The 57,671-nt window shown below is 36.0% G+C and carries 50 protein-coding genes (2 of these 50 cut by a window edge); 24 read left to right on the top strand and 26 right to left on the bottom strand.

Features of this window, described 5'->3' with window-relative positions:
* On the bottom strand, nt 1–156 hold the start of the coding sequence (locus ABEB31_RS13145; protein ID WP_347052079.1) for a hypothetical protein. The gene continues 195 nt to the left of window position 1, outside the view; the window shows 156 of its 351 coding nt (coding positions 1–156); the start codon lies at nt 154–156; its stop codon lies off the left edge, out of view.
* Between the two features lie 305 nt (nt 157–461).
* A complete protein-coding gene (locus ABEB31_RS13150; protein WP_347052080.1) occupies nt 462–1,739 on the bottom strand; it encodes an acetyl-CoA C-acetyltransferase in 1,278 nt (425 codons plus the stop codon).
* Nucleotides 1,740–1,978: 239 nt separating this feature from the next.
* Between ABEB31_RS13150 and ABEB31_RS13155 the strand changes: the two genes are divergently transcribed.
* Nucleotides 1,979–4,372 (top strand): TonB-dependent siderophore receptor, encoded by a 2,394-nt coding sequence (locus tag ABEB31_RS13155; RefSeq protein WP_347052081.1) that lies wholly within the window; start codon nt 1,979–1,981, stop codon nt 4,370–4,372.
* Nucleotides 4,373–4,546: 174 nt separating this feature from the next.
* Here ABEB31_RS13155 and ABEB31_RS13160 read toward each other — a convergent pair whose 3' ends face one another.
* The 5 genes from ABEB31_RS13160 to ABEB31_RS13180 all read right to left on the bottom strand — a co-directional run bounded on the left by ABEB31_RS13160 (nt 4,547) and on the right by ABEB31_RS13180 (nt 8,309).
* Nucleotides 4,547–5,569: an LLM class flavin-dependent oxidoreductase gene (locus ABEB31_RS13160; protein ID WP_347052082.1), complete on the bottom strand. Its 1,023-nt coding sequence runs from the start codon at nt 5,567–5,569 to the stop codon at nt 4,547–4,549.
* A gap of 82 nt (nt 5,570–5,651) precedes the next feature.
* Nucleotides 5,652–6,059 (bottom strand): DUF1634 domain-containing protein, encoded by a 408-nt coding sequence (locus ABEB31_RS13165; protein ID WP_347052083.1) that lies wholly within the window; start codon nt 6,057–6,059, stop codon nt 5,652–5,654.
* Nucleotides 6,046–6,882: a sulfite exporter TauE/SafE family protein gene (locus ABEB31_RS13170; protein WP_347052084.1), complete on the bottom strand. Its 837-nt coding sequence runs from the start codon at nt 6,880–6,882 to the stop codon at nt 6,046–6,048. Before ABEB31_RS13170 ends, ABEB31_RS13165 begins: the two co-directional genes overlap by 14 nt.
* Before the next feature lie 276 nt (nt 6,883–7,158).
* Nucleotides 7,159–7,593 (bottom strand): DoxX family membrane protein, encoded by a 435-nt coding sequence (locus tag ABEB31_RS13175; RefSeq protein WP_347052085.1) that lies wholly within the window; start codon nt 7,591–7,593, stop codon nt 7,159–7,161.
* 152 nt (nt 7,594–7,745) lie between these two features.
* The gene (locus ABEB31_RS13180; protein WP_347052086.1) at nt 7,746–8,309 is read right to left on the bottom strand and encodes a GNAT family N-acetyltransferase; all 564 of its coding nucleotides are present in this window, start codon (nt 8,307–8,309) and stop codon (nt 7,746–7,748) included.
* Between the two features lie 209 nt (nt 8,310–8,518).
* Here ABEB31_RS13180 and ABEB31_RS13185 point away from each other — a divergent pair, with 209 nt between their 5' ends.
* Nucleotides 8,519–9,532 (top strand): zinc-binding alcohol dehydrogenase family protein, encoded by a 1,014-nt coding sequence (locus ABEB31_RS13185; protein WP_347052087.1) that lies wholly within the window; start codon nt 8,519–8,521, stop codon nt 9,530–9,532.
* Nucleotides 9,533–9,907: 375 nt separating this feature from the next.
* Here the strand turns inward: ABEB31_RS13185 and ABEB31_RS13190 are convergent, their stop codons facing one another.
* The gene (locus ABEB31_RS13190) at nt 9,908–13,837 is read right to left on the bottom strand and encodes a hybrid sensor histidine kinase/response regulator transcription factor (protein WP_347052088.1); all 3,930 of its coding nucleotides are present in this window, start codon (nt 13,835–13,837) and stop codon (nt 9,908–9,910) included.
* 391 nt (nt 13,838–14,228) lie between these two features.
* Here ABEB31_RS13190 and ABEB31_RS13195 point away from each other — a divergent pair, with 391 nt between their 5' ends.
* The 9 genes from ABEB31_RS13195 to ABEB31_RS13235 all read left to right on the top strand — a co-directional run bounded on the left by ABEB31_RS13195 (nt 14,229) and on the right by ABEB31_RS13235 (nt 27,381).
* On the top strand, nt 14,229–17,234 hold the full coding sequence (locus ABEB31_RS13195; RefSeq protein ID WP_347052089.1) for a SusC/RagA family TonB-linked outer membrane protein: 3,006 nt from the start codon (nt 14,229–14,231) through the stop codon (nt 17,232–17,234).
* 17 nt (nt 17,235–17,251) lie between these two features.
* The gene (locus tag ABEB31_RS13200) at nt 17,252–18,775 is read left to right on the top strand and encodes a RagB/SusD family nutrient uptake outer membrane protein (protein ID WP_347052090.1); all 1,524 of its coding nucleotides are present in this window, start codon (nt 17,252–17,254) and stop codon (nt 18,773–18,775) included.
* Between the two features lie 84 nt (nt 18,776–18,859).
* Complete coding sequence (locus ABEB31_RS13205; RefSeq protein WP_347052091.1) at nt 18,860–20,038, top strand: cellulase family glycosylhydrolase; 1,179 nt, start codon at nt 18,860–18,862, stop codon at nt 20,036–20,038.
* Nucleotides 20,039–20,198: 160 nt separating this feature from the next.
* On the top strand, nt 20,199–21,227 hold the full coding sequence (locus ABEB31_RS13210; RefSeq protein WP_347052092.1) for a glycoside hydrolase family 43 protein: 1,029 nt from the start codon (nt 20,199–20,201) through the stop codon (nt 21,225–21,227).
* Between the two features lie 232 nt (nt 21,228–21,459).
* Nucleotides 21,460–23,271: a glycoside hydrolase family 2 protein gene (locus ABEB31_RS13215; protein ID WP_347052093.1), complete on the top strand. Its 1,812-nt coding sequence runs from the start codon at nt 21,460–21,462 to the stop codon at nt 23,269–23,271.
* 85 nt (nt 23,272–23,356) lie between these two features.
* Nucleotides 23,357–24,379 carry a glycoside hydrolase family 43 protein gene (locus ABEB31_RS13220; RefSeq protein ID WP_347052094.1) on the top strand — a complete coding sequence of 341 codons (1,023 nt, stop codon included), beginning with the start codon at nt 23,357–23,359 and terminating at the stop codon, nt 24,377–24,379.
* A gap of 20 nt (nt 24,380–24,399) precedes the next feature.
* The gene (locus ABEB31_RS13225; protein ID WP_347052095.1) at nt 24,400–25,572 is read left to right on the top strand and encodes an aldose epimerase family protein; all 1,173 of its coding nucleotides are present in this window, start codon (nt 24,400–24,402) and stop codon (nt 25,570–25,572) included.
* A gap of 298 nt (nt 25,573–25,870) precedes the next feature.
* Nucleotides 25,871–26,848: a glycoside hydrolase family 43 protein gene (locus ABEB31_RS13230; RefSeq protein WP_347052096.1), complete on the top strand. Its 978-nt coding sequence runs from the start codon at nt 25,871–25,873 to the stop codon at nt 26,846–26,848.
* A 146-nt stretch (nt 26,849–26,994) separates the two neighbouring features.
* On the top strand, nt 26,995–27,381 hold the full coding sequence (locus tag ABEB31_RS13235; RefSeq protein WP_347052097.1) for a DoxX family protein: 387 nt from the start codon (nt 26,995–26,997) through the stop codon (nt 27,379–27,381).
* Nucleotides 27,382–27,456: 75 nt separating this feature from the next.
* Here ABEB31_RS13235 and ABEB31_RS13240 read toward each other — a convergent pair whose 3' ends face one another.
* Both ABEB31_RS13240 and ABEB31_RS13245 read right to left on the bottom strand, forming a co-directional pair.
* Complete coding sequence (locus ABEB31_RS13240; protein ID WP_347052098.1) at nt 27,457–28,653, bottom strand: FAD-dependent oxidoreductase; 1,197 nt, start codon at nt 28,651–28,653, stop codon at nt 27,457–27,459.
* Nucleotides 28,654–28,683: 30 nt separating this feature from the next.
* A complete protein-coding gene (locus ABEB31_RS13245; RefSeq protein ID WP_347052099.1) occupies nt 28,684–29,442 on the bottom strand; it encodes a DUF6597 domain-containing transcriptional factor in 759 nt (252 codons plus the stop codon).
* Between the two features lie 309 nt (nt 29,443–29,751).
* Here ABEB31_RS13245 and ABEB31_RS13250 point away from each other — a divergent pair, with 309 nt between their 5' ends.
* On the top strand, nt 29,752–30,297 hold the full coding sequence (locus ABEB31_RS13250; protein ID WP_347052100.1) for a hypothetical protein: 546 nt from the start codon (nt 29,752–29,754) through the stop codon (nt 30,295–30,297).
* Nucleotides 30,298–30,391: 94 nt separating this feature from the next.
* Here the strand turns inward: ABEB31_RS13250 and ABEB31_RS13255 are convergent, their stop codons facing one another.
* From ABEB31_RS13255 to ABEB31_RS13275, 5 genes are all read right to left on the bottom strand, one after another.
* A complete protein-coding gene (locus ABEB31_RS13255; RefSeq protein ID WP_347052101.1) occupies nt 30,392–30,781 on the bottom strand; it encodes a RidA family protein in 390 nt (129 codons plus the stop codon).
* A gap of 95 nt (nt 30,782–30,876) precedes the next feature.
* A complete protein-coding gene (locus ABEB31_RS13260) occupies nt 30,877–31,440 on the bottom strand; it encodes a Crp/Fnr family transcriptional regulator (protein ID WP_347052102.1) in 564 nt (187 codons plus the stop codon).
* A 23-nt stretch (nt 31,441–31,463) separates the two neighbouring features.
* Nucleotides 31,464–31,922: a transposase gene (locus ABEB31_RS13265; protein ID WP_430408231.1), complete on the bottom strand. Its 459-nt coding sequence runs from the start codon at nt 31,920–31,922 to the stop codon at nt 31,464–31,466.
* Between the two features lie 129 nt (nt 31,923–32,051).
* Nucleotides 32,052–32,429 (bottom strand): hypothetical protein, encoded by a 378-nt coding sequence (locus ABEB31_RS13270; protein WP_347052103.1) that lies wholly within the window; start codon nt 32,427–32,429, stop codon nt 32,052–32,054.
* 256 nt (nt 32,430–32,685) lie between these two features.
* Nucleotides 32,686–33,318 carry an NAD(P)H-dependent oxidoreductase gene (locus tag ABEB31_RS13275; protein WP_347052104.1) on the bottom strand — a complete coding sequence of 211 codons (633 nt, stop codon included), beginning with the start codon at nt 33,316–33,318 and terminating at the stop codon, nt 32,686–32,688.
* Nucleotides 33,319–33,427: 109 nt separating this feature from the next.
* Between ABEB31_RS13275 and ABEB31_RS13280 the strand changes: the two genes are divergently transcribed.
* On the top strand, nt 33,428–33,784 hold the full coding sequence (locus tag ABEB31_RS13280; RefSeq protein ID WP_347052105.1) for a winged helix-turn-helix transcriptional regulator: 357 nt from the start codon (nt 33,428–33,430) through the stop codon (nt 33,782–33,784).
* A 64-nt stretch (nt 33,785–33,848) separates the two neighbouring features.
* Here the strand turns inward: ABEB31_RS13280 and ABEB31_RS13285 are convergent, their stop codons facing one another.
* The 3 genes from ABEB31_RS13285 to ABEB31_RS13295 all read right to left on the bottom strand — a co-directional run bounded on the left by ABEB31_RS13285 (nt 33,849) and on the right by ABEB31_RS13295 (nt 35,519).
* Nucleotides 33,849–34,334 (bottom strand): MarR family winged helix-turn-helix transcriptional regulator, encoded by a 486-nt coding sequence (locus ABEB31_RS13285; RefSeq protein WP_347052106.1) that lies wholly within the window; start codon nt 34,332–34,334, stop codon nt 33,849–33,851.
* Between the two features lie 4 nt (nt 34,335–34,338).
* Nucleotides 34,339–34,818: a GNAT family N-acetyltransferase gene (locus ABEB31_RS13290; protein WP_347052107.1), complete on the bottom strand. Its 480-nt coding sequence runs from the start codon at nt 34,816–34,818 to the stop codon at nt 34,339–34,341.
* Between the two features lie 107 nt (nt 34,819–34,925).
* Nucleotides 34,926–35,519 carry a hypothetical protein gene (locus ABEB31_RS13295; RefSeq protein WP_347052108.1) on the bottom strand — a complete coding sequence of 198 codons (594 nt, stop codon included), beginning with the start codon at nt 35,517–35,519 and terminating at the stop codon, nt 34,926–34,928.
* Nucleotides 35,520–35,941: 422 nt separating this feature from the next.
* Here ABEB31_RS13295 and ABEB31_RS13300 point away from each other — a divergent pair, with 422 nt between their 5' ends.
* The 5 genes from ABEB31_RS13300 (at nt 35,942) to ABEB31_RS13320 (ending at nt 41,842) form a co-directional block, all read left to right on the top strand.
* Nucleotides 35,942–37,924, top strand: a complete 1,983-nt coding sequence (locus ABEB31_RS13300; RefSeq protein ID WP_347052109.1) for a GAF domain-containing hybrid sensor histidine kinase/response regulator — start codon at nt 35,942–35,944, stop codon at nt 37,922–37,924.
* 76 nt (nt 37,925–38,000) lie between these two features.
* Nucleotides 38,001–38,366 (top strand): response regulator transcription factor, encoded by a 366-nt coding sequence (locus ABEB31_RS13305; protein WP_347052110.1) that lies wholly within the window; start codon nt 38,001–38,003, stop codon nt 38,364–38,366.
* Nucleotides 38,366–39,577, top strand: coding sequence for a tetratricopeptide repeat protein (locus ABEB31_RS13310; RefSeq protein ID WP_347052111.1), 1,212 nt, complete (start codon nt 38,366–38,368; stop codon nt 39,575–39,577). The genes ABEB31_RS13305 and ABEB31_RS13310 overlap by 1 nt, the downstream gene beginning before the upstream one ends.
* Before the next feature lies 1 nt (nt 39,578).
* Nucleotides 39,579–40,400, top strand: coding sequence for a hypothetical protein (locus ABEB31_RS13315; RefSeq protein ID WP_347052112.1), 822 nt, complete (start codon nt 39,579–39,581; stop codon nt 40,398–40,400).
* 11 nt (nt 40,401–40,411) lie between these two features.
* Nucleotides 40,412–41,842 (top strand): glycosyltransferase family 2 protein, encoded by a 1,431-nt coding sequence (locus tag ABEB31_RS13320; RefSeq protein ID WP_347052113.1) that lies wholly within the window; start codon nt 40,412–40,414, stop codon nt 41,840–41,842.
* A gap of 15 nt (nt 41,843–41,857) precedes the next feature.
* Here ABEB31_RS13320 and ABEB31_RS13325 read toward each other — a convergent pair whose 3' ends face one another.
* Nucleotides 41,858–42,022 carry a hypothetical protein gene (locus ABEB31_RS13325; protein ID WP_347052114.1) on the bottom strand — a complete coding sequence of 55 codons (165 nt, stop codon included), beginning with the start codon at nt 42,020–42,022 and terminating at the stop codon, nt 41,858–41,860.
* Nucleotides 42,023–42,223: 201 nt separating this feature from the next.
* Here ABEB31_RS13325 and ABEB31_RS13330 point away from each other — a divergent pair, with 201 nt between their 5' ends.
* A complete protein-coding gene (locus ABEB31_RS13330) occupies nt 42,224–43,036 on the top strand; it encodes a helix-turn-helix domain-containing protein (protein ID WP_347052115.1) in 813 nt (270 codons plus the stop codon).
* Nucleotides 43,037–43,116: 80 nt separating this feature from the next.
* A complete protein-coding gene (locus tag ABEB31_RS13335; protein ID WP_347052116.1) occupies nt 43,117–43,728 on the top strand; it encodes a DUF417 family protein in 612 nt (203 codons plus the stop codon).
* 56 nt (nt 43,729–43,784) lie between these two features.
* Here the strand turns inward: ABEB31_RS13335 and ABEB31_RS13340 are convergent, their stop codons facing one another.
* Nucleotides 43,785–46,208, bottom strand: coding sequence for an ABC transporter permease (locus tag ABEB31_RS13340; protein ID WP_347052117.1), 2,424 nt, complete (start codon nt 46,206–46,208; stop codon nt 43,785–43,787).
* Nucleotides 46,209–46,212: 4 nt separating this feature from the next.
* Nucleotides 46,213–46,923 carry an ABC transporter ATP-binding protein gene (locus tag ABEB31_RS13345; RefSeq protein WP_347052118.1) on the bottom strand — a complete coding sequence of 237 codons (711 nt, stop codon included), beginning with the start codon at nt 46,921–46,923 and terminating at the stop codon, nt 46,213–46,215.
* A 281-nt stretch (nt 46,924–47,204) separates the two neighbouring features.
* Here ABEB31_RS13345 and ABEB31_RS13350 point away from each other — a divergent pair, with 281 nt between their 5' ends.
* The 4 genes from ABEB31_RS13350 (at nt 47,205) to ABEB31_RS13365 (ending at nt 52,955) form a co-directional block, all read left to right on the top strand.
* The gene (locus tag ABEB31_RS13350; protein ID WP_347052119.1) at nt 47,205–48,554 is read left to right on the top strand and encodes a sigma-54-dependent transcriptional regulator; all 1,350 of its coding nucleotides are present in this window, start codon (nt 47,205–47,207) and stop codon (nt 48,552–48,554) included.
* A 1-nt stretch (nt 48,555) separates the two neighbouring features.
* Nucleotides 48,556–49,890, top strand: a complete 1,335-nt coding sequence (locus ABEB31_RS13355; protein ID WP_347052120.1) for a sensor histidine kinase — start codon at nt 48,556–48,558, stop codon at nt 49,888–49,890.
* 187 nt (nt 49,891–50,077) lie between these two features.
* The gene (locus ABEB31_RS13360) at nt 50,078–50,674 is read left to right on the top strand and encodes a biliverdin-producing heme oxygenase (RefSeq protein WP_347052121.1); all 597 of its coding nucleotides are present in this window, start codon (nt 50,078–50,080) and stop codon (nt 50,672–50,674) included.
* Between the two features lie 4 nt (nt 50,675–50,678).
* Nucleotides 50,679–52,955 carry an ATP-binding protein gene (locus ABEB31_RS13365; RefSeq protein WP_347052122.1) on the top strand — a complete coding sequence of 759 codons (2,277 nt, stop codon included), beginning with the start codon at nt 50,679–50,681 and terminating at the stop codon, nt 52,953–52,955.
* Between the two features lie 109 nt (nt 52,956–53,064).
* Here the strand turns inward: ABEB31_RS13365 and ABEB31_RS13370 are convergent, their stop codons facing one another.
* The 5 genes from ABEB31_RS13370 to ABEB31_RS13390 form a co-directional block, all read right to left on the bottom strand.
* On the bottom strand, nt 53,065–54,558 hold the full coding sequence (locus tag ABEB31_RS13370; protein ID WP_347052123.1) for a hypothetical protein: 1,494 nt from the start codon (nt 54,556–54,558) through the stop codon (nt 53,065–53,067).
* A 52-nt stretch (nt 54,559–54,610) separates the two neighbouring features.
* On the bottom strand, nt 54,611–56,407 hold the full coding sequence (locus tag ABEB31_RS13375; protein WP_347052124.1) for a T9SS type A sorting domain-containing protein: 1,797 nt from the start codon (nt 56,405–56,407) through the stop codon (nt 54,611–54,613).
* Nucleotides 56,408–56,441: 34 nt separating this feature from the next.
* Nucleotides 56,442–56,624, bottom strand: coding sequence for a hypothetical protein (locus ABEB31_RS13380; RefSeq protein ID WP_347052125.1), 183 nt, complete (start codon nt 56,622–56,624; stop codon nt 56,442–56,444).
* A gap of 301 nt (nt 56,625–56,925) precedes the next feature.
* Nucleotides 56,926–57,252, bottom strand: a complete 327-nt coding sequence (locus tag ABEB31_RS13385) for a DMT family transporter (protein WP_347052126.1) — start codon at nt 57,250–57,252, stop codon at nt 56,926–56,928.
* 73 nt (nt 57,253–57,325) lie between these two features.
* Nucleotides 57,326–57,671: the 3' portion of a Crp/Fnr family transcriptional regulator gene (locus tag ABEB31_RS13390; protein WP_347052127.1), read on the bottom strand. It continues 215 nt past the right edge of the window; only the last 346 of its 561 coding nucleotides appear in the window; the start codon falls outside the window, past its right edge — the gene reads right to left on this strand; its stop codon occupies nt 57,326–57,328.

Genomic DNA, 57,671 nt, shown 5'->3' on the forward strand with positions numbered 1-57,671 from the left:
GGTTATCTGGTGTTGATTTGAACTAGTATGATGTTTGCAGGGTTTCTCTGTTAACTGCTTAAAAACATGCTCGTAAGAATGAATAGTCTGAAACAGCATTGCAGACAATACTATAAGAGACATTAGGAAATTGACAATAATAATTTTCTTTTTCATTCTTAAACATGTTGATTTTCTAGTGGTAAAAAAACGCAACAATGTTGCAAATATAGAAATCTTATTTAGAATGCAGGAACAAGAATTTATATTTTGTTTACAAAAGAGTGAAGATTTGAGTACTTTTAAATGAATTCAGCTTAATTTCAACATCTGTTAGGCAACTAAATATTTCAGCAGAATAAATATTTATGTTGTCTGATCATTATAACATTTTAGCATACAGCGATAATAAGGTATAAAGCGTTGAACCTGTAAACCTTTAAACCTCTGTACCTTTGTAGCTTTGTACCTTTTAAGAAAAGCTATTTCTCTATAATCATAGTTACACCTTGTCCGCCGGCAGCACAAATGGAAATAAAACCTCTTCCTGAACCTTTTTCATTTAATAATTTTGCCATAACACCAATAATTCTTCCTCCGGTTGCAGCAAACGGATGTGCTGCGGCAAGACTGCTTCCTTTCACATTTAATTTTTCGCGGTCGATGGTACCCAATGTTTTCTTTAAACCAATTTCGGCACTCAGTTCCGGACTTTCCCAAATTTTTAAAGTGGCTAAAGTCTGCGCGGCAAAAGCTTCATGAATTTCATAATAATCAAAATCCTGCAGGGTCAGTTCTGCTTTTTCGAGCATACGCGAAGCAGCAAATAAGGGTGCTAATAAAAGGTTTTGCTGGTTTTTAACATACTCAATCGCAGCAATTTCGGCAAAAGTAATATAAGCCAATACAGGAAGACCCTGTTCTTTTGCCCATTCTTCGCTGGCCAGAAGAATACACGAAGCACCATCTGTCAGTGGTGTAGAATTTCCGGCAGTTAAAGTTCCGTTTACTTTATCAAACGCAGGTTTAAGACTTGCTAATTTTTCAATTGTACTGTCGCGTCTTAGATTATTGTCTTTTTCCAGGCCGTTAAAAGGCGTAATCATATCATTAAAAAAACCTTCATCATAAGCTTTCGCCATATTCAAATGACTTTTCAATGCAAACTGATCTTGTTCTTCTCTTGAAATTTTATAATATTTGGCTGTAATCTCAGTGTGGCCGCCCATAGAAAGTCCGGTTTGAGATTCCTCATTCTTCGGCACCAACGGACTAAGATCCTTCGGTCGCAGTTTTAGAAACGTCTTAATTTTACTGCCCATAGTTTTAGCTTGTCTGGCTTCTAATAAAATTTTTCTCAATTTCTCACTCACTGCAATCGGCATATCGCTGATCGAATCTACACCGCCGGCAATTCCAGATTCAATTTGTCCAAGGGCAATTTTGTTGGCGATATAAATGGCACTTTCGATTCCGGTATCACAGGCCTGCTGCAGGTCGCAGGCAGGAGTGGCAGGATCGAGACTGGTTTTCATGACACATTCACGAATTAAATTGTTGTCGTAGGTGTGTTTGATTACCGCACCTCCGGCAACTTCACCTAATAATTTTCCCTCCAGATTATATTTATCAATAAGACCGTTTAGTGCTGCGGTCATCATTTCCTGGTTTCCCACATTCGCGTAAGCGGTATTTGCACGCGCAAACGGAATTCTGTTATAACCTACAATTGCTACTTTTCTAATGGTATTTGATTTCATATCAGGGAATTATTTAGTAATTAGTTTCTGAATTTGGAAGTATAAAGATAAAAATAGAATTCGGTAATTGGCTTAATCCAGATTAACATTTATATAGAAATCACCGAAATTCAGTAGTCCTGAATTATTTTCTTTTGAAAATAGTATAAATTGTTAGATTTATTTAGAATGAATAAAAATAATTTGGAAAAGCGAATATTTGAATTTACTTTTGCGCAACAATTTAAAATCAAACCCTAATGAAAATAATTTTTAACCAAAGAATTTACTTTTTTGTTTTTCTGATGTGCTCTTTAAATCTAATGGCACAGGATTTTGGAAAAGTAGCCGGAAAGATTTCGCTAAGTGGAAACACTGCAGCAGAAAATATTTCTGTAACACTTAAAGGAACAAAATATGCTGATGTGACCACAGTTTCCGGACAATATGAAATTACCAGAGTTAAACCCGGAAATTATACTATTGTAGTTCGTGCTGTTGGTGTTGCTCCGATTGAAGATAATGTTGTAGTAAACGCCAGACAGACAACAACGAAGAACTTTTCGCTAAATGAAAGTCAGGAAGATCTTCAGGAAGTTGTCATCACTAAAAATAAGTACAAACAAGATAAACCTTCCATGTCATTGCGACTGCAAACGCCGGTTTTAGAAATTCCACAAAATATTCAGATCGTAAGTGCCCAGACTTTAAAAGACCAGCAGATTACAAGTATGAGCGACGGTGTAATTCGTAATGTGAGCGGTGCTGTACGTCTGGAACACTGGGGAGATTTGTATACTAATATCACCATGAGGGGATCTCAAATTCAGGCTTTTAGAAACGGATTTAATGTAGTTTCGTCTTTTTGGGGACCTTTAACAGAGGATATGAGTTTTGTAGATCACATCGAATTTGTGAAAGGACCAGCCGGATTTATGCTTTCAAGCGGCGATCCAAGCGGATTGTATAATGTGGTGACGAAAAAACCAACCGGAGTTACAAAAGGCGAGGTGAGTGTTTTGGGCGGAAGTTATGATTTTTACAGAGTGAGTGTGGATTTTGACGGAAAATTAGATAAAAAAGGAAAATTATTATATCGTTTTAACGGAGCAGCACAAAAGAAAGGTTCATTCCGTCCGTTTGAGCATAATGACCGCTATGTAATTGCGCCTGTAATCTCCTATCAATTTGATGATAAAACGAAATTAACTTTTGAATATAATTTTCAATATGCAAATATGACAGAAGTGGGTTCTTATTATGTTTTTGGACCTGAAGCCGACGGCTACGCTACTTTGCCACGTGATTTTACAATGACTGCTCCGGGATTGCCGGATACTAATATTCAGGATCATAGCGGTTATTTACAATTTGAACATAAATTTGATGACAACTGGAAACTGACAGCACAAACTTCTTATTTTAAATATATTCAACAAGGTTATAGTTCCTGGCCAAGTTTAGTTGGATCAGCGGATAATGCTCTTGGTGCAGGAAATATTATTAGAAACGTTGGGATCTGGGATGCAGACAGTAATATGTTTTTAGGGCAGATTTTCGTAAACGGAAAATTTAATACGGGATCAGTAAGTCATAAAGTGCTGGGTGGGATAGATTTAGGAAGCAAAGATTATGCTGCAGATTGGGGACAATCTCATGATTTGGATACCGCTGACAATCCTTTTAATGTTTTTAATCCAAATTATGGAACTCCTTCAAATGGTTTTCCTCAATTTGACCATACAACGCCATTGAGCCAGAGAGCCGGCGGACTTTACGGAACGGAATATGCAGCTGGTTACATTCAGGATGAACTTGGCTTTTTTCAGAACAAACTAAGAGTAACACTTGCCGCAAGATATACATGGATTAGCCAGACCAGCAGTTATGAGGTTGATCCGGTTGAAGATAGTCATATAACACCTCGTGCAGGATTGAGCTATTCTATTACTGAAGATTTAGCGGTTTACGGATTGTATGATCAGGCTTTTACTCCTCAGTCGGGAGTTGTACGTGATGGTGAATTAAAGCCATTAACGGGTAATAACGTTGAATTTGGCATTAAAAAAGACTGGTTTGATGGTTCGTGGAATACTACTTTATCAGCTTATAATATTATAAAGAAGAACGAATTAACAGCAGATCCATTAAGTACTCCTCAAAACCCAACAAAAATTGTATTGGGAGAAAAAAGAGCGCAGGGAGTAGAATTTGATTTGAGAGGAAAAATATTTGACGGTCTTAACTTGATTGCAAATTATGCTTTTACCGAATCTATAGTAACAGAATCTAATATAACTTCTATTAAAGTAGGAGATATTGTTCCGGGATATGCAAAACATACAGCAAATGCATGGCTGAATTACATGGTTCAATCCGGTAAAGTAAAAGGACTTGGAGCTTCTATAGGAGGAACTTTCCTTGACGGCCGCCAGACTGATACGTGGAGTGAAGGTCTTCAAAAATTACCTTCTTATTTTAAATTGGACGGAGGTTTGTCTTATGAAACGGGAAAAGTAAAAGTTACGGCAAACGTGTTTAATATTTTAAACAAATACTTGTACAGCGGCTCTTATTATTCCTTCTTAAATGCTTACTACTGGCAGGCAGAACCGGGAATAAACTTCAGAGTGGGCGTAACCTATAAATTCTAGGATTTGTTTTCGTTGAAAAATTACAAATCTCAAAAAAGCATCTGTTAATTCAGATGCTTTTTTTTTTTGAGGAGCAAAGATTCAAAGCTTCAAAGGTACATAGGTTTTTGCCAGTAAGTAAACGACTTACAAAACCTATGTCCCTTTGAGCCTCTGCCTCTTTGAACCTTTTTACTATTCTTTCCTAATCAACGGAATCAATTTTGTTCCGATCAATTCAATGGCATTCATTAGTTGAGAATGTGTCAAGCCGGCATTGTCCATTTGAAATGTAAAACGATCGATTCCGCCAAGCGCTTCGCTGTGAAGCAAAATCTTTTCGGCAGCACGTTCCGGACTTCCAACGATCAGAACTCCCAAATCATCAATTAAACCATCAAATTTGTCTTTTGTTACTGGCGGCCATCCTCGTTCGAGGCCTAATTTTGTCCATAATTCTGCATAACCGGGATAGTAATCGGCAATAGCGCTTTCTGTTGAAGTTCCGATGTAACCCGGAGAGTGAATTCCGACTTTTAATTCGTCAGGCGAAAATCCCGATGCTTCACCTGCTTTTCTGTATAAATCAATTAAAGGTTTAAAACGATGCGTTTGTCCGCCAATAATGGCAACCATTAATGGTAATCCAAGCTTTCCGGCTCTGATAAAGGATTCCGGAGTTCCGCCAACACCGAGCCAGATAGGTAATTTTTCCTGAACTGCTCTCGGATAAACAGGCTGATTGTCTAAAGCCGGTCGAAATTTCCCCTGCCAGGTAATGAATTCATTATCGCGAATCTGCAGAAGCAAATCCAGCTTTTCGCTGAAAAGCGCATCGTAATCTCTGAGATCATATCCGAAAAGGGGATAAGCTTCAATAGCAGAACCGCGTCCGGCAACAAGTTCGGCCCTTCCTTTAGAAATCAGATCTAAAGTTGCAAAACTCTGATAGACACGAACAGGATCTGCCGCACTCAAGACCGAAACGGCACTTGCCAGTCGTATGTTTTTTGTTCTTGCCGCCGCTGCACTCAAAATGACAGCAGTTGCAGAGTCCAGAAATTCTTTTTTATGATGTTCTCCAATTCCGAAAACATCAAGACCAGCCTGATCTGCAAATTCAATTCTTTGCAAAAGCTGCTCCATGGCATCAACACTGCCTAGAGTGTTGTTATCGCCGTACATTGCCGAAGCAAAGCTGTCTATTCCTATTTCCATTTTTTTATACTTTAAGCTTTAGGCTATAAGCTGTAAGCACTTAGAAAATCTAACGCTTATATCTTATAGGGTACCGCAATTATTAATGTGAGAATCCAAATGAAATACTAATTATAATAATCGAAATGACAATTAATGTAATTCCGACATATAGATAATCTTTTTCCAGTAAAAATGAAAAAAGCGACAGAATAACCCTTAAAACCGGGGTTAAAAACAAGAAAATAATTCCTGTGAAAATTATCGATTCGCCATTTCCCTGAATTGCGCCGTGGTATATAGCAGCAATTACTTCGAATATATTTCGGTCGTTTTCCTTAAAAACAGTATAATCTTCAATCTGATTTCCGTTGTGCAGTAAATAAACGATTCCACCAATAAAAGCTACCGATAGCGAAATCCACACGCCATAGCGTAATAAGTTTCCTATGATGGTCTGAAAATCTTTTTCTCCAAATTTTTCTTCCTGTACCATACTAGATTTTTCCATTTAGTCCGTTATAAATCATATTTACTGCCAGAACAAAAATCAGGCAGGCAAAAAAGATTCTTAATTTCTTCGGATTTGTTTTTACTAAAATTTTGGCTCCGGCCATTGCTCCAAATAAAACACCAATTACAACGGGCATACAAATACCCGGTTCGATATAACCTTTTTGGATGTAGATAACAGAACTCGCCATTGCGGTAACTCCCATCATAAAATTACTCGTTGTGGTAGAAACCTTAAACGGAACCCGCATAATATTGTCCATTGCAATCACTTTAAATGCTCCCGAACCAATTCCGAGTAGTCCGGACATCATACCCGCAACGCCCATCATACTGAAACCGCCTATTACATTCTTGGTTCCGTAGTGTACAGTCTGGCCATCGTGAGTGGGATAAGTTCCTTCCAGTTTTAGTTTTTTAGCTAAGAGACTTGATTCTAAAACAATATGTTCTTCTTTTTTGCGAAGGGAATTAATAGCCGAAAAAATCAAAGTCATACCAAATAAAACGGCAATAAAGGAAGTTGGGGCGATAGTAGAGAGCAATGCTCCGCAAACAGCTCCGATGGTAGTTGCGATTTCGAGAAAAATTCCCATTCTCATATTAGTGATTCCTTCTTTTACATAAGCGGCTGCAGAGCCTGAGGAAGTAGCAATTACAGAAACCAAAGCGGCTCCAATTGCATAATGAATATCTACACCAAGGATAATAGTCAAAAGCGGAATAATAATAATTCCCCCGCCCAGACCTGATAATGAACCAATAAATCCCGCCAAAAAAGCGCCAAGAATCATAATCAGGGTAAATGTAAGTATTGTCATTAAGATATGTTTTTGTATTTGCTAATTTACGAATACATATCTGTTTGGGAACTTAAATATAGCTTAAAAATTAGTTTTTTTAGTACCTGGTCTTGAGTCAATAGTTTCAGGTCCTTAACATATAGGCTGATTTTTGAGTTTGCATTATGTTACTAATCTATAGACTGTAGATCTTAATGCTAAAAATTAAATTGCAAGTTTATCACATGGATTTTAAATTTAAGTAACTACTAAGAACAAAACTAAGTACTAATTGCTAAGGACCAAAAGCTAAACCTAAATTCTATTATCGACGGCATAAGAAGATTTGCCAATATTGGCCAGAAGCAATGCTGCTGCTGCACTCGTCCATACTGAATAATCGAAAGGTGCTTTTACAGAAACAGAAACTGCCATCGCAAAACCGAAGAAAAATAATAAAAGTGCAGTTCCTAAAGCTGCAATTCTGGTTTTGAAACCGAAGAGCAAAAGCAGGCTTAATACGACTTCTAAGAAAGTGGCGATGCCGCCCAAAACTTCTGCGGTGGCTTTATTGGCGTACGGATTTAGTGTTTGGGTATAAAGGACAAAGTTCTCCCACGTTCCCCACGCGACGCCATTTGAGCCGGGCGCTCCCCAAATGCCGAAACGATCGGCAACTGCCGAAAGCATGGTGATGGCTAAAACAATTCTAAAAATTAATCCTGCTTCTAATAGGGTTATGTTTTTCATTCTAAAGGGGGAATTTTATTCAATATTATTCAGACGATCTCTTTGTTTATGTAACGGAAAAAAAATCATCTTTTTCTTTTAATAACGACATAATGATCGTCAAATTGTTTAAAATAACCGATAAAATGCATAAATAGCAAAAAAGGTGCTCTTTAAGAAGTGTGATGGATCTGCAGATGTTCCAGTCTTTTTCCAACTAAATTTTTCTCGCCGACAACCCGGAATCCGAGTTTTAAATAAAGTTTTTTTGCTGACGGATTGTTTTCTTCAACCAATAAGCCAAGTGTTTCATGGTTTTTTAAAACATATTCCTGAATTAAATATTGCAGTATTTGGGATCCAATTCCTTTTCCCTGATAATCCGGATTTACGCCAAGTGCATCAATATAAAATTCGCCTTCCCTGGTTTCCAATTCAGGATCAAATTCAGGATTGAAATATTTCCGGACATAATCAATTACGGGTTTTCTCAGTCTTTCAATATCTGCACCTTTATATATATTGACCGCGCCAATGATTATATCGTTTTCCTCGGCCACAAGACAATTCTGATAGGAATACTGATTGTTTTCACTTCCTGTAAAGTACTGCAGGAATTCTTTCGCGGAAGCGTGATCATTCTTTTTAATAAACTTATATATAATGTCTTCCATTGCCAGTAATAATATAGGTGCAAGGTATTCTGAATCTGATTTTTGTGCTTTTCTGATAATCATGCTGCCGTTTTTATTACAAATTTACTTTAAATATAGTTCTCCGGAAGTTTGGAAATTTTTAAACCTGAAGCAAATGCTTTATATAAAAATCTTTTGCAGAAAATAGGCCTGCACAATTTATACAAATTTAGCACAGAATTATACCATTCATTTATTTTGAACTGCACGTATCTTTGTTATTATAAAATACAAATAAAACATAATAATATATGAAAGCGATAGGATTTAAAACTTCATTACCCATACAAAACGAGGAAAGTTTTATAGCATTTGAAGCTGTAAAACCTGTACCGGGACCAAATGATTTATTGGTTAAGATTGATGCGATTTCTGTAAATCCGGTAGATTTTAAAATTCGTCAAAGCAGCGCAAAAGATACTGTTCTGGAAACTCCAAAAATTATTGGCTGGGATGCGGCAGGAATTGTACAGGCAGTGGGGCAGGATGTTACTTTGTTTGAAGTTGGTGATTCGGTTTATTATGCCGGAGATCTTACCAAACAAGGGAGTAATGCTGAATACCAGATTGTTGATGAAAAAATTGTGGGTAAAAAGCCAAAAACATTAAGCGTCGAAGAAGCAGCGGCGATTCCGTTGACAGCTTTGACTGCCTGGGAAATTTTGTTTGACAGAATCAGAATTACAGCCGAAAGAGACAAAGGAAAATCAATTTTGATTATTGGCGGCGCGGGCGGTGTCGGATCCATTGCCATTCAGCTGGCTAAGAAGATTGCAGGTTTGACTGTTATAGCCACAGCATCACGACCTGAAACTGTTGAGTGGTGCAAACAACAGGGAGCTGATTTTGTTGCAGATCATAAAGATTTAATTGCCTCTGTCCGCGAAGCTGGCTTTGAGCATGTTGATTTTATCTTAGATTTTGTAGATACCAACGCCTATTGGGATACGATGGTCGAACTGATTAAACCACAAGGACATATTGCGTCTATTACAGGCAGCAGCGAACCTGTTGTTCTGAATAAACTGAAAAGTAAAAGTGTTTCTTTCTCCTGGGAGCTCATGTATACGCGATCTATGTACCAAACCGAAGATATGATCGAGCAGCATAATATACTTAATATAGTAGCTGATTTACTGGATGACGGAATTCTGAAAACTACTTTAAACACAACCTTGAACGGATTTACAGCTGAAAATCTGAAAAAAGCACACGAACTGCTGGAATCCGGAAGAACAATCGGAAAAATTGCAATTAAGTTTTAAAGCTGTTGTTTAAAATCCCAATAAAAAAATTATTGGGATTTTTTATAGGTAAGAATTTATAAAATAGACATCGCAAATTTAGAATAATAAAAGTGCCAAATGATTTCTATTGTGTTTCATTTTATAATTTGAAACGAGGTTTTTAATTAGATCATTAGACAATTAGATAATTAGAAAATTAAACAATTAGATCATTATATCATTAGACAATTAGAAAATTTGTTGATACAATAAATAGCAAATATCTAAATTTTGAATCTGACTTATTTAATTATCGACTAATAGCTAAGAACTAATTAACTAAGGACTAATTAACTAATTAACTCAATATCTAATTACTAATTAACTAATTGTCTAATTAACTAATTGTTTCATTCATCGATTTGCCTGTACATAATCTGACGGCGACATATTAAAATGTTTCTGGAAATTACGTCCAAAACTGGTTTGCGATTTGTAACCAATCATTTCGGCGATTTCGTACATTTTATAATTTTCGTTTAATAATAATTCTGCGGCGCGTTTAAGGCGGACAATATTAATCAGTTCGTTCGGACTAAGATTGGTTATTTCTTTGATTTTTCTGTATAAAGTCGAACGGCTCATGTTCATGATTTCTGCCAGAGATTCTACGCTTAATTCGGGATCATTGATGTTTTTCAGAATTTCATCATCCAGTTTTTTCAGGAATTTTTCATCGGTTTTGTTGTGTGCGATGCTTTTAATGTGCGAAAGCGGCGAACTTGCATAATAATTCATAATCTGTCTTCGGTTTTCGATCAGATTGTTGGCCTGCACTTTCAAATAATCCATAGAAAAGGGTTTGGCAATGTAAGCGTCGGCTCCAACTTCAAGTCCGTCAATTTGTGATTTCAGCGAATTCTTTGCTGTCAGCAAAATTACCGGAATGTGACTGGTTTCGAGATTGGTTTTGATTTTTTTACACATCTCAATTCCATCCATAACCGGCATGGAAACGTCTGAAATAACCAGCTGAATATTTTCGTTATGAATAATCTTCAACGCTTCTTCGCCATTAACAGCTTTCAGAATAGTGTAATGAGAAGCCATTTCTGTTGTTATAAAGCTTAAAAGATCTTCATTGTCTTCCACAACCAGAAGCTGTGCTTTCTCGTTTTTAACTTCAATTGCCTCTTTTGGTAGTTCTTTTTCATTTGGTTCGGTTTCCGATTCCGCATAAAACATAAACTCTTCTTTCTGATGTAAGGGCACGGTCAATTCAAAAACATTAAAATTGGAATCTGCAACAAGCTGAAGATTTCCGTTATGAAGCTGTGCCAATGAATGCGCGAGCGAAAGTCCGATTCCGGTTCCTGAAGCCGTACTGGAATCATCAACCCGGAAAAAAGGCTCAAAAATTTTATCTTTTAAATGAATCGGAATAATATTGCCATCATTTTTTACGATTAAGGTCAGTTTCTTTTCATCACGAAACAAAGAAATCGACACTTTATCTTTAGAATATTTAATAGCATTACTAATCAAATTGCTCAAAATTTTCTTAAAAGCTTCCTTATCCACAAAAGCATGAATGTCTTTTTCGCCCAGTTCCAGATCAAATTGCAAGCCGCGTTCTTCAATTAACTGGCTGAATCTTAAATGTAAATTTCGAACCTGAGAGGAAATATTCGCTTCGACGAAAGTCAGTTTTAATCCACCGATTTCCGATTTTCTAAAATCCAGTAATTCATTTACCAGTTTCAGTAAACGGGACGTATTTTTCTTCATTATCGAAAGATGCTGCGGCACCTCAGTTTGCTGGTATTCCAAACCAAGAAGTTTTTCCAGCGGACCTTTTATCAGCGTCAGGGGTGTTCTGATTTCGTGCGCGACATTAGTAAAGAAATCAATTTTCGCCTGATAAATTTCTTTTTCTTTCTCGTCATTCAAATGCTTAATTTTTCGGTTATTCTTAATCTGTGTAAGATTTTGCGAATAACGAATGATATAATAAAATCCAGCACACAATAGTAGAAAATAAAGTAAATAAGCATAATTACTGGCATAAAATGGCGGCAGAATTCTGATTTTGAGTTTAACTTCTTTACTCCAAACTCCAAAACTATTAAGCGATTTCACTTTAAAAACATAATCTCCAGGCGCCAGTTCGGTAAAGAAAACTTTATTATTCCGTTCCAGATAAACCCAGTCCTTATTAACATCTTCGAGTTTGTACCAATATTCGGTTAATTCAGGCGCCGTAAAGTTTAAAGAAGCAAATTCGAGATTGAAAGACGACTGATTATTGTTTAGTTCCAATTCATCAATAAACGAAATAGACTGATTAATAGGCGAGTCTGGTGCATTGGCTTCAATATCCTTATTGCTGATCTGTAAATTGGTAATGTAAATAAAAGGTGTGTATTTGTTTTTGGTGAAATGTTTCGGATTGAAACTAATCATTCCGTTGAGGTTGCCAAAATACATATCGCCATTTTCGTTTTTAAAAGCCGAGTTGTAATTAAACTGATCACTCAGAAGTCCGTTTGCAGTAGTAAAAATCTTTATTGTCTTATGATCCGGACCAAATTTTACCAGACCTTTAGAAGTGGTGAGCCAGAGATTTTTTTCATCATCTTCTAAAATGGAATAGAAAACGTTGCTTGGCATTCCGTTTTTAGTTGTAAATTTTTTGAAAGTATGATTTTGACGATTCACCAGATTCAATCCGTTTTCTGTAGCAATCCATAGATTGTTCGAACTGTCTTCAAAAATCGTATTGATGGTATTGTTGCTAATGCCATCCCGATTTTTATAGTCATACGTAAAAACTTCTTTTTTCTTTGTTTTCGGATTATAAAAAAGCAATCCGTCGCGATAACTTCCTGCCCAGAGATTTCCGTCGCTGTCTTCTTTGAAATTGGTATAATGATAAGTTTCCGGGAAAAATTTGAGAATTTCAAAAGTATCTGCCTGTTCGTTATAGCGATACAAACCCAATGTTGTTATCACGATCAACTCTTTATTTTTCATTTCATAAAAAGAAAAAATAAAGTTGCTGTGAAGTCCGCTTTTTGGATCATTGGCACTATAATGTCTTATTACGGCCCCAGAATTTCGATCTAAAACATCTAAACCGTGTTCAAAAGTTCCGACCCAGATTTTGTCCTTTCGCGGAAGCAGAGCATGAATATTATAATAAGAAACCGCATAAGAAGTAAATTGCTGCGTTTTCGGATTAAAACGGTTTAAACCTGCATCTTCAGTACCAATCCAGATATCTCCGTATTCGTCTTTATGAATTTCCCTAACCGCGCTTCCGCTAATGGAATTGTGCCCTTTCTGTGGAAAATATTTTTTAAACTGCGTATATTGTTTTTGGTGGTAATTGATTCCGCCAAAATAAGTTCCAATCCAGATTCCGTCTTCTTTATCAATGGTGATCGAGTAGGAGGCATTGTCTGAAATCGCATACGGATCGTTGTAATTTTTTTTAAGATTTACTGCTGTTCTCGTTTTTAGATTGTAGACGTAAACTCCGGATTCACTTGCAATCCAGAGCTCGTTATTTCCTCTTTTTCTAAACTGGCGCACAAATACAGGTTCTTTTGTATCAAATTTTAATTCGCCTGTACTTTTATTTCTTCTGTTATAGATCAAAACACCGTGATCCTGTGTTCCAATCACGATATTTTCTGCGTCCACCGCATAAATACAGGTAATTCTAAAATTGATTTTATCAGATGGCGGATTTAAAACAACATTTTCGAACGAAAGATTTTCTTCAGAATAATGATAAATTTTATTTAATGAAGAAACCCAGATTTCTCCTTTAGGATCTCTTGTGATAGATGTTGTTGCAAAATATTTATTCGGATTAAATGTCGTTGTTTCCTTTTTTTGTGTGGCATATTTATACAAAATGTTGCCGGAAATAAACCAAATGTTGCCTTTTTGGTCGTGATTAATGTCATTGATGCGATCATTAATGGCTTCATTTAAAATCGTAAACTGATCCTGCTTTTTATTATAATGGTATAAACCTTTATCTGTGCCCACCCAGATTGTACCATCATGTTCGTGTAAAGACTGGATATAATTGCTTCCTAAACTATGCAGAGGATTGCCGTTACTTCTGTAAGTTTTAAAACGGTAACCGTCAAATCTGTTCAGTCCGTCTTTGGTGCCAAACCACATAAAACCGTCATTGTCCTGTATTGAGGCCAAAACGGTGTTATTAGAAAGTCCTTCTTCTACCTGAAAATGTTTAAAATAATATTCTTGTGCACTCAAAAAATAACTTGAAAAAAAAGCAATCAATAGAAAAAGAAAGAATTTACGCATAGTCTTGTTTTTTTGGCTTAAATATGTTTCTCTGCGAATCGTGTCAATATTCTACAAAATGTTGCAACTGACTAAAAATAGGTTGTTTTTAATACAATTTGAATCATTTGAAAGAGATAATGACACAAAAGAAGCATTTTATTTTGAATAAAAAGTAGCTACTTTGAATTTTCAAATAAATCATATTGATAATATTTTAAGTTTAAAAATGGACTATCTGTAAAATTAAGTTTGAAAAATTGAACCATTATTAATTTTGAAACAAAATGAACAATGTATTAGTACAAGAAAATAGTAATTGCTTCCTTGTCCGTCAGGCGGATGATTAAAAATTGACTATTAATTTAAACCAAACCACAAAAAGAAATAACTATCTAAAATGCAACAATCAATGAAAACAACGTTCACTCACTTTTTAACAAAGAGATATTACCTCTTGGTTTTCTTTAGTTTATTACTGCAGTCTGCATTTGCCCAGCAGATCAATGTCACGGGAAAAGTGACAGCTGCGAGCGGAGAATCGGTTCCTTTTGCCAATGTTACTATAAAAGGGACTTCAAATGGTGCTGTTACAGATTTTGACGGAAGCTATAAAATCTCTGCTGCCGGAAACCAGACACTTGTTTTTAGCTCTCAGGGCTACAAAACAATGGAAATTGCGATTAACAATCAAACTTCTGTAAATGTTACTTTACAGGAAGATGCCATGAAACTCGATGAAATAGTCGTAGTAGGTTACGGATCACAACAGAAAAAAGACCTTACGGGCGCTGTTTCTTTGGTAAAGGCAGATGAAATTCAGAAGCGTCAGGTTACTACAGTTGCGGACGGACTTCAGGGCCTGGTTACCGGAGTTAAAGTTCGTGGCGGCGGACGTCCCGGACAAGAAGCAAATGTTGAAATTCGCGGATTGAAAAATCTTCAAAACACAAATCCGCTTTACGTTATTGACGGATTGGTTACCTCTGCCAACAGAGATTTTAATCCAAATGATATTGAGTCGATCCAGGTTTTAAAAGATGCTTCCGCAGCAGCGATTTACGGATCAAGAGCTGCAAATGGAGTTATTATCATTACCACAAAAAAGGGTAAAAAAGGTCCGCTGCAGGTTGATGTTTCTGCAAAAACCAGTTTTACAACTATGCCAAGATATGATTTAATGGGGACAGAAGAATTTGCCAAATACAATAACATGGCTTATGACAATGCCGGATTTCCAAGACAAAATCTAAATATGGCCGTAAATACAGACTGGCAGGACGAAGTTTTTGAGACTGGTATGATTCAGGATTACAACGCGAGCGTTTCCGGCGGTGGAGAAAATTCTACTTTTTTTATGTCCGGAAATTATTTCGGAAATCAGGGAACTGTTGTGGGAACAGATTTTGACAGAATTTCCTTCCGTGTTAATTCAAGCGGTTCAAAAGGAATTTTTAGCATCGGTGAAAACCTGGCCATCAGTAATTCTAAAACAGATGAAATGTCGGGTAATCCCATTATTGATGTCTACAGGTTAACACCAACAATTCCGGTTTATGATCCTGCAAATCCCGGAGGTTTTGGTTATGGTAAACAGGGTGTTGCTGATACTTTTGGTACAAACCCAATTGCGATTGCAGATTTATCAAACGCTATCAACGAAAATTTCAGAATCCGAGGAAATATCTGGTCGGAACTAAAATTTGCACCATGGTTGAAATACCGTTTCAATTTTGGTTATGAAACCAGTTTTGACGACTACAAATATTTAAGAAAAATTGGAAACTGGACTTTAAACCAGCCACTGGATAATTCCATTGTGGATCAAAACAAAGGAAGATCTGAAACTTTGCTTTATGAAAACACACTGACTTTTAAAAAAGAATTTGGAAAACATGATCTAACCGTATTAGTGGGTCAGACTTTCCAAAAGGACAAATACAACCAAATTTATGGTACAAAGAGAAATGTGCCTATAAACTCGGGAACCGGACAATATTACGAAGTCTTAAACCAGGGTGATTCTCCTGTTGTTGGAGGTTTTATAAACGAAGCTGCGCTGGCATCTTACTTAGGAAGAATAGAATACAATTATGATAATCGCTATTTACTGAATGCCGTAATAAGACGCGACGGGTCTTCGAGATTTAGTGATGAAAATAAATGGGGAAATTTCCCTTCTGTTTCAGCGGGATGGAGAGTAAGCAATGAATCTTTCTTTAAATCAGAATTTATTAAAGATTTAAAATTAAGAGCAAGTTACGGTGAATTAGGTTCGGGAAATATTGGTAATTATGAATATAAAAGTTTCATCAATAACTTCGGACAGATCGTATTGGGCAATGAGCAGAAATTATATCCTTCTGCAGCTCAGGTAAAATTATCCAATGCACAATTGAGATGGGAAAAGCTAAAACAAACCAATTTCGGTTTGGATTTAGGAGTTTTAAATAATGACCTTCGTCTTACAGCAGATTATTTTATTGCACGTACAGAAGATGTATTATTTGGTTTCCCAATTTTACTAACAACTGGAAATGACGGCGGAAATCCTATTTCTAACGCCGCAACTGTTGAAAATAAAGGTTTTGAATTAGAATTGGCTTACAGCAAAAAAATAAACGATTTCTCTTTTAATGCTTCTGTAAATTTCACGAAAGTAAATAACAAACTGGTTTCTCTAGGAAACGGACAAAACGAAAACATTTCAGGAAACACGATTACGAGAGCCGGTTTGCCAGTAGGAATGTGGTATGTTTTGCAAACAGATGGATTGTTTCAAAACCAGCAGGAAATTGACAACTACAAAACGCCGGGCGGACAAGTAATTATGCCAGGTGCGGTTCCGGGAGATATTCGTTTTAAAGATGTTAACGGAGACGGGCAAATTACAAGTGATGATAAAGATATTGTGGGAAGTCCGTGGCCGGAATTTGAAATGGGTTTAAATGCGGGAGCAGAATACAAAGGTTTTGATTTTTCTATGAACTGGATCGGTTCTCACGGTGCAACAGTTTACAACGGATTTAGAAGTGTTGTAGATCGTTTTGATGACAACAGTAATTACAGAAGCGGGATTCAGCCGTGGACGCCTGAAAATCCAAATACAGATTTCCCGAGAGTAACCAAAGGTTCTACGCTAAACTCAAGAGGAGACAGTAACCGATTTTTGGAGAATGGTGATTTTATCCGGTTAAAATATATCGGATTTGGTTATAACCTGCCGAAAAGTGTTTTAGAAAAAGCAGGAATTACCAGAGCAAGACTAACGCTTTCTGCGCAGAACGTAATCACTATTACCAAGTACAAAGGTCTGGATCCGGAATTTACAAACGGGAATATTTTTGAAAGAGGCTTTGATAACGGAGCATTCCCGAATCTGAAAACGTATTCTTTTGGTGTTGAATTTGGCTTTTAATTTTAAAAAATAGCATAATGAAAAAAATAATCATAATAACCGCAGCTTTTCTGGGCCTTGTTTTTACAGCATGTGAAAAAGAACTGGACCTGAATAGCCCAAATGATATAACAGTTGACCAGTACTGGAAAACAGAAAGTGATGCACAGGCAGGAGTTAACTCCATATATGCCATGTTTTACAAAGATGGTTTATGGGCGAGATGGATGTATTTCCGTCTGGATTTAACTTCAGATGAAGGATATAGTAACAGTCCGTGGACAGAATTGGCAGACTGGACGAGATTCAACTATATCAATTATAATTTTTGGGAAGGAAACTCCGTAACCTGGAGGGATACTTACAAAGCAATCTTCAGATGTAATCAGGTTTTGGCCAATGTTCCGAATATCACTTTTAAAAATGAAGATACTAAAAAACAAATTATTGCTCAGGCCAAATTTTTCAGAGCCTTGCATTACTACTATTTAGCAGTGATTTGGGAAGATGTTCCGTTGGTTTTAGATCCTTCTACGCCTTCAGATCTTCCACAGCAGAAAAAAGTAGCTGAAATATGGACGCAAATTGAAAAAGATCTCAATGAAGCGTACGAAGATTTACCAAGAGACTGGTCAGCTTCAGAACTGGGAAGACCGGATAAAGGCGCAGCAAAGGCATTTTTGGCTAAAACGTATATGCAGCAGCATAAATGGACAGAAGCAAAAGGAGCGTTGGAATATTTAATTACGGGTGCTGGAGCAAAATACAGCCTGCAGTCCAATTACAGAGATAATTTTACAGATGTACATGAAAACAACAGCGAATCTGTTTTTGAAATCCAGTTTGGAGATCAAAGAAAAGGCGATACCGGCGAAGGCCAAAATGCTGCAGTTTCCAGTAACCGCGGTCAGTTTTTTGCACCAAGAGGAATTGGATGGTCAGACGGACAAGCTCGTTTTTGGCTGGTAAATGCATTTAAAGAAGAAAAAAACAAAGACGGGAATCTTGATATTCGTTTACGATGGACATTATATTATCCGCAATTGCTGGCAGATTTTGGAGACAAAACATACGACAGAAACTGGGAATGGAACAATGATGAAGCGTGGTTTAGAAAAGGAAGCCGCGATTATTACAGAAATAATGAAGATTATTACAGCCAGGTAAATTACAGACTGGTGCGTTACGGTGATATTTTATTACGTTATGCCGAAGTTTTAAACGAGTTGGGAAGTACTGTAGAAGCGTATCAATATGTTGACCTGGTAAGAGCCCGTGTTAATATGAATACACTGGCTGTCGCGCATCCTGAAATAGGAACTGATCATGACAAATTCTTGGAACGTTTAAAAATGGAAAGAGTGTTGGAATTAGCCGGAGAAAGTGTTCGTTGGGAAGATTTAAAACGCTGGGGAGATTTAGATTCTCAGGCTTCTGTTGATAAAATTTCGCTTCGTGATCCGGATTTTAAAAACTTCAAAGTGGGCAAAAATCAAAGAATGCCAATTCCACAGGTTGATGTAGATAATAATCCAAATCTGGACCAAAACTCAGGATATTAAAACTTATTTTTTAAAGGAATCGGAAAGCTATTCCGATTCCTTTAATCACCAAAGAACAGTTGTTCTAAATTAAGAAAACCTATAATGAAAAAAGTAAAATTGTATCTGACCATTGTGTTAGCAGGACTTGTATTGCAAAGCTGTAACAAAACAAAAAGCAATACAGAAGAAACTAAAAACGAAACAGCACTAGTTGAAAAAAGAGAAATCTGGACGAAAGATCAGGCAAATGACTGGTATGGAAAACAGCCATGGCTGGTTGGAGCCAACTATTATCCAAGTTCTGCCATAAACCAGTTGGAAATGTGGCAGGCCGATACTTTTGATCCGAAGCGAATAGATCAGGAATTGGGCTGGGCAGAAGGCATCGGGATGAATGTAATGCGCGTTTACCTGCAGGATTTACTCCATCAGCAGGATGCGGAAGGATTTTACAAGCGCATGGACGAATTTTTAGCTATTGCTGATAAGCATCACATCAAAACGCTTTTTGTATTATTTGATTCCTGCTGGGATCCGTTTCCGGTTTTAGGAAAACAAAGAGCACCAAAACCACATACACACAATTCGGGCTGGGTGCAGAGTCCGGGACAAAAAGCACTTCAGGATAAATCGCAATATCCTCGCTTAGAGAAATATGTAAAAGAAACGGTTTCACATTTTAAAGACGATAAAAGAGTTTTAGGCTGGGATGTCTGGAACGAACCAGATAATATGACGGGACCTTCGTATGAAAAAGTCGAAATCAAAAATAAGGTCGAATTAGTTTTACCATTACTGAAGCAGGTTTTTGCCTGGGCAAGGTCGGTAAATCCTTCACAGCCGCTTACTTCGGGAGTCTGGACAGGAGACTGGAGCGACGAAGCTAAAATGCTCCCGATGCACAAATTACAGTTGGAACAGTCTGATGTTATTTCATTTCACAATTACAATACGCCGCAGGATTTTGAAAAAGTGATCAAACAATTACAGCGTTATGGAAAACCGCTTATCTGCACAGAATATATGGCCAGACCAAACGGTAGTACGTTTCCGGGCTTTCTTCCCGTTGCCAGAAAATACAATGTGGGTATGATTAACTGGGGATTTGTAGATGGAAAATCACAAACGAAATACGCCTGGGACAGCTGGACAAAAACGTATACTGCTGAACCAAAAGTGTGGTTTCACGATATCTTTCATGCAGACGGAACTCCTTATATCAAAGCTGAAACAGATTTTATTACAAAGATGACGGCTGAGGCGAACAAAAGAATTAGATAATGTGGTAATTAGATAATTAGAAAATTTGATAATTAGAAAATTGGAAAATTAGAAAATTGGAAAATGTGGCAATTAGACAATTAGTGAGTTAATACATTATTTAATTATCTACTTATCAAATTGACTCACTAACTCATTGACTCATTAAAAAAAAGAGCTTATGAAAACATTAAAGAACTTATTTTTTCTACTGGTGATTGTGAGCAGCTTTTCCGCGAAAGCGCAGCAACCCAATCCGCCGGGACAAGTTAAAGGAAATGAGAAACCTCAGAACGAAGCTTATCTTTTTGCGCACATGACGCATAATGATTATGGCAGATTGTATTATTCGGTAAGTTTGGACGGACTGCACTGGGAAAATCTGAATAATGGAAAGCGTGTTTTTGAAGATTATAAAGGACATCCCGATATCTGCAAAGGGCCTGATGGCAAATATTATATTGCCGGAAATACCGGAGACGATGCAAAAGAAATTAATATCTGGGTTTCTGATGATTTAATAACCTGGAAAAAACATGCTGATTATACGCCTGATTTAAAAAGCACTCCGGATTATTCCAACGCTTTGCAGCGCATAGGTGCTCCAAAACTATATTATGATGAACCATCGGGAAAGTTTATCATGACCTGGCACACGCCGCATCTGGAAGGAACTAAGGAAGACGGCGAGCGTTATTGGGCAAGTCAGCGTACTTTGTATGTTTTGTCTAAAGATTTAAAGACTTTTGAGGGAACGCCAAAACGCCTTTTTGACTGGGATATGGGCACGATCGACGTTTTTATTCGCAAAGTAGGCGATTCTTATTACGCCGTGATTAAGGATGAAACTTATCCGACATTGTACTGGACGACCGGAAAAACAATTCGAATTGCTAAATCTAAATCTCTTTTAGGTCCTTATTCTTTGCCACAACAATCAATTAGTCCAAATTTTAGAGAAGCTCCAATGTTGATTCCCTCGCCGGACGATAAAATCTGGTACATGTATTACGAACAATATCCGGGAGTTTCGTATGGCTTATCCATTGCAGATAATTTAAACGGTCCCTGGTTTCAGGCATCAGGTTATACTTTTTTCTCAGATTGGGACAAATACAGTCTTCCGGAAAAAGTGCGCCACGGCTGCATGATTACAATCTCTAAAAAAGAATACGACAGTTTGGTTAAGAAATTCGGCGTCGTTAAATAGTTATAGATTATAAGTTATGAGTTATGAGTTAGGAGTTAGTGTTTAATCTGAAATAAGAATAGATTTTATACTTATAATTTATCACTCATAATTCATAATTTAAAAAATTGGTTAGTTTAAGTTTAGTTTGTGATTGCCAGACTGTTCTGTGGAAAAAACAGTCTGGTAATTCTTTTAAGTTGAAAAATAATATTGCAATGTTTTTATAAAACAAAGCATAAATCGATATGAAATGAAAAAAAGCAGCATTCTATTTTTAGCCCTGTTTTCGGCATTTATTGCAAATGCACAATGGAAACCACAGGGAGATAAAATAAAGACCAAATGGGCCTCGGAAGTAAATCCGTCGAAGGTTTTGCCGGAATATCCGCGTCCGATTATGGAACGAAATGATTGGAAAAACCTAAACGGATTATGGAAATATGCCATTCAGGAGGCAGGAAAAGCAGCGCCTTCTAAATACGATGGTGAAATTCTGGTTCCGTTTGCTGCAGAATCCAGTTTGTCGGGTGTTATGAAAACTGTTGGTTCTGCGAACGAACTTTGGTATGAAACCAATTTCAGCATTGACTCCAATTGGAAAGGCAAAAACATCCTGCTACATTTCGGCGCTGTCGACTGGAAAACAGAAGTGTATGTAAATGATATCAAAGTAGGTTCGCATACCGGCGGATACACTTCATTTTCTTTTGATATTACTCCTTTCCTTAAAAGCGGATTGCAGAAATTAGTTGTAAAAGTATGTGATCCTTCAAATGACGGGCCTCAGCCAAGAGGAAAGCAGGTTAAAAATCCGGAAGGAATTTGGTACACGCCGGTAACCGGAATCTGGCAAACAGTCTGGATCGAGCCTGTAAATGCTAAAAACATTTCAACTTTAAAAATCCTGCCCAATTTAGATCAGAACAGCATTGGTATAAAAGCAGAAGTTGCAGGCGCAAATGCAGGAGATTTTATAGAAATTACTGTTTTGGATGCCGGTAAAGAAATCGCCAAGGAAAAAGCGGTCGTTGGGGAAAGCGTAGACATTATCTTAAAAAATCCGAAAGTATGGTCGCCGGAAAACCCTTTTCTGTATCAGACAAAAATTAGTCTGCTTAGCAAGAATAAAACAGTTGATGAAGTAAAAAGTTACTTTGCCATGCGAAAAATTGCTTCTAAGAGAGATGTGCACGGCATTGTGCGTATGCAGTTAAACAACAAAGATTACTTTCAATACGGACCTTTAGACCAGGGATGGTGGCCAGACGGATTGTACACTGCTCCAACAGATGAAGCTTTGAAATATGATATCATTAAAACAAAAGAATTAGGTTTTAATATGATTCGTAAACACGTAAAAGTAGAGCCGGAGCGCTGGTATACGCACTGTGATCAGTTAGGGATTTTGGTCTGGCAGGATATGCCGAGCGGCGATGAACAGCCGGTTTGGCAACAACAAAACTATTTTGAGGGAACAGAACTTCAGAGAACCGCAAAATCTCAGGAAATCTATAAAAAAGAGTGGAAAGAAATCATGGATCAATTGATTTCTTATCCAAGTATTGTTGTGTGGGTGCCGTTTAATGAGGCCTGGGGACAATTTAAAACTGTTGAAATTACAGAATGGACAAAAAACCACGACCCAAGCCGTCTGGTGAACTCATCAAGTGGCGGAAATCATTTTCAGACCGGTGACATTTTAGATCTACACCATTATCCGGATCCGGAATTGTATTTGTATGATGCCAGAAGAGTAACGGTTTTAGGGGAATATGGTGGAATTGGCCTGCCGCTGGAAGGACATTTATGGAGAACAGATAATAATTGGGGTTACGTTAAATTTAAAAATGCCAGTGAAGTGACAGCGGAATACATTAAATATGCCCAAAAGTTAAAAGGTCTGGTAAAATCGGGATTCTCAGCAGCTGTATACACGCAGACAACAGATGTCGAAGGCGAAGTAAACGGTTTTATGACTTATGATCGTAAGGTTGATAAAATGGACTTTCAAAAGGTAAATGCGATGAATAAAGAGGTAATAGAGGTTTTGAATAAGAAATAATTTCTTGTTTCCGCAGATTTATTTTCAACTGATCTCTGTATCAAATAGTCACTAAAGTCTGCGTAAAAAATTTAACACAACAACGATGAAAAAATATTTAATTCTTTTGCTGTTCACCACGCTAAGTTTTGCGCAGCAGAAAACATTCCAAAATCCGATTTTGCCTTCGGGTGCAGATCCTTATTCCACTTATTATAAAGGCTATTATTACTACACTAATACGCTTGGAAATAAATTGGTGTTATGGAAAACAAAAGATTTATCAGACATAAAAAAAGCCAAAAGCAAAGTAATTTGGGAGCCGCCAAAAGGTACCGCTTATTCAAAAGAAATCTGGGCCCCTGAGTTTCATGTAATCAATGGAAAATGGTATTGTTACTTTGCTGCAGACAATGGTGATAATAATAACCATAGAATGTATGTCCTTGAAAACAAATCCGCTGATCCCTTTAAAGGAAAGTGGAACTTTAAGGGGAAAATAGCGGCCAAAACCGATAAGTGGGCAATTGACGGAAATGTTTTTGAGTATAAAAAACAGCTTTATATGATCTGGGCCGGATGGGAAAGCGATACCAACGGACAACAAAATATCTATATCGCCAAAATGAAAAATCCATTAGAAATAGAGGGCGAAAGAGTTTTGATTTCATCTCCGGGTCATGACTGGGAAACTCACGGCGCTTTGCACGATGATATAAATCCGGCGCAGGTAAATGTGAATGAAGGACCACAATTTCTATCGAATGGCGAGAAGGTTTTTATTGTTTTCTCTGCAAGCGGATGCTGGACTGATTTCTACGCTTTAGGGTTGTTATCGTTTAATGGCGATACTAATTTACTGGATGCTTCGGCCTGGAAGAAATCTCCGGAGCCCATTTTTAAGCAATCTGCCGAAAATAAAGTGTACGCACCAGGACACAATTCATTTTTTAAATCTCCTGACGGAAAAGAAGACTGGATTTTATACCATGCCAATTCAAATCCGGGAGAAGGATGCGGTACCAAAAGATCGCCGAGAATGCAGAAAATAAGCTGGGATGCGAACGGTTTTCCGGTTTTGGGTGTTCCGGTAAGTGAAGAAACAATTTTGGCAATTCCGTCTAAATAATAAATTTAAAAATTTATCCAATGAAAAACATACAGATTGCAGCGGTTCTGCTGCTTGCCCTTTTGCAATTTAATTGTAAAGACACTAAAAAGACTGAGGCTGAGGTTGCTAAGGAAGTCCAAAAGGTTAAAACAGATTCTGTTTTAGAAGCCAAAAATTTTGATACCATTATCGATGGTAAAAAAGTGGCTTTGTACTGGATTGAAAACAAAGGAATAAAAGCGGCTTTTACCAATTATGGCGGGAGATTAATAGGATTGTGGCTTGCAGATAAAAACGGTAAACAAACCGATGTTGTAACAGGTATGAATTCTGTAAAAGGATTTAAAAATTGTACAGAGCCTTATTTTGGAGCGACAATTGGAAGGGTGGGCAACCGTATTGCAAAAGGGCAGTTTACATTAGAAGGAAAACAATATCAGGTACCCCTGAATAATGGAAAAAATGCATTGCATGGCGGCGTAAAAGGCTTTCAGGATGTTGTCTGGGATGTGGCAAAGAAAAATAATAACACCTTAGTTTTTAGTTACGTTTCGCCAGATGGCGAACAGGGTTTTCCTGGTAATTTAACGGTAAAAGTAACGTATATACTCGAAGCAGATCAAAGTATAAAAATGGAATATGAAGCGACAACAGATAAAACAACCGTAGTGAATCTGACTAATCATGCCTTTTTTAATTTGAATGGAGAAGGGAGTGGTACGATACTTAATCACGAACTACAGATCTATGCTGATCAATTTACATCGGTTGATGAAGGTTTGATTCCGTCAGGAGAATTAAGGTCAGTAAAAAACACGCCTTTTGATTTTACATCGAGACACACGATCGGAGAACGGATTGAAATGAAAGACGAACAATTAAAATTCGGTAAAGGCTATGATCACAATTATGTACTTTCCAGAGCAAAAAATAAAGGACTTATTCATGCTGCCACCATTGCGGGGGATGTTTCAGGTATAACTTTAGATATTTATACGGAAGAACCTGGAATACAATTTTATAGTGGCAATTTTATGCAAGGTAAAAATGTGTTTAAATCGGGTGTTAAAGATGATTTCAGAACTGCTTTTGCTCTAGAAACCCAGCACTTTCCAGATGCTCCAAACCAGCCAAAATTTGCTCCGATAATTTTGAAAAAAGGTCAAAAATACCATACCATTTCGCTGTATAAATTCTCAATAAAAAAGTAATTGTTTGAAAAAAAAGCAGTTTAATTTAGGACAGGTGAGTGGGTAATATTGAAATAGATTCTTTAAAGTTAATTTTTTACATTTTGAATGAATTTGTATAACAAATTTCCTGCTGATTTTAGGTAATGAAATAATGTGCTAATTGCTGATTCCATTTTTGACTAACAGGAGTTTATAAACAGTAAAAAACAGAATTTTTTCATTAAAAAACCGCTATAGTTTTTATCTATACTGAATGTTTAACTTTTTAATTGTGATATGTTTATATTGTTTAACTTAAATAATAAAATTAGATGTAATGAAAAAATATTTAAGCCTCTTTAGTTTGCTTTGTTTCTTTATTTGTTGCTCTCAGGAGAAAGAAAATACTAAAATAACCAAGCCAAAAACGTCACCAATTTTGCTGGCAGATCCTACTATTTTTTACGATAAGGGAACTTATTATTTGTACGGAACAACGTCGGGAGAAACTCCTTTAAACGGAGAAGGTTTTCTGGTTTATACTTCCGGCGATTTGAAAAACTGGAAAGGTCCTGCCGGTACACAAAATGGTTTAGTGTTGAAAAAAGGTGATGCTTTTGGGACCAAAGGTTTCTGGGCGCCGCAGGTTTTTAAGTACAACGATAAATTCTTTATGATTTACACAGCCGATGAAAATATTGCAATCGCAAGTTCTGACAGTCCGCTTGGGCCTTTTAAAAACGAATTCAAAGCGCCAATGTTCCCATCTGAAAAACAAATTGATCCTTTTGTCTTTTTTGATCAGGACGGAAAGAAATATTTGTACCACGTTCGTTTAACCAATGGAAACCGAATCTTTACAGCTGAATTAAGAGATGATTTTTCGGGAATTAAAGAAGAAACCCTTAAGGAATGCATTTCCGGTGTGCTGCCCTGGGAAAATACGCAGAATGTAAGCTGGCCGGTTACTGAAGGTCCGACCGTTTTAAAACACAATGATTTGTATTATATGATTTATTCGGCAAACGATTTTAGAAATCCTGATTATTCAGTAGGATATGCAACTTCAAAAAACCCTTTCGGACCATGGGAAAAGTCAGCTGATAGTCCGATAATCAGTAAAAAAAATATTGGAATAAATGGTTCAGGACATGGCGATGTTTTTTATGATAAAATCGGAAAGATGAAATATGTGCTTCATACGCACTTTAGCAATAGCGGGGTTTCGCCAAGAAAGGCAGGAATTATCGATATTGATTTTGAAGGAACTAAGATCAGGGCAAATGATAAAACTTTTATCCTTTTAGAAGAATAAATTTGTTGATTTTAGAGTTGATAACCTGAAAAGAGATGTTTTGTGACATCTCTTTTTTTATGCCTATTTTTTAAATTAAAAGGTTATACCTCCCGAATAACTAAATTTTGTATTTTAGTTTGCTATAAACCCAAAATATATCTTTTATGAATTCAAAAAACACAGATTTAGGATTATTAATATTACGCATAAGCATTGGCGGACTGATGCTCTTTCATGGAGTATCTAAAATTCTGCACGGAATCTCATTTTTAACCGATAATTTGGGAGTAGTAGGTTACGCAGTCTACATTGGAGAAGTTTTGGCGCCATTGGCTATATTGTTGGGCTGGCGTACTAAAATTGCCTCGGTAATTTTTGCAATTAACTGTATTGTGGCTGTTGCAGTTGCTCATTCTGGTGAGATTTTCTCAATAAGTGATCACGGAGGCTATGCGCTAGAGTTATTAATGCTTTATCTGCTGGGATCAGTTGCTTTGATTTTTACCGGAGCAGGGAGATATGCTGTTTCTCACACTCATAAATGGGATTAATTTCTTAATTGTATAAATGAAAGCTCTAACTCGGAAGAATTAGAGCTTTTTTTATTTAAAGTAGCTATTATCCTGTCAATGCGCATTCTTAAAAATAGCAACCAGATTATCCAAAGCGTTTTCGGCAAATAGCTGTGTCGCATTTTCTAATGTTTCTTTTGTGGCTTTTGCAGCGCGCTGCAGCATATCATTTTCAAAATCAAAAATGGCTGTTTTTGTATCTGAATAATGATCTGAGGTCAGATTTCGGGCCAGCTCTACAGCGTCGAGTAAAGCTAAATTGGCGCCTTTTCCGGCAAAAGGAGGCATTCGGTGAGCGGCATCTCCAATCATAGTAAGGTTTTCTTTTGTTTTCCAACTTTGATTTAACGGAAAATAATATTGCGGACGCGGAATAAAATACAATTCCGAACTTGTAAAAAGAGCATTCCATTCTTCGCTCCAGTCTTTAAAAGTGGTTTTAAACCAGTTAAAAATTTGTTTATTGTCTTTAAAATCATGTTCCTTATCCTGAAGCTCTTTTTCGGTGGTTTTGGAACTGCTTAAGAACATCAGCGAACCATCGCCTTTTGTGCCGTACATTATGGTTTGTCCGTTGCCAAAAGCAAGGACTTTTCCTCCTTTAGAAAATTCAAAAAGTGCCGGTACATTTTCTTTTGCATTATAAATGGTTCCTTCAAGCATCGTAATTCCCGAATAAACAGGCTTGAGGTCGCTTAAATAAGAGCGGACTTTAGAATTTGCTCCGTCTGCCGCAATGACTAAATCGGCATACGCGCTGCATCCGTTTTTAAAATGAATCTTCCATCCCTGGTTCTCGTCTTCCATCGAAATAAAATGACTTCCCCAGATAATCGTTTCCGGTTTTAGAGAATCAATTAATACTTTACGTAAATCAGCACGATCTATTTCAGGACGTGGTTTTGAAATATTTTGTAAAGAATTGGGATTGGTTTTAGAGAATACTGCCGGAACTGCTTTTTGAACCGCATGTTCATCAAATTTCAATTCCATTTTTTGATTTACAATACGGGTTTTACTGGCGTTAGGGCGAATGTTTTTATAGAATTCATCCAATAAATCAGCTTTTTTCATGGCTTTTAAACCAGAATCTTCGTGTAAATCTAATGGCGAACCTTGTACGCGAACCTGGTGGTTAGCGTCTCTTTCGTACACTTTTACCTGTATATTCTCCATTTGTAAAAGACGCGCCAGAAGCAGGCCGCCCATTCCGCCGCCAATAATGGCTATTTGTTTATTTTGTATCAGCATAGGTGTTTATTTAAAATCTATGCTGCAAAATTATCGTGAGGAAAGCGCCGATAATAGTATAAATCGGTCATTTTTATTTTGAAATAATTCTTTTGGAATCGCCCCCGAGATTTTTTTTATTTCTTTAATAAAATGAGTCTGATCAGAAAAATTCTCTTCCGGAAATAATTTTCCCTTTGCAATATGATCCAGTGAAGCGCGAAAACGCAAAATAGTGCAATATGCTTTTAAGGAAATTCCAAACCATTGCTGAAAGTAACGGTTAATTTGCCTGCTGCTCCAGTTTGATTTTTCAGACAATTCTTTTACCGTAAGGGCACCTTTGGTTTCATAAATGAGGCTGAATAATTTTTGTTTTCGATAGTCAGGTTCTTCCGGGATCAGCGATTGCATTTTGGCACTGGCCTTTTTACAGAAAAATGCAAAGTTTTGCAGATCGCTTTTATTGAAATTCCAAAAATCAGGTTCCATTATTTTTCCGGAATTTACAAGGGTAGCAATGCTTTCCTGTAAAATGTATTCGACAGCAGGCAGTTTAAGGCTAATTACAAAAGTTAGGCTGTTGGCAGGGATTTCTCCTTTTTCATAGTGCCGTGTTCCTAAACCTAAAAGCCTGATCTGAAAAGGATTTTCACTGGTTTGAATCAGTGCTAAATCGATTCGTCCATCCGGGAGTCCGATGGTTTGCATAGTATGGTCAGATTTGTTGCGCATGCACCAAAAACAATCCACATAGTGTGAAAGGTTTTTTTCTGGTTGAACAAATTGATATTCTAAATCGTTGTACATCTGAGCAAATTTAGAGCTTAATTATCCAAAAAGGTATCGGTTTTTTATGAATTTATATGCCGTATAATTGCTGTGGATACGTTTTAAATAAATGAAAACGGACAGATAAAAACTTAACATTGGGTAATGTGCTGTTTCTTAGAATATTATCTTCCTGATTCTTCCACGTTGAAAAACTTAACATTGGCATATGTCTTTTTCGATTTATCTTTGGTTATTATTTTTTAATGTTAAATTAATGATTTAATAACATTGAAAATTTGTATAACTCAAATTTAATTTAATTAATTTCTTAAAATTAAGATAATAATGGCAAAAGAAGTGCTTACTAATGAAATGAATCAGGAGATAGATACAAGTTCAGCTATCACGACTGACGAAAACAATCAACAAGAATCTCAAAATTCTCAGGAAGAAGTTGTTGCTGAGACACCGGAATTAAAACCTAAGCCTAAAAGAATTCCAAAAAAAGCCATTCCTGGTGTAGAAAAAAATCCGGATTCAAACGAGCAAATACAATCTGAAGCAGAAGGGGGGCCGGTATCTGAAGATGAGGAAATTTCATCAGAAGATAATAAAGACAAATTGAAATCTAAAAAGAAGAAAAAAATGAAAGAAAAAGAAAAAAAGCAGGTAGCGGAGAAAAAAGAAAAGCTGAAAAAGAAAAAAGCTGTAGCAAAGAGAAAGGAAAAAGCCAAAGATAAAAAGAAAGAAAAAGCTAAAAAGGCAAAACTTAAAGCAAAAGCAAAAAAGAAAGACAAAGCAAAAAAAGCAAAAGATAAAGCAAAAGCAAAAAAGATCGCTAAGAAAAAAGCAAAAAGATCTAAAGCAAAAAAGAATAGTAAAAAGAAATAAGGATTAATTGATAACAGTAATTGTCAATTATAAATGTTCTTTATCGTGATAAAAATGCTGTACATGGTTCTATGTACAGCATTTTTTTTAGTTATTATTTTACAACGGTTGCTTCAAATTCAACTTTTAAGGTTTCAAAAAGACTTTTTACCTCAAACAGCGTTGTTGCCTGAGTAATTTTATGTTTCGCAATCCAATTCTGGATAATATTAAAGTGCGGCCATAATTCTGCGGTATCTGTTGTGTAAATATTCAGTCGCACAATTCCGTTGCATTCGTAATCTGCCTGGGTTATGACAAGTTCTAAATTTTGGAGCGCCATATTAATTTGAGATTCCATACTCTCGTTGCTTGAAATTCCATCTGCGCTAATTGCGGTTTGTCCGGAAACATATAAAGTTCCTTCCGGGTTTTTTACTTCAACTGCTTGTGCGTAGCTGCGTTCGTTTTGCCATTCCCACGGATTTATTACTCTTTTAGTCATCTTATTTTTGTTTTAAAATTATAAGACAAAATTCAGTATAAGATCTCGTAAAGATTGGTGATATTCGTCACGATTTACGAGTGACAAACATCACATTATGTTGAAAGTCTGCTGAGTGTTTCGCGGGAAACCCCAAGATAAGATGCAATGAGGCTTTTAGGAACGCGTTGAAAAAGAGTAGGATATTGTTTTAGAAGCTGTTCGTAGCGCTCTTTAGAATTTGATGTTTGCCAGGAAATAATACGACGCTGCGATCCCAGGAATCCAAAAGTAGCTTTTTCAAGAAAAAAACTTTCTATTTTGGGCAGACCTGCACATAATTTTTTATAATCTTCCAGTGTGCAGCACAATACTTTGGTGTCTTCGAGACATTCAAGCGACATGGTTGCTTTTGTCTGGGTGTAAAAAGCATAATAATCGCTTTCCCACCAGTCTTCCATTGCAAAGGAGACAACATGTTCCTTTCCCGAGTCAGCAGTAAACACCAATTTTAAAAGTCCTGAAATTACAAAATAAGAGTACTTTACCTCTTCATCTCTTTGAATCAGAAATTGATGTTTTTTGTATTTTTTAGCAGTAAAATGAGAAATAACAAATGCATATTCATCATCTGTAAGAGAAATACTTTTCTCGAAATGCTTTCTTAAGTCGGCTTTCATATCAGTTTAGGAATTTAAATGTGCTAGAAAGTCTGGCTGTCGTTTTCCAGCGTATTCTTTTCGATTTTTTTTAGAAATTCAGGATCAAATTCAGTATACGCTCTTAAACGGTATTTGTCATCTCTGATTTTCATTACCAGGCGAATTTTTTGCACCATCAACCAAATGGGTTCGTAGCGTTTGTGTCCCAGAAAGTACTGAATTTTTAAAATAGAAATCCGGCGGTGGGATAAAGTCATTAATTCAATGCAGATCATCCAGTATCGAATAGGCAGATTCGAATTTTCCATTACTGTTCCCGATCTGAGGCCAATTCGGCTTCGGCATTTTTTGCATTGAAACTTCAAGTCATTTCTTCTGAAGGAATGTTCATTGTGTCCGCATTTTCGGCAGATTAGTCCGTTTTCCAAACGCTTGTTCTTAAGTTCTTCTATGCAGGTTTCTTCGTCCGGATATTTTTCGAAATACGCGCGTAATTCCATTTGTACAAATTTCCTGTTTACCCTGCGAAATATAAAGTATTTTAAGGAAAAGAAATGCAACTTATCTAAAAAAATAAAAGGAATATTCGGTCTGAATATTCCTTTTAAAATAAGGCAAATAAAAAATAATTACAATTTTGCTGCGATTTCTTTTTTGTACTTGTTCAGGATTGATTTTGTCATTCCTAAATTTGCTTTTGTAGAATCTACTGCCAGGTAAATAAAATAATCCTGATTGTCAGAAACGTCAATAATATGAATTTGAGAAGTCAGGGTAATCATAACGTTATCAATAACCTGACCCTGAAGGTTTAAGGCTTTAATAGCATTCATTTTTGCTTTTACCACTTCGAGATTGAAAGCCGATGCTAATTCCGGATCAAAATCTGGTAATACTGATACTGAATAATATGACATACCAGTTGCGATTTCTGCCACAGAAACGGCGATAAAACCCGGTACATTTTTCTTTAAGTCTTCTCCGAATTGGGTTAAAAAATCAGACATAGTTCTAAAATTTAAATTTTTAAAAGGATTGAATTGTTTTGGAGCAGCAAAATTACTTAATACATTATCATATAATTATCCGCTTTGAGTACCTTTTTTATGCAAATAATAAAATTAATTTCTGTTTTGTAAGAGAGGGAATCTTTTGTTTAACCTTTTGTGATTCAGCGAAAATGAATAAAAATAAAAAATGCTTCTGCAACAGTATCTTAACCGTTTCAGAAGCATTTTGTCAGTAAAACAAAAAAGTGAAATATTACCTGATTTCTGTAATAAATTCTTCTTTTGGTGTACGTACTTTTTTAAGATTCACCAGCCAGTCATTTGCTTCGTCTCTGTAACCAAGTGGTAAAACTAAAACACTTTTAAGTCCAAGTTCGTTTAAACCTAAAAGTTTATCCACTTCTGCAGGAATAAAACCTTCCATTGGTGTAGCATCTACTTTTTGTTCTGCTGCGGCAGCAATCGCTACTCCCAGCGAAATGTAAGCTTGTTTTGCAGCATGATTCGCGTGCCATTCTTCTCCAAGCGGTTCATACATTCCCCAAAGTCTGGCTTTGTATTCGTCCATTGCATCGGCAGGAATTCCTCTTTCTGCAATTGTTCGGTCAAAAACCGCAGAGATTTTTTCTAAACTATAACTTTCCCAGGCAGCCCAGACCAAGACATGAGAAGCATCTGTAATCTGGCTCTGGTCAAAACCAACTGCTCTTATTTTTTCTTTCATTTCAGGATTAGAAATCACAAAAATCTTATAAGGTTGTAATCCTGACGAAGACGGAGCTAATTTTGCTGCTTCAAGAATATAATCTACTTTTTCCTGCGGAACAACCTGTCCGTTCATTTTTTTGGTAGCATAACGCCAGTTTAATGCATCTATTAAAGCCATTTTTTTTCTATTGATTAAAATTGTTTTCAAATGTAAAAACTTTAAGTGTATTTTTGTCATCTGATTACCAAAAGTAACTGTAACATCGAGGTAACTAACTTACATTGCTATGATAAAAGAGCCTGAACATAACAAAATCAATTGCAACCAAAGAATAATGGCGGTGCATGATGCCATGGATATTTTAAACGGAAGATGGAAAATCGCTATTATTGCTTCGTTGTGTTTCAATACGCTGCGATTTACCGACCTGCTTCGTGAGGTGGAAGGAATTTCCGGGAAAATGCTCAGCAGGGAATTAAAAAATCTGGAAGAAAACCAGTTGGTCACCAGAACTGTTCTTAATACACAGCCTATTATGGTAGAATATAAACTTACCGAATACGGACACACGCTTAAAGAGGTAATCGATTCTCTTGCAAAATGGGGACAAAATCATCGTAAAAAAATTACGGGAAGAGAATAAGGCTTTAGTTTTAGTCCTTACTTAATTACATTAAAGACTAAAAAAACTAAGGACTAGACGCTAGTTATTTTACATCTGATTGTTTTAATTCTGAGGCACGCTGGAAAAATCCCTGTCTCGCCAGATTTTGCTCTGTTTCTTCAATTGCTTTCAAAAGATTATTTTGATTACTGGTGATTTCGTTAAGTGTTTTCTTCATAATATTCCAGACCGGCTGCATTTTTACAACCAGTTCTTTTCCTTTATTAGTTAAGATAATCAGTCGTTTGCGCTCGTCCTGTTTGTCTTTTTTAGAGCTGATTATTTTTTGTTTTTCCAGTTCTTTCAATAGACTTATCGTTGAAGGATGGCTGTAGCCAATTTCGCTGGCAATTTCTACCACACTCAGCATTTCTTTTACATGAAGGGTGTAAATTACGGGAAACCACTTGGGCTCAAAATCAATATCAAAAGATTTATATATCAATGCGCCGTCTTTGCGAAGCTGCTCGCTCAAACGCTGTAATCTTGTTGAGATCGCCAATATTCCAATTTCGTCTATTATGTTCATTTTTCTATAATTTTAAATGACAAAAAACATTATCAGGACGCATGAGCGGAAAATCTGTTGGAAGCGCTTCTTTTTCGATCGTAACAAAATTATTTTTTTCATAAAATCGTAAAGCGGCTTGCAAAATGGTAACGGTTCCCAAATATAAGTTTTTGATTCCGTTTTCTTTGCTGAACTCAATTAGCTGATTCAGTAATTGCTGTGCAATTCCAAATTCTTTTCCTCTGAATTCTTTTTTGACAAACATTTTTCTAATCGCCGCAGCTTCCGGATTAAAACGCACCAAAGCGATTGTTCCCACTAATTTCCCGTCGATAAAAGCTCCAAGAAAAGTCCCGCCGGGTTTAAAATAAAAATTATGAATATCCAGTAAATCTGGCTGATCTTCTAAAGTGACCGGAACGTTAAATTCTTTCTGCTGAATGTTTAAGATTAAATCAATAATCTCATTTTCATATTCATTCTGAATGGATTGTATGCGCATTGTAGGTATAAATTAAATTATAGGTACAAAACTACGTAGTTAACTACATATATCCAAATAAAAAAACTGCCGAGTTCAGCAGTTTTTAATTCTTTTATGATATTGAATTATTCTTTTACAAGGACAATTACGGCTTTATAACCCGTTCCTACATTCCATTCACTGGCAGAAATTACAGTGCCTTTGTCATCAATAACTTTAAATTCAGCAGTATTTGGCGATGCAAATCCTTCGTTTAAGGCTTCAATGTCAATTTTATTAATGCCTTTTTCGAGGTTAATTTTTAAGCTTTTAAATTCACCATCCAGAGAAACTTCAGGCTCAACTATTTTATCATTTAAATATACTTTTACTTTATCTCCGTCTACAAAAGCAGCATCACGGTACATTACTGTTGAAGTAACAGCGTTTGTATTGAAATTACCCAAAAATTGGTTTCTTCTGTAAAAAACACCAGGAACATTGGATTCCTGTTTGTATAAGTTGGTATCTTTAAATAGTTGTTCCGGATCTACCTTTAAAGGCTCCGGTTTCTCAACCACAGCAGGCGGGTTAACTTTTGAAGAAGTTTCTTTGGGTGGAATAACTTCTTTTACAGCAGGATCTTTTGCCGGAATAGTTTTCATTTTATTATTAAGCTCCTGTGCGAAACTGTGCATAGAAAAGGAAGCAAAGGCGATTATTAAAAATATTTTTTTCATACTTTAAAATTTTAATCTGTAAGGGTATTTGTTTAATTAAATTCTGGATGTCATCTTTTATATAAACATTTTACAAAACTATTTATTGCCTTTTTAATCAATAATTATCTAAAAATTAACTTAAGTGCTATTCGTTTAGTACTTGTTAAATATCTGAGATAACAGAAATTGCTGGTCTATAAGATCACAAATACCAGCCGATGAAAAAAAACATATTTTGTCCTTCGCAAAAAAAGATTTGATTGAAATGATTAATTACTGCATTTAGATAATAATTTTAGCACTTGATTCGTTCTTATTTCAGTTAACAAAACCCAGTTAAATAGGAATCATTTTGTATAGGTTTTTTTGATAAACGTAAAACAGATCAGGGTCTTCTTTGTAAAAATTAGCTTATCTTTGCAGACTTTACCACGCTAAAAATGAATCACGACTTTCCCCTTCCTGATAACGAATTACAACGTTTAGCTGCCTTAAAACGTTACAATATTCTGGATACGCTTCCAGATAACGCTTTTGATGATGCCACAAAATTAGTTTCGTACATCTGTGGCGTTCCTATTGCCCATATTTCTTTTATTGATGAAAGCAGACAATGGTTTAAATCTGAAATTGGAGTTGGCGTAAGCGAAGTACCAAGAGAAATTAGTTTCTGCCAGTATACTATATTGGATACTAAAATGGTAGAAATACCGGATACACATGTAAATGAGCGTTTTAAAGACGATCCGAATGTTACAGGAGGTTTTAATGTCAGATTTTATGCCGGAGTGCCCATTACGACGCCCGACGGTTATAATATTGGAACATTATGTGCGATCGACCATGTTAGTAAAGAATTGAATGATAATCAGCGTAATGCGCTTTCTATTGTGGCAAAACACGTGATGGCACAGTTAGAATTGGGAACCAAAAATATACAACTGGCAACACAAAAGAAAATTGCTGAAAAAGCAGTGCTGGCGCGTGATAGTTTTTTGGCTAATATGAGTCACGAAATAAGAACGCCTTTAAATGCTATTGTTGGTTTTACAGATCTTCTTGCCCAGACAGAACTCGATGAAACACAGCAGGATTATATTGAAAGTGTGCAGATTGCAGGAGAAAACCTGCTTTTGATCGTAAACGATATTTTGGATCTTTCTAAAATCGAATCAGGTAATTTATCGATTGAATCTGAAGCTTTTAATCTCAAAAAAACACTGAAACATGTGTACAATTTATTGAAGGTAAAAGTGCAGAAAGAGGTAGAATTTAATCTTTTTCTGGATGCCGAAATACCCGATATGGTTGTTGGCGATCAGGGCAGGCTGAATCAGATTTTAGTGAACCTTATCGGGAATTCGCTTAAGTTTACCAATGAAGGTGAAGTAGTGGTTTCTGTTAAAAAAATCGATGAAACAGAAGATAATCATACATTTAAAATTGCTGTAAAAGATACCGGAATCGGAATTCCAAACGACAAAATTGAAGCTATTTTTGAACGCTTTACACAAGGAGAGGAAAGTACAACCAGAACATTTGGGGGTACCGGACTCGGACTTAACATTGTCAAACAATTAGTTGAATTACAAAATGGTGAAATTCATGTAAAAAGTACACCAAACCGCGGTTCCGAATTTTATGTTATTCTTTCGTATAAAAAAGCAGAGGCAGAAGAAATTTCGGGAACAGCAGCTTCTGAAAATGATTTAGGAAATCTTAAAATCCTGCTTTGCGAAGACAATGTCCTCAACCAAAAACTTGCAAAAAGCGTCATTAATAATTTTGGTTTCGATATCGATATTGCTGCCAATGGAGAAGAAGGCATAGAACTTTTGTCGCAAAATAATTATGATTTGGTTTTAATGGACTTGCAGATGCCTGTTAAAGATGGTTACCAGACAACAGAATATATTAGGAGCGAAATGAATTCGGCTATTCCCATTATAGCGATGACTGCACATTCTCTTGTAGGTGAGCAGGAGCGTTGTTACAAATCGGGAATGAATGCGTATGTGCCAAAACCTTTTAAACAAAACATTCTTTTGGATGCTATAAAAGCAGTGATGAGACCAGATGAGACGCCAAGAAAGAGAACAGTTGATCTGACTTTCCTGAATGAAATGGCTGGAGGTGATCCGGAATTTATTAAGGATATGATCCAGCTTTTTACAGAAAAAATTCCACAGCAGTCCGAGCAGATGGAACTGGCGTTTCAAAATAATGATCATGACAGCGTAAAAAGACTGGCGCACAATATGAAGTCAAGTATGGATATTTTTATGCTGCAGGATCTTAGTAATTGTTTGTCGATTATAGAAATTGAAGCTTCAACCGGAAGTTTTACATCAGAAACTTTAGATAAGGTAACTATTTTTCACTGTGGCATTGCCGAGGTCGTTAAAATTTTAAAAGAGTTATGATAAACGGGAAATATGCCCTAGCTTTACATATATGATGATATAATTGAATGTTGTCCCCAAGGTAAAAAATAAAAAAATGAGAATTATTTTAGCAGAAGATAATGATATCCTACGCAAATCATTATCTTTTTTCTTAGAATCCAAAGGATTTAGTGTCGACCAGTTTTCTGATGGTAAAGAAGCATTGGAAGCCATCGTAAAAGAAAGTTACGATTTGATACTGACCGATATTAATATGCCCGGCGTTAGCGGAATGGAAATTACGCAGCATGTCAGGCAAAGCTTAAAATCGGAAATCCCTATAATAATATTGACTTCTTCGGGAGTAGAACAGACCGAACTGGACTCGTTTGATATTGGTGCAAACGAATTTATTGCCAAACCCGTAAGTCCGGCTGTGCTTTTAGTGAGAATTAATAAATTATTAAAATCACGTTTCTAATGAAGTATATCTATTATTCAGTCCTGATGTTGTTTATTTCTTCTTTTGCAATGGCTCAGGAAATCAATGCAGAAGAGATTTTAGCCAATGCAAAGCGTGAAGCGGAGAAAGAAAATTACGATAAAGCTTTATCGCTGATTGAACCGTTACGTGCTAAATTTCCGGCTGATGAAGATATACAAATTTTTTCCGGACGAGTTTACAGCTGGAAAAAGGAATATAAAACTGCCCTAAAAATTTTGGCTCCTCTGGCAGACCGAAATAATCCCAATCCTGAAGCTTTACAGGCCATCATCAATGTTTATTTTTGGACACAAGATTACGAAAAATGTATTGCTTACTGCGATAAATATCTGGCTATTGATTCAAAATCTGCCGATATAATACAAATTAAAGCGGCCTGTCTGGAAAAACTAAACCGCGATCAGGAAGCCCTGGAGTTAATAGAAAAATCGTCTGTTGATAATAGCACACAAGTTTTCAGGGGAATCCGCACACTTATTGGACGCAAGGCAAAAAATGCCGTTTCGGCTTCTTATCTGAATGTTTCGACATCAGAACCCGGACAATCTCCGCTTCATTATGGTTATGTAGAATATTCGCATAAATTCAGCAAATCGGCCATTGTAGGTAGAGCCAATATTGGAAATGTGAGCACCGAAACACAAATGTTGTTTGAAACCGATTTCTATCAGACCTTTTCAAACAAAAGTTATTTGTATGCCAATGCAGGTTTTTCAACAGGAGAAACGATTTTCCCTGTAGCAAAGGCGGGTCTCGAATATTATTTTGCTCCACAGAAAAAATTTGATTTTTCTCTTGGAGCCCGCTTTATGCATTTTGAAAGCGATGATATTACTTTATTGACCGGACAAATTGCTTATAATGCAGGAATTTACAGTTTTGCATACAGACCTTATTACGATACTTCAAACGAATTATTCTCGCATGTTTTAAGCGTTCAGCGCACTAATGAAGAAAAAGAACGTATTATACGATTGGAGTTGCAATATGGAAATGTTCCTTATTTGTATTTATATAATAATTTTACACAGCCTTTAAAAGCTTACAGAGCCGGAATTCAGTACCAGCACCGTTTTGGCGATTCGTTTTTTGTACTTCCTGTTTTTCTTTACGAAAGGGAAGAATATATTCCCGGAGAGTACAGAAACAGATTCAATGTTCAGTTTATTGTAACCAAACGTTTTTAAAATGACGAATTTCTGGGACTTATATAAAGACGGCAAGTGGGAAATACCTTTTCTGACTTTTTCAATCTACCTGTTTGTAGCGGCTTCTTTTGTATTGTACCTGATTATTGTCGCCAGCCGGAACCGGAAAATCAAAAGAGAGAAACTAAGCAAAGAATATAGTGTGGTGATTGATAAAATAATGTCTTCTGTTATCTTTGAAGACACTCTTTTTTCATCCATCAAAGAAGATAAAAACTTTCTAGTGCTTTTTAATACCGGGATATTCAGATCGGTGATAACAGAATCACTTATCAATCTTCATAAAAATTATGAAGGTATTTATGCTCATAAACTGGAACAGTTTTACAAAGATTCGGGCTTGGTAAAAGATTCGTACCGAAAATTGAAAAGCCTTAAATGGGAAGTGAAATGCAAAGGGATTACCGAGTTAGCAGAGTTTAATATCAACGAAGCGTTTGATCAGATTATTGCCTATTCGAGAGCCCGAAAAAAAACACTCAAAATTGTTGCAATAAATGCCTGTATTAAACTGGAAGGCACTCAAAGTATAGTATATCTGGTCGAACATACGGATCCAATTGATGACTGGATGCAGCTTAATATTATTAATGCTTTTAAAAAGCATGACATCGGAGATACGGAAGGTGTAGAACTTTTGCTCGAATCGCAAAACACCACGGTAGTTAATCTTGGATTAAAACTAATCGTAGAGCTCAAACTCACACAAAAAATGCACTATGTGGCGCAATTGGCAGAGCAAACTTCAAATGCGGTACTAAAGTATAAGGCGCAGAGTATTTTGCAGACATTAACCCTATAATTTAGAAATTCATGACTTCTTTTAATACTGAAATAACATGGTTTTTAGACGTATATATACTTGTTATATTGGGTTACGCCATACTTATTATGTCGTCTTACCTAATGCTGGCTTATCTCTCTACAAAAGAACTGAGACATTATCTTAAAAGAAACAGTTTTGTAGATTATGATGTATTGCTTACAAGCGGATTTGCACCCAAACTTTCGCTCATTGCACCTGCGTATAATGAAGGTCTTACTATCCAGGAAAATGTAAAATCACTGCTTTCTCTCAATTACAACAACTATCAGGTTATTGTAGTCAACGATGGAAGTAAGGATGATTCTATGGAAATTCTCACCAGAACTTACGACCTTGTCCTTACGGAAATGGATATTCATTCCCAAATAGAAACCAAAAAAATAAGGGGAATCTACACTTCAAAAAATGCTGCTTTTAAGAAGTTAATTGTTGTCGATAAAGAAAATGGCGGTAAAGCAGATGCCTTAAACGTTGGACTCAATATTGCGCAAAATCCTTATGTGGTTTGTATCGATGTCGATTGTATACTCGATAAAGATTCGCTTTTAAAATTGGCGAAACCTTTTCTGGAATCGTATGGAAAACGCATTATTGCAACGGGCGGTGTTGTTAGAATTGCCAATCAGTGCGTTATAAAAAACGGACGTTTGATAGAAGTTAATATTCCCGATGTAATGTTGCCGAGAATTCAGGTTTTAGAATATCTGAGAGCATTTTTATTAGGCAGAATGGCCTGGGGAAAATTAGACGGATTATTGCTTATAAGCGGAGCATTTGGTGCTTTTGATAAAGAAATTGCCATACTTTGCGGCGGTTACAGCACAAAAACTGTTGGTGAAGATATGGAGTTGATCGTGAGAATGCGCCGTTATATGCTCGAAAATAAATTACCGTATTCTGTAAGCTACATTCCGGATCCTCTTTGCTGGACAGAGGCGCCCGAAGATTTTAGTATATTTAAAAAACAGCGTTCAAGATGGATGAGAGGAACAATAGAAACATTAAGTTTTCATAAAAAAATGTTTTTCAATCCGAAATACAAATTATTAGGACTTCTAAGCGTTCCTTACTGGGCATTGTTCGAATTTCTGGCGCCCGGAATAGAATTTGTGGGTCTTTTAATTACCATTATTTTTATCGTTTTTGGATTGCTAAATTGGCACTTTTTCTTTTTGCTGCTTTTATTTGTTTATTCTTTTGCCGTTTTCTTTTCGGTTATTGCCTTATACAGCGAAGAGAGAACTTATCACAAATATCCTAAACAAGCCGATTTCTTCAAACTTTTGATTGCCGCTTTTATTGAGCCGTTCTATTTTCATCCGCTTACGGTATATTCTGCGTTAATAGGTTATAAGGAGAAAATTATGGGCACAAAAGGCTGGGGCGAAATGACAAGAAAAGGATTCACCAAAAAATAGTTAAAAAAATGTAATTTATTTGGAGCTGTGAGCCAGTAGCAGCAGACCAATTCCGGTTCCGACAATAAAACCTCGTGATAAATCCGATATGATCACTAAATGAGGAACAATTATAGAACTAGCTATAACAAAGAGTCCAAGCGAAAGCAGAAGTAAAGATCTGTTTGAGATTTTTTCCATTTTTGTAATTAGTTAAGGTTGATAGTTAGGGGATTGAATTTCCTAAGATACAAAAAAATGTAATTAAAAATCACAGTTAATGTAAAATATTTTTTTTGTAATGGATTGGTAACGTAGCTTTTGGCTTAAATGTGTCATGGTTATTGGGACTTGTTTTTTACTGAAAAGCTCTTTATAAAAACAATTTTTTACTTTCGTGAAATGAAAATCGAAATAGAACAATCTTCTTTTCTGTCAAAGGAAATAAATGAACCGTATTATTACATTTTGATGTTCGACGGAGAAGCTTCCTTTTCGATAGATCTAGTCCATTACGATTGCAAAGGAAAAAGTCTGGTTTTCTTAACGCCATATCAATTATTGAAATGGCACGATTCTACAGCTTCTTTTATTAATGTTCTGAATTTTCACGGCGATTTTTACTGTATTGAGTACCATAAAAAAGAAGTCGCCTGTAACGGTATATTGTTCAACGATATTTACAATGAGCCTTTTGTAACTGTTTCTGATTTTATTTACGAAGAAATAACCAGCATTATGCAAAGGATGAAAAAAGTGGAAGATTCTGAACTGGATTACGACAATTCGATCTTAAAATCTTATTTGCAGGTTATTCTCGCTTTAAGCAGTAAAGAGAAACAAGTAAAAATGTCTCCGGAGGTCCTTGAATCAATAGGAAATGCAGATATTTTGAGATTTCAGCAATTACTGGAGACCCATTTTCTGGAAGCAAAAGAAGTAGCATTTTACGCTTCAAAATACAATCTGAGTGTCAATACATTCAGTAAAAGAATCAAAAAACATTTCGGGAAATCGCCATCACAGCTTATTCAGGAACGTATTGTTTTAGAAGCAAAAAAACTTCTGCATCTCACTTTTAAGCCAATAAGGGAAATTGCAGACAATCTTAATTTTGAGGATGAATTTTATTTCAGCCGTTATTTTAAGAAAAGCGTCGGAGTGTCACCAAAAGAATATAGAAAAGAAGTCGGCATTTCTATCGTGGCAAAATAGTCCATGAAAACTCCTTTAAATCCATTTTTATATCGATAGTGGTAAAGTAATTTTGTTGTGTACTTTAAAACACAATCAAAATGGAAAAAATGATAAGATTTATAGCGAACGGACAAAATTATTTCATTCACTTTTTAAGAATTGCCATATTCATCGTAATGGTCTGGATCGGCGGATTAAAAGCCTTTAAATATGAAGCAGACGGAATTGTTCCGTTGGTTGCCAATAGTCCGTTTATGAGTTTCTTTTATAAAGACGCCAATAAAAAAGTCATAAATGAGAAGGGTAAAGAAGTAGCGGCTTATACGTTACACAAAAATCTGGAAGGCAAGACAGTACAAAAAAACATGGAATGGCACGAGGCAAACAGAACCTATATTTTTGCTTACGGTTTAGGAACTGTTATTGTTTCTATTGGTTTGCTGGTTCTTTTGGGAATTTGGTTTCCTAAAATTGGTCTCTGGGGCGGACTTTTAACTTTCGGAATGGCATTGGTTACTTTATCTTTTCTAATTACAACTCCCGAAGTTTACGTGCCTGATCTGGGCGGAGATTTTCCAACACCTGAATTTGGATTTCCCTATCTTTCTGTCGCAGGACGTCTGGTTTTAAAAGATATCATCATGATGAGCGGCGGATTAATTATTGCATCCGACAGTGCGCACAAAATTTTAAAGAAGCATTCATTTTAACAGAAAAAAAGCTGTGCAGCATTTAATCTTGCACAGCTTTAAGAATATAATACTATTTACTCGTATTTTAAATATTTTAGAACGTCAACTTTTGTTGCGCTATAAGCTCTTGAAAGTACAATTAATAAGGTTAAAGTCAATAAAATAACAAAGCCCGCTGCAAATGGATAAATAGAAATATGAATGCGGTACGAAAAATTTTCCAGCCATTTATCCAGTAAATAATAAGTCGGGAATAAAGCGATTAAAAATCCTGTTACACTAAACACAATATATTGTTTGCACAATTCTTTGAGTAATACATTCGTGTCTGCACCAAGTGTTTTTCTCACCGCAATTTCCTTCATACGTCTTTCGATCGAGTAGGATGCCAGTGCAAATAGTCCCATTAGTGCAATTGCAATTACAATGATATTTAATAAAGAAAAAAGATTTTTTTGTTTTACATACGTATGATATGATCTTTTATATTCCTTATCTACAAAATCATAAACAAAAGGGTATTCGGAATCTGCTTTCTTTGACCAAATGCTTTCGATATCGGAAATTGTTTGTTGCATGGTTTCAGGATCTGCGGTGACATAAATATTGTTCAGCAGATTACTAAACCAGGGAACCGATTTAAAATGAAAGACAGACATAGGGGGAATAGCTTCTCCGGGATTTCCGATATTAAAATCTTTGATCACGCCTACAATAATCGCTTCTTTTCCGTCCCAGTTTATCTTTTTGCCAATCGGATCTTTTTCATTTAGCAACTTTAAAGCAGTTTCATTTATAAGCATGGAGTTAATAGTGTCCTGAGCGTATTCGGGACTTAGAAAACGCCCTTTTAACAGCTTTATTTGCATCATTTCCAATAATCCAAAATCCACGGGAATATTATTGCCGTCAATGTTTATATCTTTATGATGATAAGAGATAACTGATTTCGCTCCATTTCCCATCACAAAACCACCTCCGGCTGCCTTTTTAACTCCTTTTATACGCAGCAATTCATTTTTTATAGCATCATACTTTTTCATCTGCTCTTTAGATGTGATATTTTCACCGTATATATTGCGGTACGAAATATTGATAATCTGGTTTCCATTAAATCCTACATCTTTAGAATTCATAAAATCAATCTGTTGATGAGTGATGTAAGAACCAATTATGAAAAAAGAAGCCACAGAAAACTGAAAAATCAACATTCCGTTTCGCAGCCAGATGCCGTTTTTACTTCTGGTAAAACTCCCTCTCAATACTTTCAAAACTTCAAAATTGGCCACATAGATTGCCGGAAATATTCCTGCGGTAATCACAGTTACAATAAATATCATAATAAGCTGAAGATAAAACTGGCTGCTTTGTAATATGAGTGCTTTTTCTAAGAAAACATTATAATAAGGAAGCGAAAGTTCTACAATAACAAGTGCTGTCAAAATAGAAATTAAAGTAATAATTGCGGTTTCAAAAATAAACTGCTGGACGATATTGGCTTTTGATGCTCCTATAATTTTTCGTACCCCAATTTCCTTAGCTCTTTTTACTGCATTTGCAGTTGCTGAATTTACATAGTTTACAATAGATAAAATTAAGATTAATGCAGATAAACCCATCAGGATCAGTATAAGTTGGTAATTGCCGTTAGATTCTATCAGTCCTCCCGTTTTTGTATGCAGGCGAACCATAGATAGTGGTTCTAAATGAGGTTTTACCTCACCAAATTTCTGAATAAATTCTTCCGGATTCATTCCTTGCGATTTGGCACGTGGCGCTGTCATATTATCGTAATAAATCTTAGTAAGACTTGCTGTAACTGATTTGGCATCGTCAGGATTTTTTAATTTTAATAGAAGAATAAATTGAAAATTTCCCCATTGCTGAATACTGTTTTTTAGCCGAATATCCATGAAATTGACTACACATGAAGGGTTAAATACCGATTTTTTGTCAAGTTTATACACGCCGCGAACAACAAGAATCTGATTTTGCAGTGTTATTTTTTTCCCATAGGCACTTTTACTTCCAAAAATCTGCTGAGCCAAATCTTCAGATAAACAGATGCTATTGCTATCCGGCAAACCGGTTTTTGCACTTCCTTCTGTAAATTGATACGGAAAATAATCGAAGAAATTTTTTTGCGCTACAATCACTTTGTCAGATTGTACTTTTTTGTTTTTATAATGAATTATTTCACTATCATAATTGCCATTTAAATAACAAAATGATTCTACTTTTGGAGAAAGTTCCTTTATGGCAGATCCGATAGGAGCAGAACTCGATGCCCAATAAGTTGTCGGGTCCATTTGATTGGCGACCAGAAAAACAGTTTCTTTATTGGGATTCCACTGATCGTAAGAATGTTCATCGTTCCAATATAAAATGGCAAAAATCAAACCAGCGATCCCAATACTCAAACCTAAAATATTGAGCGCAGTAAATAATTTATTGTTTTTGATATGATACACAAAAATGTTGGTCCAGTTTTTCAGCATAATCTTAATTATTTGAAGTTACTAAAACATCTACATTTCTATGATTCAATTTTTCCGAAAGAATCATTCCGTCTTTCATTAAAATAGTTTTCTGCGAAAAGGAAGCATCATAATCCGAATGCGTTACCATTAAAATTGTGGCTCCTCCGGCATGAAGATCTGTTAAAAGTTCCATGACTTCGTTGCCATTTTTACTGTCCAGATTTCCTGTTGGTTCGTCGGCAAGAATAATTTTCGGACTATTGATTAAAGCTCTTGCGACTGCCACACGTTGTTGTTGTCCGCCTGAAAGCTGCTGCGGAAAATGCCTTAATCGATGCGAAATATTGAGTATAGAAGCAATTTCTTCTACTTTTTTCTTTATTTCTGAAGATGGCACATTATTGTAAATGAGCGGTAATTCGATATTATCAAAAACTGATAATTCATCAATTAGATTGAAATTTTGAAAAATAAAACCGATGTTTTCTTTTCTGGCTTTTGATTTTTGCTTTTCTTTTAAACCGACCATTTCCTGATCGAGAAGCCGGTAACTTCCGTCTGAAGCGCTGTCCAGAAGTCCCACGATATTTAATAAAGTCGATTTCCCGCTTCCTGAAGGTCCCATGATCGAAACAAAATCGCCCTGATTAATGGTCAGCGAAATTTCACTTAAAGCCCTGGTTTCTAATTCCTCTGTTCTAAATACTTTTGAAAGTTTTTTAATGATAATCATAATTAACGTTTTTTGATTGGATTGATTTCTTTTAAATTTTTAATCTTTCGGAAGCAAAAAAAACAATTCTGAAAATTAAGATAAATTACTTGCAATTTATCGCTATTTATTTTGTTATTTGTACTTCTGAAAGGCTTTAATTACTACTGATTTATAAGCTTAAATGTGATTTTCGTGCCAATAAATTAAATGCTGTAACTGCTTTATTCTGAATGTTTTATTTATAAATAAAAATGCCAACTGTCCATTAATGGACACCTTTTGTCCAAAACCGAACAATAATGAAAAAGACGAGTGCTTCAATTTTAATCATCGACGATCAAGAAGACATACTTTTTGCCTCTAAAGTGTACCTTAAAAAGTATTTTGAGAACATTTATACGCTCAATAATCCGAAAAATATTGTCGAACTGATTTCAAAAAACACCATTGACGTGGTTTTGTTAGATATGAATTACCGAATTGGTTTTGAAGATGGAAGGGAAGGTTTGTATGTGTTGAAAGAAATTAAAACGCTTTCGCCAAAAACGGTTGTGATCCTTATGACGGCTTTTGGCAAGGTAGAAACTGCTGTTGAAGGTTTAAAATTAGGTGCTTTTGATTATATATTAAAACCATGGGAGAATAAAAAACTGCTGGAATCCGTTAAACAAGCGGTTGATAAAGCACGAAAAGAGCAAAAGAAAAATAAAGATATCGAAGTTGAAAATGATTTTTTCACCGGAAGTTCAGAAAGTATAAAAAAAGCTTATGCACTTGCAGATAAAGTGGCCAAAACCGATGCAAATGTGTTGATTCTCGGCGAAAACGGAACCGGAAAATATGTTCTGGCGCATTATATTTATTCCCAGTCAGAACGCAAAAACGGACCATTTATAGCGGTTGATTTGGGATCCTTAAATTCGAATATTTTTGAAAGTGAATTATTTGGTTACGCAAAAGGTGCATTTACAGATGCAAAATCAGACATGCCCGGAAGATTCGAAATGGCACAAAACGGGACGATTTTTTTGGACGAAATAGGGAATGTCCCACTTCATCTGCAATCTAAATTGCTTCAGGTTATTCAGACTAAAACCGTTACCAGATTAGGAGAAACAAAACCAAGACCTGTAAATGTCCGAATTATTACGGCGACTAATTTAAATCTAAAATTAGAAGTGGCCGATAAAAGCTTCCGTGAAGACTTGTATTATCGCATAAATACGATGGAAATTACTTTGCCTCCGTTAAGGGAAAGAAAAGAAGACAAGATTCCGCTTGCTCGTTATCTTTTGGAAAAAATGACTGAAAAATACGGAAGGAACGAAATTACTTTTGATCAAAAGGTAATAGAACAAATTGAAAAACACGCCTGGAACGGAAACATTCGCGAAATGGAAAATAAAATCGAACGTGCCGTTATTTTGTGTGAGAACAGCATCATCACGGTTGCAGATCTGGATTTGGAAACGGTGACACCGTACGAGGAAAATAATGAAGATATTCAGCTTTCTTCTGTAGAAAAAGCTGCTGTAGAAAAGGCAATTCTCAAAAATAACAATAATATTAGTAAAACGGCAGAAGAACTGGGCTTGTCAAGAGGTGCATTGTACCGACGTTTAGAAAAGTTTAATATCAATATTAATTAATATGTTCAGGACTTTACAAACCTATAAATTGTTATTTCTAAGATTGGTTTTGATTGTTTTAGCCATAGAATTTTCGATTTGCTTTTTTAGAATTGGGTTGTTTTTTACCGGTATATTTGGTTTTTGCATGGTTTTTCTGTTGGGAAGAGAAATGTATTTCTATGTCCGGAATCTGGTTCTGATTTACAATAAAACGATTTCTTCTATTCTGCAAAATGACTTTAGTTCCGATTTTTCGAATCATAACTTTAATACCACGTACAACGACCTTTTTATTTTGTATGAGACATTAAAAAACAAACAAAATGAACAGGTTACCAAAGATATTGTCTATCGTTCTATTCTGAATAATATTGAGTCGGGTGTTATTATTTTGCAAAAGCAGGAATCAGAATGGAATATATTTTTAATGAATGATTATTTTTCGAATCACTTTAATGTGCCGAAAGTTTCAAAATGGAAATACCTTAAAAATCAGCTGCCTTTATTATGCGAAATTATTGAGGAAGATAATTTTCAGGAAGTTAAAACTGCTATTGAGATTAGTATAAACGAGCAAAGCAAGCAAACCTTTGTTTTACAGGCTTCCAGAAGCGAAATTTTCGGTCAGAAGTATTTTATTGTTTTACTGGATTCGATTCAGAACGTGGTAGAAAAAAAGGAAAAAGATGCCTGGATAAACCTGATGAAAGTGATTTCGCACGAGCTCCTTAATTCGATTACACCTATCAGATCTATTTGTCAAAATATGGAAGACTTGACAGAACAGGATTCACTTTCTCCGGAAGATCTGGAAGACATAAAAAATAGCGTGCAAACGATGCTAAGAAGAAGCGACCACTTGCAGAAGTTTGTTGAAGGGTACAGAAAACTCGCCATGCTGCCTTCGCCAAAGAAAGAAAAAACAGATTTGCTTTTTCTGGTTGAGAATTCCCTTCGGATTATGAATCCGATTTTTCGAAAAGAAAATATCAAGGTTACTACTGCCATTGCTCATCGCTACGAAGTAAATGTGGACATGCAACAAACAGAGCAAGTGCTGATTAATATTTTGACAAATTCAATATACGCACTTGAAAATACGTTTGATAAGCAAATTAGCATTTCTGCGGAAGCCGGCGATAACCGTATTTTTATTAAAATTACAGACAATGGCAAAGGAGTAGAGAAGGAGATAGAGGATAAAATTTTCCTTCCGTTTTTTACTACGCGAACAGAAGGTGCAGGAATTGGACTTACTTTATCTAAAAATATTATAGAAGCCCAGGGCGGATATATTTCCTGTAAAAATGAAAATAAACAAACCGTTTTTGAAATCTGTTTAATTGAAAATTAACGCAGATAAAACTTTTCTAAAGTCATGAAAAAATACCGTAAAAGTGGGATCATTTTAATTACTGAAAATTTAATTGCTGTCTGGCATTTGTTAAAGAAAATATATTAATTTTATGATAGATTTTTTTTTATAAATTTGTGTATGAGAAGTTGAAAATTAACTCTCATTAAAAAGCCTGAATACAACAATGAGTTTAAATGCCACTTCTACTATAGTAACTAGTTTTCTTACCGATTTAAAAACACAAACGTCTGATTCTCACACGAAATTAGAACAGCTTCCACTATCAATGTCAATTATGTCTCCGGACATGAAAATAGAAGATTATACCCATTATCTTAGTTTAATGCACGACGTTCACAACGATGTTGAAGAAAATATCTATCCGTTATTTACAGATCTGATTGACGATATACAACAAAGAAGAAAGAAACATCTTATAGAGAATGACCTTTCTTTTCTAAATTATAGTAAAAATAATACGGTAAAAGTTTTTAAAAAGTCACCCATTTCTGTTCCCTTTGCTTTAGGAATTATATATGTTGTTGAAGGATCAACATTGGGCGGAAGATTTATATTGAAGAATGTTTCTAAATCTCCTGAGCTTGCCGGCGATCAGGGTGTTTCTTATTTTAATGGTTACGGTGATAAAACAGGAAGTTTCTGGAAATCTTTCCTAAACTTTGTGTCAGAATATGAACAAGAAGAAGGCTGTGGTGACGAAATTATAGCGGGAGCTGTATTTGCATTTGACAGCATATATAATCATTTTGGAGGTCAGTAGTAGAATGAAGTTTAAGGATATAGTTAACCGTGATCGTGTTACATTAGAGAATTGTGAAAATGAAGCCATACACATACCAGGTGAAATTCAGCCGCACGGCTTTTTACTGGGTATAAGGCCAGACTGGAAAATTGATTATTGTACAGAGAATATTTCTACCTTTTTTAATCTGACTCATGCTCAGGTTTTAGGAAAAGATTTTAGTGCCGTTTTTGGTGCTGAGGCCGAAAGTAGTATTACGCAATATATTCAGGGAGACGAAGTTAAAGATGCTTTTCCGCTGGAAATTAAGCTTCTTGATAAATTATTTCAAATCAATATCCATAAAAGCGCCCAAAATTATATTCTGGAAGGCGAACTGCTTTTTCCTGACCGGGAAAAACTCGCAGATGCTTACAAACAGACTATTCAGTTTGTTAACCAAATGAATAAAACGAAGTCGCTTAAGGATTTATGCGCACTTGTAGCAAAGGGGACACGTGAAATCACCGGTTACGATCGTGTGATGATTTATCGTTTTGATGAGCAATATAACGGAGAAGTTTTCGCTGAAGATCGTGATGAAAGAATAGAACCTTTTCTGGGATTGCATTATCCGCATACCGACATTCCGGCGCAAGCCAGAGAATTATATATCAGAAATCAGCTAAGACTGATTGTAGATATAAATTATAAACCGGTTCCCATTTATACGGTAGACGACCAGCCTGGTAAAAACCTGGATTTAAGTCTTTCGATTCTGAGAAGTACATCGCCTATTCACGTTGAATATTTAAAAAATATTGGAGTTGGCGCAACACTGACCATTTCATTGATCCATCATGATAAATTGTGGGGTTTAATTGCTTGTCATCATTATTCTGAGAAGAATATTTCGCCGCAAATAAGGCTTGCTGCTAAGCTTCAGGGACAGTTTATTACGTCGCAAATCGATGTAAGGCAGGCTTATGATGAAAATCTGACAGCGCAAAAAACAAATTTAGCACTGGATCAATTACTGGCTTTGGATTTGCCAATTGGCGAAAAATCATTGGAATCTATCGCTAATTCGCCACAATTGCTGGAACTTTGTAATGCTTCAGGTGTTGCAATTGTAGCAAGAGGCAAATTCTATAAGAGCGGACTAACCCCATCAGATGCACAAATTGAACTTCTTTTAGAGCTTATAAATAACAAAACTACAGAGGAAATTTATACCACAAACAACATTAGTGTCGAATTTCCCGAATTGGAACAAAGCCCTGATTTTGCAGGATTAATTTACCATTCGTTAGGCAATAATGCTCATATAATCTGGTACAGGCCAGAGACGGTTTCAGAAATTCATTGGGGCGGAGATCCTGCAAAAGCCATTGTAAAAGACGAAAACGGCTTGCATCCAAGAAATTCTTTTAATATTTGGAAACAAATCGTAAAACATAAAAGCAGCCGATGGAGAAAATATGAAACGAATGCGGCTGTACAATATGCACATACCTTACATAATCAGTTAATTTTGATTATGTTAAGTGAGGAGGAAGAAAAATATCGTAACCAGAGTGAGGTTTTAAGAGAAACCAATTCGGAGTTAGAAAACATCAACTGGATCAGTACGCATGATTTGCAGGAGCCACTGCGTAAAATTCAGCTGATCACCTCAAAAATGCTATCTGAGATTGACGGACTTTCCATAGAATCTATTTCGCAGTCTTTGCATCGTGTATCTAAGTCTGCCAACAGAATGAGCGGATTACTGGAAGATATTTTAAAATATACCAGAATAAAAAACACGCGTGACAAACTTCAAAAAGTAGATCTTAATAAAATTTTAGGGGCTACAATAAAGGAGATGAAGGAACTTATTGAAGAAAGAAGCGCTATAATTCAACATGAAGATCTTCCTGAAGTGCATGCAATTGGTTTTTTAATGAGACAGCTTTTTATCAATATTCTGCAAAATTCATTAAAGTATGCCTCTCCTGAAAGAACGCCTAAGATAAAAATAACGGCATCTCAGGAACCTGTTTTAATAAAACATAAATACAAAGTGTATTGTTACTGGATTCGATTTTCTGACAACGGAATTGGTTTCGAACAACAATTTGCAGAATCTATTTTTAAAGTTTTCACAAGGCTGCACACGCAGGAACAATATACCGGTTCTGGAATTGGATTGGCATTGTGCAAAAAAATCATGCAGGCTGTTGGAGGAGATATTGAAGCAGAAGGAAACCCGGGTTCAGGAACTGATATAACTATTTACTTTCCATGTGACATTGATGATACGCTGTTGCCAATGTAGCTAATTCAGAAATGAATTAGGTAAGATTTATAAAATAATATACATCATAAAAAAAGCTCAATTCGCAATAGAATTGAGCTTTTTCATTTGTGTATTTTGCAATAAAAAATTATTTAATGGTAACTACCATATTTGGAACGACTATATTTCCAGTTGTACCAGTGGAACCACTGAATCTTTGCGCAGATATTTCAATAAAATCATTTGTAACCATTTCTGTAGTGGCATTTAGAGGCAAAACTATAATGTCACCATTTACCTGACCTCTACCATATATTTTGTACTGGCTTAATGGAGTTCCATTTTTGGATATGAAAATTATATATGTTCCGGCAGCATTAACCTGAAAAGAAATGGATCCCGTAATCTGAAATATTCTTTTCTTTTTTCCGGCATATCGTAATCTGTTTGGAGAATCGGTATAAAAGCGAAAAAGGTTAGAGTAGACTGTATTAGGTGCTCCTGTCAGGCCAATTTTCACAATATCACTGGGATTTGAATTATTAAAAGTCACTCCAAGACCAAATCCTACGTTATAATCCATCGCAAAATCACCAACCGCACTGGCATCACTTTCTGTCGGGATACCTGCAGATCTCACGTTCCAGCTGTTGCTAAAGTTGTAACCCGGATATGTGTTTGTTGAGGCATAGCCTTTGACATAACCGGCAGTATTTGTTCCGGTAAATACAACAGATTCCAATACCGCATCTCCGTTGATGGTACCAATTGTAGAAACATCAAAACCAATTGCAGAGCCGTCAACCTGACTAAATCCACCCTGTTTTTCTATTAAAGTAAAATTTCCGGTAAATTTTTCGTACGTACCTGAGTTAGTGCTAAACCATCCACAATTACTTAGAAGTAATTGGGTAATATTATTATACGTTATACCATTTGAGTTACCTGCATACTGAATGATACTTAGAAACACTAAGCCAAATCCAGATATGGTACCTACACTATTCGAGCCAAATACAATAGAATCCCTGAAAATAAGGTTTTGCGTTGCGGCACCATTTAGATTGAAGACACTTCCGCCTATTGCCCGGAGTGTTACACTTCTAATACCTCCACCATTTGCACCTTCAAAAATATTTCCATTTGCTCTGGAAATCATATCTTCATTTGGATCAAGTCCCTGAATGTAAGCATTGTTTAAATCAATTGGAAAATTTAAATCTATCATTCCATTGATTTCATACAAAGTATTACTATTTAATACATATTTTGCGCCACCACCCGCCGCTAATTCTGCTGCCAGAACAACAGCCAGATTATCGGTACTTCTTATTCTTTTAAAATTTAAACGGCCTGTACCGCTATTGACAAGTGCAATCCATGTAGATGTTCCTGTAGAATAGTAGTAAAAACCTTTTAAATCTGTATCATAAACTATTAATCCATCAGCCGGAGTGGCGATTGCATTTCTCTGAACCGTAGTCATTCTCGGTGTCAGCATACCCTGAGTTGTAGAAGTTACATCTAATACAGAACTCGCATTTGGAGTTGTTGTACCGATTCCGATCTGTGCCTCTGCTAAAAATGTTACAAAGAAAAATAACAGAGCGAAACAAGAATTATATTTTTTGAGAGTAAACATATTGATCATAATTTTGATGTTAGTTAATTTGGTAGATTTTATTTTATTCTTGTTAATGAGATATAATGATTTTCTGAGCGATTTTTTCATTTTCAAAAGTCACAAAGGTGGCGATATAAACACCATCGCTTAAACCTGAAGTAGAGAAATTATAATTTTGTTCTGTTGCTAAATGGTCTTTAGACAAAACTGCTCTGCCCAGAATATCATACAATTTAAAAGATTTCAGGTTTTTCAAATCAGGATTAAAAGCTTTTAGATATTGATTTTTATTGTCCTGAAGAACATAGAAGCTGTTTTTTGTTTCTTCACCCACACCAAGAGTCTGACTGGTAAAAGTAATTTTAAAACGATCGGTGTAGACTCCGGGACTAAGGGTTACCTCATAACTGCCATTTTTTATATCATGATAGGAAGAATCCAGCTGATCGAAAATATAAATGTTCTGCGTCGGATCAAAATTGACTATTATAGGAACTGAAATTTTGAGAGTAGTAGTTTCAGTGGCTTTAGCAATTAGCGGAATTTTTTTAGTATTGTCAAAATTAATTCCTTGTATTACATAATTGGATTGTTCCAGCCAAAATGCGATATCGTTTGGCAAACTATCCATATTTGCCGCATCAATTCCTCTGTCAACACCATCAGTCGCTTCAGGGAGAAAGGCAAGCGCCAATTGTCTGGTAAACTGATTGTTTATAATAGTATTGATTTTAATGTGTGGAATTTCAAGAACTTCTTCGGCCACTGCCGATTCACTTTTCTGAGTTGTAGTGGTTTTGGCAGGTTTTCCAAATTGAGAAAAGCCACTGCCTTCCTTATAATATACACGATGTGAATTTTTAAATGTGACCGTGCCATTTGCTGTTCCGTTAATTAAGAAACCCTGACCAATAGGAACATATTTACGTTCCATAGCAGTCCCCGAAACAGAACCTGTTGTATTTACTGTACCATCTTGTTTGTAACTGGCAAAAGTAGGAGGTACATATAAACCGTTTGAGGCTAAACTTCCAGGAGAATAAGTTCCATATCCGCCTCTGTACGCACTAAGCAAATGGGAATTTGTTGTTTTATCCTGTTCCCAGAAATAAGCATTTCCATTGCAGGCCGTATTAGTGGGATCCAGTAAAAATGCATTCAAATGCAAAGCAGAAGGATACGGATTTCCGGTAAGTGTTGCAGCTAATGATGCTCCAACGGAGATCGTGATATTTCCATCATTTGGTTTACCTCTAAAATCGTAACGCTGCGCTCCCGTACCGCCGGGATTGTTTGCCACTCCGCTCGCTTCGGGATCTGTTGAATCAGATCCGCTTGTACCTTTCATTGTAAATCCTTCTCCCGGTGCTATTGTACTCGCAGACCCAACCTGTGTCCATTGTGAATAGTTATTGGCATTGGTTAATTTATAGATCCAATACGGTGCAATGGCTAAAGGATTTGAGGTTCCGTCATAACTAGACATTCCCAGAATGGTGGCCGGAGTAGAATTCGTTGCTGTAAGAGGGCGGTTTAGAAGTGTAATGCCAAAATTATTATTGACAGAAGAAGCCGTATTAAGTCCGACCGGTGAACACCAGTAATTATATTCAAAATTATCCGATGTACCTTCCTGATAAACAGATATCGTACCTGTTCCCGAATTGGTAGAAGTTCCCGTAGTTCCCTGTACCAGCTGCGAAAGGTTACGCAGATAGATATTGGCATTGGCAGACAGATTTATGTTCTGTCCTACATATAAAACCTGATTTTTTACATAAACGGGTGTAGCAGCTCCTACATACATTTGACAAAAACCCTTAATAGAAAGGAGAAGAAGGAAAATTGAAATGGTAGTTTTTTTCATGTTGTCATTTTTTGGAAGAATAAAAAATACGGTTCTAGTAAGTCCTTTTTTTAATAACAAATAATCCAAAAAGAACAGCAGCTATAAGTAAAAGAGGCACTGAATGATCTATTGAAAATTGAGGCGGATCTGGTAATCCAGGTGGTGGCGGACCGCCGCCCTGGCAGTAGGCTGAGATGGCAATTAGAAATAATGTGCCGGATAAGATTTTTTTCATCTGTTTCCTATTAATCGTTGGAGCTATGATTTTAGAAATATCTGATGCTTTAAAATGTAGGTATTTGTGGTTTGTAAGATCAGACGTTTTCAAAAATAGAAATTTATAACTTTTACTTCTTACTAAATTTTCTGTTAAATTTTACATAATTACCATGTTTACAGTATTTTATGTCTGTTAAAATTTAAGTTTTTTAACATGGTTATTTATTCTTTTTTTTAAAACATGTAAGAATTTGTTAAAAGAAAAGGCGGATCATTTTTAAAAATGATCCGCCTTTTCAAGAATTTTTTCTTTAAATTTAATGCGATACTGCTTTTAAACCTACTATTGATCCAACTAAAGTTACGAGGAAAAACAATCTCCAAAAAGCTGCCGGTTCTTTAAAGATGAAAATACCAACCAAAACCGTTCCTACCGCTCCAATGCCTGTCCATACAGCATATGCCGTTCCTAACGGCAGGGTTTCTGTAGCTTTCATTAATAAAAGCATACTTATAGTTAAGGAAACGACAAATCCGATATACCAGTAATACATTTCGGTTCCCGTAGTTTCTTTTGCTTTTCCGAGACAAGAAGCGAAGGCTACTTCAAATAGTCCTCCAATGATTAAAATAATCCAGTTCATATACTATATTTTTAGTGGTGCAAATTTCCTATATCGCTTTCATTTAAAATTTAACAAATGATAAAAAATGAAATTATTTGAACTCCGCCCTAATTCTGCTGAGGCTTACCTGTGTAATTCCGAGATAAGATGCAATATGTCCCAATTGAACTCTCCGCAGCAATTCAGGGTGATCCTTCATTAAATCCTTATATCGTTCTGATGCATTTTGAAACTGTTTAGAAATCAGTCTTTCCTCCGTTTTAATCAGTTCTTTTTCGGCAAATTTTCTTCCCCAATTTGCAATGTGAACATCTTCATTAAAAAGTTTCTTAAGGTTTTCTGTTTTTAATTCGTACAACTCACAGTCTTCCAAGAGTTCTATTGATTCATATCCGGGCTTTTCCTCCACATAACTTTTCATCGAAATAATAGTTTCG

The organism is Flavobacterium olei (assembly GCF_039749035.1).
Lineage (GTDB): Bacteria > Bacteroidota > Bacteroidia > Flavobacteriales > Flavobacteriaceae > Flavobacterium > Flavobacterium olei.

Coding starts and splice junctions, on each gene's coding strand:
- ABEB31_RS13150 (WP_347052080.1), bottom strand. CDS start 1,739: ATGAAATCAAATACCATTAGAAAAGTAGCAATTGTAGGTTATAACAGA.
- ABEB31_RS13155 (WP_347052081.1), top strand. CDS start 1,979: ATGAAAATAATTTTTAACCAAAGAATTTACTTTTTTGTTTTTCTGATG.
- ABEB31_RS13160 (WP_347052082.1), bottom strand. CDS start 5,569: ATGGAAATAGGAATAGACAGCTTTGCTTCGGCAATGTACGGCGATAAC.
- ABEB31_RS13165 (WP_347052083.1), bottom strand. CDS start 6,059: ATGGAAAAATCTAGTATGGTACAGGAAGAAAAATTTGGAGAAAAAGAT.
- ABEB31_RS13170 (WP_347052084.1), bottom strand. CDS start 6,882: ATGACAATACTTACATTTACCCTGATTATGATTCTTGGCGCTTTTTTG.
- ABEB31_RS13175 (WP_347052085.1), bottom strand. CDS start 7,593: ATGAAAAACATAACCCTATTAGAAGCAGGATTAATTTTTAGAATTGTT.
- ABEB31_RS13180 (WP_347052086.1), bottom strand. CDS start 8,309: ATGATTATCAGAAAAGCACAAAAATCAGATTCAGAATACCTTGCACCT.
- ABEB31_RS13185 (WP_347052087.1), top strand. CDS start 8,519: ATGAAAGCGATAGGATTTAAAACTTCATTACCCATACAAAACGAGGAA.
- ABEB31_RS13190 (WP_347052088.1), bottom strand. CDS start 13,837: ATGCGTAAATTCTTTCTTTTTCTATTGATTGCTTTTTTTTCAAGTTAT.
- ABEB31_RS13195 (WP_347052089.1), top strand. CDS start 14,229: ATGAAAACAACGTTCACTCACTTTTTAACAAAGAGATATTACCTCTTG.
- ABEB31_RS13200 (WP_347052090.1), top strand. CDS start 17,252: ATGAAAAAAATAATCATAATAACCGCAGCTTTTCTGGGCCTTGTTTTT.
- ABEB31_RS13205 (WP_347052091.1), top strand. CDS start 18,860: ATGAAAAAAGTAAAATTGTATCTGACCATTGTGTTAGCAGGACTTGTA.
- ABEB31_RS13210 (WP_347052092.1), top strand. CDS start 20,199: ATGAAAACATTAAAGAACTTATTTTTTCTACTGGTGATTGTGAGCAGC.
- ABEB31_RS13215 (WP_347052093.1), top strand. CDS start 21,460: ATGAAAAAAAGCAGCATTCTATTTTTAGCCCTGTTTTCGGCATTTATT.
- ABEB31_RS13220 (WP_347052094.1), top strand. CDS start 23,357: ATGAAAAAATATTTAATTCTTTTGCTGTTCACCACGCTAAGTTTTGCG.
- ABEB31_RS13225 (WP_347052095.1), top strand. CDS start 24,400: ATGAAAAACATACAGATTGCAGCGGTTCTGCTGCTTGCCCTTTTGCAA.
- ABEB31_RS13230 (WP_347052096.1), top strand. CDS start 25,871: ATGAAAAAATATTTAAGCCTCTTTAGTTTGCTTTGTTTCTTTATTTGT.
- ABEB31_RS13235 (WP_347052097.1), top strand. CDS start 26,995: ATGAATTCAAAAAACACAGATTTAGGATTATTAATATTACGCATAAGC.
- ABEB31_RS13240 (WP_347052098.1), bottom strand. CDS start 28,653: ATGCTGATACAAAATAAACAAATAGCCATTATTGGCGGCGGAATGGGC.
- ABEB31_RS13245 (WP_347052099.1), bottom strand. CDS start 29,442: ATGTACAACGATTTAGAATATCAATTTGTTCAACCAGAAAAAAACCTT.
- ABEB31_RS13250 (WP_347052100.1), top strand. CDS start 29,752: ATGGCAAAAGAAGTGCTTACTAATGAAATGAATCAGGAGATAGATACA.
- ABEB31_RS13255 (WP_347052101.1), bottom strand. CDS start 30,781: ATGACTAAAAGAGTAATAAATCCGTGGGAATGGCAAAACGAACGCAGC.
- ABEB31_RS13260 (WP_347052102.1), bottom strand. CDS start 31,440: ATGAAAGCCGACTTAAGAAAGCATTTCGAGAAAAGTATTTCTCTTACA.
- ABEB31_RS13265 (WP_430408231.1), bottom strand. CDS start 31,922: ATGGAATTACGCGCGTATTTCGAAAAATATCCGGACGAAGAAACCTGC.
- ABEB31_RS13270 (WP_347052103.1), bottom strand. CDS start 32,429: ATGTCTGATTTTTTAACCCAATTCGGAGAAGACTTAAAGAAAAATGTA.
- ABEB31_RS13275 (WP_347052104.1), bottom strand. CDS start 33,318: ATGGCTTTAATAGATGCATTAAACTGGCGTTATGCTACCAAAAAAATG.
- ABEB31_RS13280 (WP_347052105.1), top strand. CDS start 33,428: ATGATAAAAGAGCCTGAACATAACAAAATCAATTGCAACCAAAGAATA.
- ABEB31_RS13285 (WP_347052106.1), bottom strand. CDS start 34,334: ATGAACATAATAGACGAAATTGGAATATTGGCGATCTCAACAAGATTA.
- ABEB31_RS13290 (WP_347052107.1), bottom strand. CDS start 34,818: ATGCGCATACAATCCATTCAGAATGAATATGAAAATGAGATTATTGAT.
- ABEB31_RS13295 (WP_347052108.1), bottom strand. CDS start 35,519: ATGAAAAAAATATTTTTAATAATCGCCTTTGCTTCCTTTTCTATGCAC.
- ABEB31_RS13300 (WP_347052109.1), top strand. CDS start 35,942: ATGAATCACGACTTTCCCCTTCCTGATAACGAATTACAACGTTTAGCT.
- ABEB31_RS13305 (WP_347052110.1), top strand. CDS start 38,001: ATGAGAATTATTTTAGCAGAAGATAATGATATCCTACGCAAATCATTA.
- ABEB31_RS13310 (WP_347052111.1), top strand. CDS start 38,366: ATGAAGTATATCTATTATTCAGTCCTGATGTTGTTTATTTCTTCTTTT.
- ABEB31_RS13315 (WP_347052112.1), top strand. CDS start 39,579: ATGACGAATTTCTGGGACTTATATAAAGACGGCAAGTGGGAAATACCT.
- ABEB31_RS13320 (WP_347052113.1), top strand. CDS start 40,412: ATGACTTCTTTTAATACTGAAATAACATGGTTTTTAGACGTATATATA.
- ABEB31_RS13325 (WP_347052114.1), bottom strand. CDS start 42,022: ATGGAAAAAATCTCAAACAGATCTTTACTTCTGCTTTCGCTTGGACTC.
- ABEB31_RS13330 (WP_347052115.1), top strand. CDS start 42,224: ATGAAAATCGAAATAGAACAATCTTCTTTTCTGTCAAAGGAAATAAAT.
- ABEB31_RS13335 (WP_347052116.1), top strand. CDS start 43,117: ATGGAAAAAATGATAAGATTTATAGCGAACGGACAAAATTATTTCATT.
- ABEB31_RS13340 (WP_347052117.1), bottom strand. CDS start 46,208: ATGCTGAAAAACTGGACCAACATTTTTGTGTATCATATCAAAAACAAT.
- ABEB31_RS13345 (WP_347052118.1), bottom strand. CDS start 46,923: ATGATTATCATTAAAAAACTTTCAAAAGTATTTAGAACAGAGGAATTA.
- ABEB31_RS13350 (WP_347052119.1), top strand. CDS start 47,205: ATGAAAAAGACGAGTGCTTCAATTTTAATCATCGACGATCAAGAAGAC.
- ABEB31_RS13355 (WP_347052120.1), top strand. CDS start 48,556: ATGTTCAGGACTTTACAAACCTATAAATTGTTATTTCTAAGATTGGTT.
- ABEB31_RS13360 (WP_347052121.1), top strand. CDS start 50,078: ATGAGTTTAAATGCCACTTCTACTATAGTAACTAGTTTTCTTACCGAT.
- ABEB31_RS13365 (WP_347052122.1), top strand. CDS start 50,679: ATGAAGTTTAAGGATATAGTTAACCGTGATCGTGTTACATTAGAGAAT.
- ABEB31_RS13370 (WP_347052123.1), bottom strand. CDS start 54,558: ATGTTTACTCTCAAAAAATATAATTCTTGTTTCGCTCTGTTATTTTTC.
- ABEB31_RS13375 (WP_347052124.1), bottom strand. CDS start 56,407: ATGAAAAAAACTACCATTTCAATTTTCCTTCTTCTCCTTTCTATTAAG.
- ABEB31_RS13380 (WP_347052125.1), bottom strand. CDS start 56,624: ATGAAAAAAATCTTATCCGGCACATTATTTCTAATTGCCATCTCAGCC.
- ABEB31_RS13385 (WP_347052126.1), bottom strand. CDS start 57,252: ATGAACTGGATTATTTTAATCATTGGAGGACTATTTGAAGTAGCCTTC.